The organism is Pseudomonas oryzihabitans NBRC 102199 (assembly GCF_000730625.1).
GTDB lineage: Bacteria > Pseudomonadota > Gammaproteobacteria > Pseudomonadales > Pseudomonadaceae > Chryseomonas > Chryseomonas oryzihabitans.
In genome coordinates, this window is record NZ_BBIT01000026.1 from 1 (window position 1) to 55,030 (window position 55,030).

General features: G+C 65.5%; 56 protein-coding genes, 1 tRNA gene and 1 pseudogene (1 of these 58 cut by a window edge). 31 read left to right on the forward strand and 27 right to left on the reverse strand.

The window, feature by feature from the left end:
• Positions 1–89 precede the first annotated feature (89 nt).
• The 3 genes from POR01S_RS22255 to POR01S_RS22265 form a co-directional block, all read right to left on the reverse strand.
• Complete coding sequence (locus tag POR01S_RS22255; RefSeq protein ID WP_081875255.1) at positions 90–560, reverse strand: MEKHLA domain-containing protein; 471 nt, start codon at positions 558–560, stop codon at positions 90–92.
• 108 nt (positions 561–668) lie between these two features.
• Positions 669–1,790: a YncE family protein gene (locus POR01S_RS22260; protein ID WP_007162793.1), complete on the reverse strand. Its 1,122-nt coding sequence runs from the start codon at positions 1,788–1,790 to the stop codon at positions 669–671.
• 102 nt (positions 1,791–1,892) lie between these two features.
• Entirely contained in the window at positions 1,893–2,897 is a 1,005-nt protein-coding gene (locus tag POR01S_RS22265) for a ribonuclease Z (protein ID WP_042138414.1), read from the reverse strand.
• Between the two features lie 186 nt (positions 2,898–3,083).
• On the opposite strand from POR01S_RS22265, the gene POR01S_RS22270 reads away from it, so the two are divergent.
• Positions 3,084–4,328, forward strand: coding sequence for an acyl-CoA dehydrogenase family protein (locus POR01S_RS22270; RefSeq protein WP_042138416.1), 1,245 nt, complete (start codon positions 3,084–3,086; stop codon positions 4,326–4,328).
• A gap of 57 nt (positions 4,329–4,385) precedes the next feature.
• Here the strand turns inward: POR01S_RS22270 and POR01S_RS24450 are convergent, their stop codons facing one another.
• Both POR01S_RS24450 and POR01S_RS24455 read right to left on the reverse strand, forming a co-directional pair.
• Positions 4,386–4,817: a methyl-accepting chemotaxis protein gene (locus POR01S_RS24450; RefSeq protein ID WP_371099722.1), complete on the reverse strand. Its 432-nt coding sequence runs from the start codon at positions 4,815–4,817 to the stop codon at positions 4,386–4,388.
• A 108-nt stretch (positions 4,818–4,925) separates the two neighbouring features.
• Positions 4,926–5,702 (reverse strand): annotated as a pseudogene (locus POR01S_RS24455) (PAS domain-containing protein); the annotation flags it as partial.
• Between the two features lie 196 nt (positions 5,703–5,898).
• Here POR01S_RS24455 and POR01S_RS22280 point away from each other — a divergent pair.
• The 4 genes from POR01S_RS22280 (at position 5,899) to POR01S_RS22295 (ending at position 9,514) form a co-directional block, all read left to right on the forward strand.
• Entirely contained in the window at positions 5,899–7,080 is a 1,182-nt protein-coding gene (locus POR01S_RS22280; RefSeq protein ID WP_420893618.1) for an acyl-CoA dehydrogenase family protein, read from the forward strand.
• 10 nt (positions 7,081–7,090) lie between these two features.
• Entirely contained in the window at positions 7,091–8,176 is a 1,086-nt protein-coding gene (locus tag POR01S_RS22285) for a sigma-54 interaction domain-containing protein (RefSeq protein ID WP_042138420.1), read from the forward strand.
• A gap of 76 nt (positions 8,177–8,252) precedes the next feature.
• Positions 8,253–9,113 (forward strand): pirin family protein, encoded by an 861-nt coding sequence (locus tag POR01S_RS22290; RefSeq protein WP_042138422.1) that lies wholly within the window; start codon positions 8,253–8,255, stop codon positions 9,111–9,113.
• Positions 9,114–9,172: 59 nt separating this feature from the next.
• Positions 9,173–9,514 carry an FKBP-type peptidyl-prolyl cis-trans isomerase gene (locus POR01S_RS22295; protein WP_027597627.1) on the forward strand — a complete coding sequence of 114 codons (342 nt, stop codon included), beginning with the start codon at positions 9,173–9,175 and terminating at the stop codon, positions 9,512–9,514.
• 13 nt (positions 9,515–9,527) lie between these two features.
• On the opposite strand, the gene POR01S_RS22300 is transcribed toward POR01S_RS22295, so the two are convergent.
• Positions 9,528–9,716 (reverse strand): hypothetical protein, encoded by a 189-nt coding sequence (locus POR01S_RS22300; protein WP_027597626.1) that lies wholly within the window; start codon positions 9,714–9,716, stop codon positions 9,528–9,530.
• Between the two features lie 224 nt (positions 9,717–9,940).
• Positions 9,941–12,634: a glycoside hydrolase family 5 protein gene (locus POR01S_RS22305; protein WP_042138424.1), complete on the reverse strand. Its 2,694-nt coding sequence runs from the start codon at positions 12,632–12,634 to the stop codon at positions 9,941–9,943.
• 442 nt (positions 12,635–13,076) lie between these two features.
• Here POR01S_RS22305 and xth point away from each other — a divergent pair, with 442 nt between their 5' ends.
• On the forward strand, positions 13,077–13,865 hold the full coding sequence (xth, locus tag POR01S_RS22310) for an exodeoxyribonuclease III (RefSeq protein WP_027597625.1): 789 nt from the start codon (positions 13,077–13,079) through the stop codon (positions 13,863–13,865).
• 6 nt (positions 13,866–13,871) lie between these two features.
• Here xth and POR01S_RS22315 read toward each other — a convergent pair whose 3' ends face one another.
• Positions 13,872–14,264: a hypothetical protein gene (locus POR01S_RS22315; protein ID WP_027597624.1), complete on the reverse strand. Its 393-nt coding sequence runs from the start codon at positions 14,262–14,264 to the stop codon at positions 13,872–13,874.
• Positions 14,265–14,522: 258 nt separating this feature from the next.
• Here POR01S_RS22315 and POR01S_RS22320 point away from each other — a divergent pair, with 258 nt between their 5' ends.
• Both POR01S_RS22320 and rfbD read left to right on the forward strand, forming a co-directional pair.
• The gene (locus POR01S_RS22320) at positions 14,523–15,368 is read left to right on the forward strand and encodes a sigma-54-dependent transcriptional regulator (RefSeq protein ID WP_042138427.1); all 846 of its coding nucleotides are present in this window, start codon (positions 14,523–14,525) and stop codon (positions 15,366–15,368) included.
• A gap of 250 nt (positions 15,369–15,618) precedes the next feature.
• A complete protein-coding gene (gene rfbD, locus POR01S_RS22325) occupies positions 15,619–16,503 on the forward strand; it encodes a dTDP-4-dehydrorhamnose reductase (protein WP_042138429.1) in 885 nt (294 codons plus the stop codon).
• Between the two features lie 71 nt (positions 16,504–16,574).
• Here the strand turns inward: rfbD and POR01S_RS22330 are convergent, their stop codons facing one another.
• The gene (locus POR01S_RS22330; RefSeq protein WP_042138431.1) at positions 16,575–18,143 is read right to left on the reverse strand and encodes a catalase; all 1,569 of its coding nucleotides are present in this window, start codon (positions 18,141–18,143) and stop codon (positions 16,575–16,577) included.
• Positions 18,144–18,403: 260 nt separating this feature from the next.
• Here POR01S_RS22330 and POR01S_RS22335 point away from each other — a divergent pair, with 260 nt between their 5' ends.
• The gene (locus tag POR01S_RS22335) at positions 18,404–18,664 is read left to right on the forward strand and encodes a hypothetical protein (protein WP_042138434.1); all 261 of its coding nucleotides are present in this window, start codon (positions 18,404–18,406) and stop codon (positions 18,662–18,664) included.
• Positions 18,665–18,752: 88 nt separating this feature from the next.
• Positions 18,753–18,959, forward strand: coding sequence for a carbon storage regulator (locus POR01S_RS22340; protein WP_042138436.1), 207 nt, complete (start codon positions 18,753–18,755; stop codon positions 18,957–18,959).
• A 21-nt stretch (positions 18,960–18,980) separates the two neighbouring features.
• Here the strand turns inward: POR01S_RS22340 and POR01S_RS22345 are convergent, their stop codons facing one another.
• Positions 18,981–19,451 carry a hypothetical protein gene (locus tag POR01S_RS22345; protein ID WP_042138438.1) on the reverse strand — a complete coding sequence of 157 codons (471 nt, stop codon included), beginning with the start codon at positions 19,449–19,451 and terminating at the stop codon, positions 18,981–18,983.
• Between the two features lie 590 nt (positions 19,452–20,041).
• On the opposite strand from POR01S_RS22345, the gene POR01S_RS22350 reads away from it, so the two are divergent.
• Entirely contained in the window at positions 20,042–20,320 is a 279-nt protein-coding gene (locus POR01S_RS22350) for a hypothetical protein (RefSeq protein WP_027597619.1), read from the forward strand.
• A gap of 59 nt (positions 20,321–20,379) precedes the next feature.
• On the opposite strand, the gene POR01S_RS22355 is transcribed toward POR01S_RS22350, so the two are convergent.
• From POR01S_RS22355 to dapA, 5 genes are all read right to left on the reverse strand, one after another.
• Positions 20,380–20,469: transfer RNA gene (locus tag POR01S_RS22355), tRNA-Ser, on the reverse strand.
• Between the two features lie 80 nt (positions 20,470–20,549).
• The gene (gene purC, locus POR01S_RS22360) at positions 20,550–21,260 is read right to left on the reverse strand and encodes a phosphoribosylaminoimidazolesuccinocarboxamide synthase (protein WP_007162774.1); all 711 of its coding nucleotides are present in this window, start codon (positions 21,258–21,260) and stop codon (positions 20,550–20,552) included.
• A gap of 157 nt (positions 21,261–21,417) precedes the next feature.
• Positions 21,418–22,176, reverse strand: a complete 759-nt coding sequence (locus POR01S_RS22365) for an MBL fold metallo-hydrolase (protein ID WP_027597618.1) — start codon at positions 22,174–22,176, stop codon at positions 21,418–21,420.
• On the reverse strand, positions 22,115–23,299 hold the full coding sequence (gene bamC, locus POR01S_RS22370; RefSeq protein WP_042138441.1) for an NlpB/DapX family lipoprotein: 1,185 nt from the start codon (positions 23,297–23,299) through the stop codon (positions 22,115–22,117). The genes POR01S_RS22365 and bamC overlap by 62 nt, the downstream gene beginning before the upstream one ends.
• Positions 23,300–23,313: 14 nt before the next feature.
• Entirely contained in the window at positions 23,314–24,192 is an 879-nt protein-coding gene (gene dapA / locus POR01S_RS22375) for a 4-hydroxy-tetrahydrodipicolinate synthase (RefSeq protein WP_007162771.1), read from the reverse strand.
• 153 nt (positions 24,193–24,345) lie between these two features.
• On the opposite strand from dapA, the gene POR01S_RS22380 reads away from it, so the two are divergent.
• Both POR01S_RS22380 and POR01S_RS22385 read left to right on the forward strand, forming a co-directional pair.
• A complete protein-coding gene (locus POR01S_RS22380) occupies positions 24,346–24,906 on the forward strand; it encodes a glycine cleavage system transcriptional repressor (RefSeq protein WP_007162770.1) in 561 nt (186 codons plus the stop codon).
• Positions 24,907–24,928: 22 nt separating this feature from the next.
• Positions 24,929–25,402 carry a peroxiredoxin gene (locus POR01S_RS22385; RefSeq protein WP_027601299.1) on the forward strand — a complete coding sequence of 158 codons (474 nt, stop codon included), beginning with the start codon at positions 24,929–24,931 and terminating at the stop codon, positions 25,400–25,402.
• Here the strand turns inward: POR01S_RS22385 and POR01S_RS22390 are convergent, their stop codons facing one another.
• Entirely contained in the window at positions 25,403–25,657 is a 255-nt protein-coding gene (locus POR01S_RS22390; protein WP_007162768.1) for a sulfurtransferase TusA family protein, read from the reverse strand.
• 96 nt (positions 25,658–25,753) lie between these two features.
• On the opposite strand from POR01S_RS22390, the gene POR01S_RS22395 reads away from it, so the two are divergent.
• Positions 25,754–27,193 carry a M48 family metalloprotease gene (locus POR01S_RS22395; protein ID WP_007162767.1) on the forward strand — a complete coding sequence of 480 codons (1,440 nt, stop codon included), beginning with the start codon at positions 25,754–25,756 and terminating at the stop codon, positions 27,191–27,193.
• 17 nt (positions 27,194–27,210) lie between these two features.
• On the opposite strand, the gene nadA is transcribed toward POR01S_RS22395, so the two are convergent.
• Entirely contained in the window at positions 27,211–28,269 is a 1,059-nt protein-coding gene (gene nadA, locus POR01S_RS22400) for a quinolinate synthase NadA (protein ID WP_007162766.1), read from the reverse strand.
• Positions 28,270–28,483: 214 nt separating this feature from the next.
• Here nadA and POR01S_RS22405 point away from each other — a divergent pair, with 214 nt between their 5' ends.
• The gene (locus POR01S_RS22405) at positions 28,484–30,337 is read left to right on the forward strand and encodes a pyruvate kinase (protein WP_042138443.1); all 1,854 of its coding nucleotides are present in this window, start codon (positions 28,484–28,486) and stop codon (positions 30,335–30,337) included.
• Between the two features lie 21 nt (positions 30,338–30,358).
• Here the strand turns inward: POR01S_RS22405 and POR01S_RS22410 are convergent, their stop codons facing one another.
• From POR01S_RS22410 to apbC, 5 genes are all read right to left on the reverse strand, one after another.
• Positions 30,359–31,249: a S66 peptidase family protein gene (locus POR01S_RS22410; protein WP_027597615.1), complete on the reverse strand. Its 891-nt coding sequence runs from the start codon at positions 31,247–31,249 to the stop codon at positions 30,359–30,361.
• Positions 31,246–32,049 carry an MOSC domain-containing protein gene (locus POR01S_RS22415; protein ID WP_042138446.1) on the reverse strand — a complete coding sequence of 268 codons (804 nt, stop codon included), beginning with the start codon at positions 32,047–32,049 and terminating at the stop codon, positions 31,246–31,248. Before POR01S_RS22415 ends, POR01S_RS22410 begins: the two co-directional genes overlap by 4 nt.
• Positions 32,050–32,121: 72 nt before the next feature.
• Entirely contained in the window at positions 32,122–33,051 is a 930-nt protein-coding gene (locus tag POR01S_RS22420; protein ID WP_007162762.1) for a chemotaxis protein CheV, read from the reverse strand.
• Between the two features lie 116 nt (positions 33,052–33,167).
• On the reverse strand, positions 33,168–33,734 hold the full coding sequence (gene dcd, locus POR01S_RS22425) for a dCTP deaminase (RefSeq protein ID WP_007162761.1): 567 nt from the start codon (positions 33,732–33,734) through the stop codon (positions 33,168–33,170).
• Between the two features lie 81 nt (positions 33,735–33,815).
• On the reverse strand, positions 33,816–34,910 hold the full coding sequence (gene apbC, locus POR01S_RS22430; RefSeq protein ID WP_027597613.1) for an iron-sulfur cluster carrier protein ApbC: 1,095 nt from the start codon (positions 34,908–34,910) through the stop codon (positions 33,816–33,818).
• Between the two features lie 122 nt (positions 34,911–35,032).
• Here apbC and POR01S_RS22435 point away from each other — a divergent pair, with 122 nt between their 5' ends.
• The 5 genes from POR01S_RS22435 to POR01S_RS22455 all read left to right on the forward strand — a co-directional run bounded on the left by POR01S_RS22435 (position 35,033) and on the right by POR01S_RS22455 (position 40,295).
• On the forward strand, positions 35,033–36,184 hold the full coding sequence (locus POR01S_RS22435; RefSeq protein ID WP_042138448.1) for a M14 family metallopeptidase: 1,152 nt from the start codon (positions 35,033–35,035) through the stop codon (positions 36,182–36,184).
• Between the two features lie 98 nt (positions 36,185–36,282).
• Positions 36,283–38,322 carry a methionine--tRNA ligase gene (gene metG, locus POR01S_RS22440; RefSeq protein ID WP_042138450.1) on the forward strand — a complete coding sequence of 680 codons (2,040 nt, stop codon included), beginning with the start codon at positions 36,283–36,285 and terminating at the stop codon, positions 38,320–38,322.
• A 42-nt stretch (positions 38,323–38,364) separates the two neighbouring features.
• A complete protein-coding gene (locus POR01S_RS22445; RefSeq protein ID WP_027601304.1) occupies positions 38,365–39,339 on the forward strand; it encodes an RnfABCDGE type electron transport complex subunit B in 975 nt (324 codons plus the stop codon).
• The gene (nth, locus tag POR01S_RS22450) at positions 39,336–39,974 is read left to right on the forward strand and encodes an endonuclease III (RefSeq protein WP_042138452.1); all 639 of its coding nucleotides are present in this window, start codon (positions 39,336–39,338) and stop codon (positions 39,972–39,974) included. The genes POR01S_RS22445 and nth overlap by 4 nt, the downstream gene beginning before the upstream one ends.
• Positions 39,975–40,115: 141 nt before the next feature.
• Positions 40,116–40,295, forward strand: coding sequence for a PA3496 family putative envelope integrity protein (locus tag POR01S_RS22455; RefSeq protein WP_007162755.1), 180 nt, complete (start codon positions 40,116–40,118; stop codon positions 40,293–40,295).
• Positions 40,296–40,345: 50 nt separating this feature from the next.
• On the opposite strand, the gene POR01S_RS22460 is transcribed toward POR01S_RS22455, so the two are convergent.
• Together POR01S_RS22460 and POR01S_RS22465 are read right to left on the reverse strand one after the other, a co-directional pair.
• Positions 40,346–41,563: an argininosuccinate synthase gene (locus tag POR01S_RS22460; RefSeq protein ID WP_007162754.1), complete on the reverse strand. Its 1,218-nt coding sequence runs from the start codon at positions 41,561–41,563 to the stop codon at positions 40,346–40,348.
• Between the two features lie 117 nt (positions 41,564–41,680).
• Positions 41,681–42,631 (reverse strand): flagellar protein MotY, encoded by a 951-nt coding sequence (locus tag POR01S_RS22465; RefSeq protein WP_042138454.1) that lies wholly within the window; start codon positions 42,629–42,631, stop codon positions 41,681–41,683.
• 141 nt (positions 42,632–42,772) lie between these two features.
• On the opposite strand from POR01S_RS22465, the gene pyrC reads away from it, so the two are divergent.
• From pyrC to bfr, 4 genes are all read left to right on the forward strand, one after another.
• Positions 42,773–43,816, forward strand: a complete 1,044-nt coding sequence (gene pyrC, locus POR01S_RS22470; protein ID WP_042138456.1) for a dihydroorotase — start codon at positions 42,773–42,775, stop codon at positions 43,814–43,816.
• Between the two features lie 2 nt (positions 43,817–43,818).
• The gene (gene rnt / locus POR01S_RS22475; protein WP_371099723.1) at positions 43,819–44,490 is read left to right on the forward strand and encodes a ribonuclease T; all 672 of its coding nucleotides are present in this window, start codon (positions 43,819–43,821) and stop codon (positions 44,488–44,490) included.
• A gap of 110 nt (positions 44,491–44,600) precedes the next feature.
• Positions 44,601–44,816: a bacterioferritin-associated ferredoxin gene (locus POR01S_RS22480; protein ID WP_007162750.1), complete on the forward strand. Its 216-nt coding sequence runs from the start codon at positions 44,601–44,603 to the stop codon at positions 44,814–44,816.
• Between the two features lie 192 nt (positions 44,817–45,008).
• The gene (bfr, locus tag POR01S_RS22485) at positions 45,009–45,488 is read left to right on the forward strand and encodes a bacterioferritin (protein ID WP_027597606.1); all 480 of its coding nucleotides are present in this window, start codon (positions 45,009–45,011) and stop codon (positions 45,486–45,488) included.
• Positions 45,489–45,548: 60 nt separating this feature from the next.
• On the opposite strand, the gene grxD is transcribed toward bfr, so the two are convergent.
• The gene (gene grxD / locus POR01S_RS22490) at positions 45,549–45,875 is read right to left on the reverse strand and encodes a Grx4 family monothiol glutaredoxin (RefSeq protein WP_007162748.1); all 327 of its coding nucleotides are present in this window, start codon (positions 45,873–45,875) and stop codon (positions 45,549–45,551) included.
• Between the two features lie 244 nt (positions 45,876–46,119).
• On the opposite strand from grxD, the gene POR01S_RS22495 reads away from it, so the two are divergent.
• Together POR01S_RS22495 and argF are read left to right on the forward strand one after the other, a co-directional pair.
• Positions 46,120–46,524 (forward strand): DUF3597 domain-containing protein, encoded by a 405-nt coding sequence (locus POR01S_RS22495; protein WP_007162747.1) that lies wholly within the window; start codon positions 46,120–46,122, stop codon positions 46,522–46,524.
• 194 nt (positions 46,525–46,718) lie between these two features.
• Positions 46,719–47,636 (forward strand): ornithine carbamoyltransferase, encoded by a 918-nt coding sequence (gene argF / locus POR01S_RS22500; protein ID WP_007162746.1) that lies wholly within the window; start codon positions 46,719–46,721, stop codon positions 47,634–47,636.
• A gap of 48 nt (positions 47,637–47,684) precedes the next feature.
• On the opposite strand, the gene POR01S_RS22505 is transcribed toward argF, so the two are convergent.
• Positions 47,685–48,467 carry a PhzF family phenazine biosynthesis protein gene (locus POR01S_RS22505; RefSeq protein ID WP_007162745.1) on the reverse strand — a complete coding sequence of 261 codons (783 nt, stop codon included), beginning with the start codon at positions 48,465–48,467 and terminating at the stop codon, positions 47,685–47,687.
• Positions 48,468–48,763: 296 nt separating this feature from the next.
• Here POR01S_RS22505 and POR01S_RS22510 point away from each other — a divergent pair, with 296 nt between their 5' ends.
• From POR01S_RS22510 to metR, 5 genes are all read left to right on the forward strand, one after another.
• Positions 48,764–49,636, forward strand: a complete 873-nt coding sequence (locus tag POR01S_RS22510; protein ID WP_042138459.1) for an MIP/aquaporin family protein — start codon at positions 48,764–48,766, stop codon at positions 49,634–49,636.
• Between the two features lie 30 nt (positions 49,637–49,666).
• On the forward strand, positions 49,667–51,175 hold the full coding sequence (glpK, locus tag POR01S_RS22515; RefSeq protein ID WP_027597604.1) for a glycerol kinase GlpK: 1,509 nt from the start codon (positions 49,667–49,669) through the stop codon (positions 51,173–51,175).
• A gap of 171 nt (positions 51,176–51,346) precedes the next feature.
• Positions 51,347–52,111, forward strand: coding sequence for a DeoR/GlpR family DNA-binding transcription regulator (locus POR01S_RS22520; RefSeq protein WP_007162742.1), 765 nt, complete (start codon positions 51,347–51,349; stop codon positions 52,109–52,111).
• Positions 52,112–52,267: 156 nt separating this feature from the next.
• A complete protein-coding gene (gene glpD, locus POR01S_RS22525) occupies positions 52,268–53,797 on the forward strand; it encodes a glycerol-3-phosphate dehydrogenase (protein WP_042138461.1) in 1,530 nt (509 codons plus the stop codon).
• A gap of 155 nt (positions 53,798–53,952) precedes the next feature.
• Positions 53,953–54,858, forward strand: a complete 906-nt coding sequence (gene metR / locus POR01S_RS22530; protein ID WP_042138463.1) for a transcriptional regulator MetR — start codon at positions 53,953–53,955, stop codon at positions 54,856–54,858.
• 24 nt (positions 54,859–54,882) lie between these two features.
• Here metR and POR01S_RS22535 read toward each other — a convergent pair whose 3' ends face one another.
• A protein-coding gene (locus POR01S_RS22535; protein WP_007162739.1) for a type B 50S ribosomal protein L31 crosses the window boundary here: on the reverse strand, positions 54,883–55,030 show its 3' portion. The gene runs 113 nt beyond the window's last position; only the last 148 of its 261 coding nucleotides appear in the window; its start codon lies off the right edge, out of view; it ends in the stop codon at positions 54,883–54,885.

A 55,030-nucleotide genomic window follows, 5' to 3' on the forward strand; every position in this document is an offset into this window, starting at 1 on the left:
CTACGGCGGGGGCATGCGTAGGGTGACAACGGCGCAGCCTTGTCCACGAATCCGATCTTCCGCGCGCAGCCGAGCCCAACAATCCGGCCTCACTCCACCTGCCCGATCCGCTGCGGATCTGGCCAGAACAGCGCCGCCTGCCCCCGCCGCGTACCTTCGGGATCGATCAGATTCCACACCACCCCCGCATGGATCTGGAAGGCCTTCCCTGCCTTGTCGACGCGCCAGCCTTCGTAGCCTGAGGCATAGCCCTGGCGCCCCACCGCCTCCATCAAGCGCTGACGCTCGTCGCGGTCCCTGGGCGAGGCGCTGTAACGCGAAGGCATGCCGATGAATTGGGCGCGGGGATAGCCGAAGCAGCTCAGCGCCTGCCGGTTGGCGTAGCAGAACAGCGGATCGCTCTCGGTACCGTGGGCCAGCAGGGCATAGGGTGCCCGCTCGTGCAACCAGGCAGGGACGTCGGCCTCAGGCAAGCCGACAGGACGCGGCAGCGGCTGACCGAGCCAGTGGCGGTAGGAGGCGTCCAGCAGCGGCAGCAGGCTGAGATCGGTGGCGGACAAGGCGGCGGCTCCTGGGTGGGGGGACCCCCGCATTCAAGAGCAAGCCGGCGGACTTGGGAAGCCCGGGGCCACCGCAGCAGGACGCTGCGGCAGCCCGGGCGGCGCGGTTTACTTCACCGCGGAGAGGTCGATGCGCACCACGCTTTCCGGCGCGGTGTTCATGTATTCCTTGTCGAAGGGGGTCTTCACCGTCGCATACAGCGTCTGGCCATCCGGGCTGACCAGCAGGCTGTTGGGATTGGGCTTGAGGTCGTAGGCCTTCTTCTCGGCGTAGGTGGTGGCGTCGAGGATCAGCAAGCGACCGGTCTCGCGCTGGGTGATGTACAGCTCGTTGCGGGTGGTGTTGAGCTTGATGGCCAGGGCGTCGCCCACCGGCAGGCGCTTGATCACCTTGCCGCTGCGAATATCGAAGACCAGCACGGTCTTGGCTTCGGAGTTGTCGGTCACGAACAGCTGGTGGTTCGCGCGATCCTCGGCCAGGTTCAGCAAGAGGTACTTGCCGCCATCGCCCGGCGTCCAGCGGTGCTCGATCTTGCGGGTGCGCGGATTGATCACCAGCACTTCGCCGCTGCCGTTGGCCGCATAGAGGCGCCCGGTGTCCTCGGAGTACAGCAGGCCGGTCACCCACTTGCCGGCATTGGGAATGCGCGCCTTGAGGGTCAGGGTCTTGGCGTCCACCACCCAGATCACGCCCGGATCGCCGACCCCGCCGACGTACAGCAAGCCGTCGTGGAGAATGACCTGGCGCGGATTGACCGGATGGCCGTCACGCCCCATCTCGTTAAATTTCAGCCGCTTCTCCACCTTGCCGGTGCGCAGGTCGATACGGCTGAGGCCGCCGTCCAGGGAGTTGGTGACGAACAGCGTCTCGCCACTGGCATCGGTGGTCAGGGCGAAGTTCTTCAGATCGGTGTGGATCTGGCCGGTGATGGCCAGGGTGGCCGGATCCAGCTGATAGATCACCCCACCGGTGACGCCCTTGGTCAACTGGGCGGTCGCCGCATAGACCGACTGCTTGGCCGGGCTGTAGGCCAGCTCATAGACGCCGTAGCCCAGTTCGATGCGCTTGAGTTCGGCCGGGGCCTGAGGCGCGGCGGGTTGCGCGGCAACGGGCGCCGGCGCGGGTGGCGGTGGCGTCGGTGCCTCCGGGCGATTGGAACAGGCTGCCACTGCCAGGGACAGCAGCGCCATGGCGCCCAGCGTCGAGACCTTGTTGAAAGACACCGCCATTTGCTTCTCCTAGGGACGAGGTGCGAGGGATCGAATCGATCCTGGAATGATAAACGTTCGCACTATGCCCAAGGCGCAAAGGTCAGACAAGACCGAAAGAGTTCAAATTCCTATCGGGTTGCGGTCGCCAGCCTCTGCCCGGCCGCTCTGGTCCAGGGCTTTCAGCCGGCCCTGGCGATCCAGGCGAAAGCGCGCGAAATCCTCGGCCAGCTGCAGGTTGCCGCGGTAACAGGCCGCGGCCTCCTGGCGCAGGTCGTCGATGGACGGCGAACGCCCCGCCTCGGCCTGGTAGCGCGGACTGAAATGGGTGAGCAGCAGGGCCGGCAGCGCCTGCGCCTCGGCGAAACGGGCGACGCCCGCCGCGCTGCTGTGGCCCCAGCTCTGCCCGGTCTTGTCGATCTGCGCCTGGGCATAGGTGGCTTCATGGACCAGCAGCTGAGCGCCCTGGCAGGCCTCCGTCAGCAAGGCGGGCGCGTCGTTGTCCCCCGCCACCACCAGCCGTCGTTCGCCATGGGCCGCCTGCAGGAAGTCGGCGCTGCGCAGCAGGCGGCCTTCGTGCAGCACATCCTCGCCGCCATGCAGCCGGCCCCACAGCGGGCCACGCGGTACCCCGGCCGCCGCCAGGGCCGCGGGATCGAGGCGCTGCGGCCGGCGGGTCTCGCGGAAGCGAAAGGCGTGACTGGGCACCCGGTGGGAAAGCGCGAAGGCGTCGATATCCCAGGCCCCGACGGAGACGCCCGCGAAGTCTTCCAGGGCGTGGAAGCGCAGTTCGAAGGGCAGGTGCAGTGCGGTCAGCGCCTGGGTGGCGGCGAGCCAGTCCGCCACCGCCTGGGGCGCGATCAGCACCAGCGGCTGGCTGCGTCCGGTCATGGCGGCGCTGGCCAACAGCCCCGGCAGGCCATAGCAGTGGTCGCCATGGACATGGGTGATGCAGATGGCGCGCAGATCCGCGGCCGACAAGGGGGTACGCAGCAGCTGGTGCTGGGTCGCCTCGCCGCAATCGACGAGAAACCAGTCTTTGCCCTGGTCCTCGATCAGGGCCAGGGCCGAGACATTGCGCCGCCGAGTGGGCACCCCGGCCGAGGTGCCGAGAAACAGGAGGTCCATGGGGGCTCCGGGCAAAAGCTCAGTCTAGCGCGGCCGCCCCACTGTCGCCCGGGCAACAGTGGCCAGGCACCCCTGCTGCTGGCCAGGCACCCCAGGCCCCGCAAACCCCGAGAAAACGGCCTTTCAGGCCCTGGCAGCGCTCTTGCAAAGCCTCTGGCGTCGACCTTTCAATCGCCGAGGATCACCATGAATCTGCCCGCTCGCCATCTGCCGCCCAGCCCTGCGCCCAGCCCCGACTACGAACAACTGGCCGCCCGCTTCCGTCCGCTCTTTGCGCGCATCGCCGAAGGCGCCCTGGAACGCGAACGCAACCGCACCCTGCCCTATGCGCCCGTCGCCTGGCTCAAGGACGCCGGCTTCGGCGCCGTGCGGGTGCCGGTGGCATTCGGCGGCAGCGGCGCCAGCCTACCGCAACTGGTTCGGCTGCTGATCGAGCTGGCGGCCGCCGACAGCAATCTGCCCCAGGCCCTGCGCGGCCACTTCGCCTTTGTCGAGGACCGCCTCAACGCCCATGCCAGCACCTCCCAGCGGGTCTGGTTCGAGCGCTTCGTCGCCGGCGACCTGGTGGGCAACGCCTGGACCGAGATCGGCACGGTCAAGCTCGGCGAGGTCATCACCCGGGTCAGCCAGCGGGACGGCGAATGGCGCCTCAACGGCACCAAGTACTACAGCACCGGCAGCCTGTTCGCCGACTGGATCGACGTCTACGCCAAGCGCGACGACACCGGCGGCGACGTCATCGCCGCCATCCGCACCGACCAGCCGGGCGTGCGCCAGTCCGACGACTGGGACGGCTTCGGCCAGCGCACCACCGCCAGCGGCACCTCGGTGTTCGAAGACGTGCGGGTGGCGCCCGAGAATCTCATCGACTTCGTCACCCGCTTCAAGTACCAGACCGCCTTCTACCAGCTGGTGCTGCTGGCCGTGATCACCGGCAGCGGCCAGGCCGCCGTGCGCGAATTCGCTGGCGAAGTGCGCGGGCGCACGCGGGTCTACAGCCATGGCAATGCCAGCGCGGCCAGTGCCGATCCCCAGGTACAGCAGGTGGTGGGCAAGGCCTCGGCCTTCGTCTATGCCGCCGAAGCCGCGACCCTGGCCGCCGCCGCGGCGGCCCAGGCCGCCTTCGAGGCCCGCTATGCCGGGGATGCCGCCGCCGAGCATGAAGCCAACGTGGCGGCGGAGCTGGAATCGGCCCAGGCGCAGTCGGCGGTCGCCGAGCTGGTGCTGCGGGCCACCAGTGACCTGTTCAATGCCTTGGGCGCGTCGGCCACCAGCACCCGCAAGGGGCTCGATCGACACTGGCGCAACGCCCGTACCGCCGCCTCGCACAATCCGCTGATCTACAAGGAGCGCATCGTCGGCGCCTGGGCGATCGACGGCAGCGAACCGCCCTTCGTCTGGCAGATCGGCGGCGGCAGCAAGCAGGGCTGACTACCAGAATGCACAACGGCAACCCTGGGGTTGCCGTTGTGCATTCAGCGCGCCGGATCAGTTCGACAGCTGGCGGGCGAAACGCCCCACGGCGCCGACCACTCGCTGGGCGCCGTCCTGGATCTCCACGATCACCTGGCCGGCCTGCCCCGCCAGTTCCAGGCCCTGCTCGGCCTGGCGCCGACCGTTCTCGATCACCGTCACCGCCTCGCCGGCCAGTTGCTGGTTTTGCTGCACCACTCCGACGATCTCCTCGGTCGCCTTGCTGGTGCGCGAGGCCAATTGCCTGACCTCATCGGCCACCACGGCGAAACCACGACCCTGCTCACCGGCCCGGGCCGCCTCGATGGCCGCGTTGAGCGCCAGCAGGTTGGTCTGTTCGGCGATGCCGCTGATGGTCTTGATGATGGTCCCGATCACCTGGGACTGGTTGTCCAGCGCCTCGATGCCCTTCACCGCTTCCTGCATCTGGGTGGCCAGGGCGCGCATCACTTCCACCGTCTGCTGCGCCACCGCCGCGCCTTTGCGGGCCGTGTCATCGGTATGCTGGGAGGTCTCGAAGGCTACGCTGGCGGCTTCGGACACCGCCTGCTCCTGCTGGACCTGATCGGTGATCACGGTGGCGAACTTGACCACCTTGTACAGCCGGTCATGGGCATCGATCACCGGGTTGTAGGAGGCTTCCAGCCAGACGTCGCGGCCATGGGCATCCAGGCGCTTGAAGCGATCCACGACGAATTCGCCGCGACGCAGGCGCGCCCAGAATTGCTCGTAGGCCTCGGAATTGGCTTCGGCCGGCTCGCAGAACAGCCGGTGGTGCTTGCCCTTGATCTGCGCCAGGGAATAACCCATGGCCTGCAGGAATCTGTCGTTGGCATCGAGCACCTCGCCCTGGAGGTTGAACTCGATGACCGCCGTGGAACGGCGCAGCGCCTTGAGCAGGCTTTCGTGCTCGCGCGAGGTCTCGATGGTTCGCGTCAGGTTGTTGCAGAACAGTCGGAAGCGCGTCACCTGGCCCTGGCTGTCATGGAAGGGGTGCAGGATGCCGCGCAACCAGGCTTCCTGACCGTCGCCACGCAAGAGATGCAGGGCACCGCTGTAGGGCTCGCCGCGGCTCAGGGCCTGCTGCAGTCGGCGGCTGTATTCCTGGTTGCGGACGTGCGCCGGAATGAGGTCCGCCAGGGGGCGTCCCAGCACATCCGCGGCGCGCACGCCCATCTCCTTTTCGAAGTTGGCGTTCACGGCGGAGATGCACCCGCGGCCATCCAGTTCCAGGCCCAGCATTTCCACGTCGAGCTCGGCCTTCAGCCGCTTGAAGGAGTCCACCTGCTCGCGGAGGCGCTGCAGTTCTTGTTTTAGGCCTTTGTTGAACATGACACGCCCCTGGTTGGGAGATTAGGTTACCGCTGTATCGACCGGGATTAGTCAGGCCTTTAATGCCGTCAGCAGGACAGTGACCAGATGTCCGGAATGAAAGATGGATGGCGGCGGGCCATTAACTAATAACAAAAAAATATTTCAACTCAGGGTTTGGCCGGCATTACGTTCTAACGCCTGCCTGCTCTCTCCATTGCAAGAGTCCCCCATGTCCGATTCCCTGCTGGCCCCCCTCCTTCCCCTGCTGGAGCGCTTCGCTGCCACCGCGGCGGAACGTGATCGTCAGGGCGGCACGCCCAAGGCCGAGCGTGACGCTCTGCGCCAGAGCGGTCTCCTGGCCCTGAGCATTCCTACGGAACTGGGCGGCCTCGGCGCCTCCTGGGATCAAACGCTGGAGGCGGTGCGGCGACTGGCCCGGGTCGACAGCTCCCTGGCCCACGTCTTCGGCTTCCATCACCTGCTGCTGGCCACCGCCCAGCTGTTCGGCCAGCCCTCGCAGTGGCGACCCTGGCTGGAGGGCACCGCGCGCGATGGTCTGTTCTGGGGGAATGCCCTCAATCCCCTGGATCGCCGTACCCTCGCCCGCCGCAGCGGCGATGCCTGGCAGGTGGATGGCCAGAAGAGCTTTTGCAGTGGCGCCCTGGATTCGGATCTGTTGCTGCTTTCCGCGCTGGAAAACGATGACAGCGGACGCCTGCTGATCGCCGTGGTACCCACCGGCCGTGCCGGCATCCAGCTGTTCGACGACTGGGACAACAACGGCCAGCGCCAGACCGACAGCGGCAGCGCGCGGTTCGACGGCGTACGGGTCGAACAACAGGAATGGCTGCTCGATCCTGGCCCGCTGAGCACCCCCTTCGCCTGCCTGCGGCCGCTGCTGGCCCAGCTGATCTTCGCCAATATCTTTCTCGGCCTGACCGAAGGCGCCTTTGCCGAGGCGCGCCGCTACACCACCACCCAGGCGCGTCCCTGGTTCAAGTCCACAGCGGCCAGCGCCAGCGAAGACCCCTACATCCTGCGCCACTACGGAGAATTCTGGGTGGCCCTGGAGAGCAGCCGGCTGCTGGTGGAGCGCGCCAACGGCGCCTTCGCCCAGGCCTGGCAGCAGGGCACCGCGCTGACCGCCGCGGCACGGGGCGAACTGGCCATCGCCATCGCCACGGCCAAGGTCGCCGCCAGTCGTCACGGCCTCGATCTCGCCAGCCGCCTGTTCGAGGTGGGCGGGGCCCGGGCCACTGCCGGCGCCCTGCGCCTGGATCGCTACTGGCGCAATCTGCGCACCCAGACCCTGCACGATCCGGTCGATTACAAGCTGCACGAGCTGGGCGACTGGGCCCTCAACGACACCCTGCCCACCCCCAGTTTCTACTCCTGAGGAGCCCGCGATGACCCTGCTGACCCTGACGCGCACACCCGAGGTGCCCCGCTACCGGGCAACGGCCCAGGTGTTCGCCGATCCCAAGTCGCGCGACCTGCTCGCCCACCTGGAAAAGATCGCCCCGAGCGACGCCAGCGTGCTGGTGATCGGCGAAACCGGTACCGGCAAGGAACTGATCGCCCGGCATATCCATGCGCTGAGTCACCGCCATGCCGGCCCCTTCGTCGCCGTCAATTGCGGCGCCTTCGCCGAGAGCCTGGTCGAGGCGGAGTTGTTCGGTCATGAAAAGGGCGCCTTCACCGGCGCCCTGGCCGCGCGCGCCGGCTGGTTCGAGGAGGCCAACGGCGGCACCCTGTTTCTCGACGAGATCGGCGACCTGCCGCTGTCGGTGCAGGTGAAGCTGCTGCGCGTCCTGCAGGAGCGCGAGGTGGTGCGGCTGGGCTCTCGCCGCAGCGTGCCGCTGAACGTGCGGATCATCGCCGCCACCAATGTCCCGCTGGAGCGGGCGGTGGCCGAAGGCACCTTTCGCGAAGACCTCTGGTACCGCCTCAATGTGGTCAGCCTGCCGCTGTTGCCGCTGCGCCAGCGCCAGGGCGATATCCTGCCGCTGGCCCGGCACTTCCTCCACGCCTATGCCCAGGCGCCGGTCGCCCTGACCCCGGCGGCGGAGCGACGCCTGCTGGAGCACCCCTGGCCGGGCAATATCCGCGAACTGGAAAACACTCTGCAGCACGCCCTGCTGCTCAAGCCCCAGGGCCTGCTGGATGCCGGTGACCTGTCGTTCGTCCAGCGTCCCAGCCTGGTCCCGGCGGCGCCGCGCCCGACCGAGGCGGCACCGGTGGACAGCCTGCTGACCGACGCCTTCGCCCAGTTGTTCGAAGAGCAACCGGAGGCCCTGCACGAGCGCGTCGAAGATGCCCTGGTCCGCGCCGCCTACCGCTTCTGCCATCGCAACCAGGTCCACACCGCCCGCCTGCTGGGGCTGAGCCGCAACGTCACCCGTGCCCACCTGATCCGTATCGGCGAGCTGGTGGTCAATCACCGTCGGCCGCTCGCGCCCCGGCCGGAACGCGAGGTCCGCTTCTCCATCTGAAGGGGGGCGTACCCGGCGGGGTACCGACAGGCCACGGGGCGCCTTACACTGGGGTTTTGTTGCGCGAGGCCTCCGCATGACCGCCCGTACCCTGCTGCACCGCCATCCCGCCCGGCGTGACGACATCGGCGACCTCCAGACCCGGCGACCGCTACCCGGCCCCGGCCTGCCCCATCTGGACCCCTTCCTGTTCCTCAATCACCACGGTCCGCAGGTCTATCCGCCGCACAATGCCGGTCTGCCCTTTGGTCCTCATCCCCATCGCGGCTTCGAGACGGTGACCTTCATCCTCTCCGGTTCGCTCGCCCACCGCGACAGCGGCGGCCATGAGAGCGTCATCGAAGCCGGGGGCATCCAGTGGATGACCGCGGGCAGCGGCCTGGTGCATGCCGAGCTGTCGCCCGCCGCCTTCAAGCGCGATGGTGGTGACCTGGAGATCCTGCAGCTGTGGGTCAATCTTCCCGCCCGCCTCAAGTTCACGCCGCCGGCCTACCACGGCGTTTCCGCCGCGGACCTGCCCCTGATCGAGGCCGATAGCGGCCGGGTACGCCTGCACCTGGCATCGGGTAGCCATGAGGGTATCCAGGGCGCCGTGGCCACCCCGACACCCATCACCCTGATGACCGTCGAGATCGCCCCGGGTGGCCGCGTCACCCTGCCCGCCTCGGCCGGCAACTCGGTGTTCTGCTATGGCGTGCGCGGCACCGTGCAGATCGCCGGCCAGGACGAAGCGCCATGGCAGCTGTTCGAATTCGCCGATGATGGCGACCACATCGACATCGGCAGTCGCGACGGCGCCGTGCTGCTCTATGGCCATGCGGCGCCCTTCGCCGAGCCCATCGTCGCCCACGGCCCTTTCGTGATGAACAGCGCCGAGGAGATCCGTCAGGCGATCCGCGACTACCAGGCCGGCCTGTTCGGTGACGTACCGGAGTAAGTCGCCCCGCCAGGACGCCGCGCCCAGGCTAGAATCCGGCTTTTGCCTGGAGCATGGCGATGAGTGACGAATTGCGGATAGAGGATCTGGTGGTGGGCGACGGCAAGGCGGTGGTCAAGGGCGCCCTGATCACCACCCACTATGAGGGCTGGCTGGACGACGGCACCCTGTTCGATTCCTCCCGCGCCAAGGGACGGCCCTTCCAGTGCGTCATCGGTACTGGCCGGGTGATCAAGGGCTGGGATCAGGGCCTGATGGGCATGCGGGTCGGCGGCAAGCGGCGCCTGGAGGTACCGGCGGCCCTCGCCTATGGCGAACGCCAGGTCGGAGCGCTGATCAAGCCACATGCCAACCTGAGGTTCGAAATCGAATTGCTGGAAGTCCTGACACGCGACGATTGAGGTCTGGCCGACTTCAGCTCGGCGTCTTGGTATTGCGGCGCACCAACTCGAGCTGGGCTTCGAGCACGCTCAGCCGGGCGAACTGGCGGGTGTAGATGACGAATTGCTCCTGAAAGCTCTGACGGCTCCGGGCAAGGTCCTGTCGATGACTGCGGATCTGCTCTTCAAGCGTCTGCAGCCGCTGCTGGGTGGTTTGCGTCATGGCACCTACTCCTTGTGCTTGGGGTGTCAAATGGACTCTAACCGTGCCCCGACAAGTCGAGCTATAGCCGTTCGTCGTCCCTTAGACCACCGCTGCAGAGCCGTTTCGGCTCGCGAATGCATCAGTGCAAGGCGTGAAAAGCGCATCTTTCCTCACCGAACGATCAAGAAAAAAGGCGACGAACCCGAGGAGGTTCGTCGCCTTCAGGACACACGCGGTAAAAGCTAACGCGGGCCTACCGCCGTGCAGCTGTTGCTGGCATCGACATATTTCTTCAGCGTCGGCCACTGCGGACGCTCCACGCCATTGACCGGCTCCACCGCCAGCGCGGAAGCACCCCAGCCGGGACCTGCCGCCCAGTAGGTCAGCGGCATGCAGTTCTGCTGCAGATAGGCCAGCATATTGTCGGTGGCGGTCAGCCAGCGGCTGTCGCCTGCGGGTACGCCGAACTCGGCGATCATGCCCCGCTTGCCATTGCGCTTGAGCCATTCGACGAAGGGCTTGACCCGATTGACCCCGACCTGCGGATCGATGGTGCTCGGATTCTGGGTGGCATAGGTGCCACTGCCGTCCTCGTCGAGGTAGACGTTGGCCGCGTAGACGATGTTGTTGGCCGGATCCTTCAGATTGAGCAAGGCATTGCTCACCCCGGGCCAGTTGGCCGCGCTACCCCAGGCATTGCCCTGGACGATCACCGGGTGGGTGCGGTCCATGGTGCGGACGCCGTCGATGCCGGACTGGGCCGTCACCGGCCAGCTGCTGTCGGCGCCATTGGGCTTGCCCATGATGTCATAGCCATAGAGCGCGGCATGGTTGCCCCACTGGTAGGCCAGGCGGTACATCAGATCCCAGTAGTTGAAGTTGGTGACGGTACCGGTGCCGATCAGGGTGCCCTTGTAGCGGCCGCCGTTGTCCAGCGCCAGGATCACCTTCATGTTGTACTTCTTGGCCAGCTCCAGCACCTGGGTGACCTGCTGGGTGTAGGCTCCTTCCAGGCTACCGAAGAAGCGGGTCTGCAGGCGCTCCCAGATCACCGGGAAGCGGATGAGCCGCACGCCCTTGGCGCTCCACTGCTGGAAATTCGCCTCGCCCGGCATGATGTAGTTGACGTTGAGAACCCCGGGCAGCGTCTGGGGTGCAAAGGCGGCACCCGAGAAATTCAGCCCCACCAGGTTGAGCTTGGCGCTGTTGGCGGGCGTGCCGGTCGATCCCGTGGGTGTGGTCGTCGAACCGGTGGCCGGCGTGGTGGCACCCAAGGAGCCCGTGCTGCCGGTGCCGGTCGCAGGCTTCACCTCGGCCACTGGCGTCGTCACGGCCGGCGTCGCACTGCCCGAGTTGCTGCCCGAACTGGCGCTGCCGGTGCTGCCGGTGCTGCCGGTGCTGCCCGTAGAGCCCGTCGTGGTCCCCGGCACCGTCGTCGACGTGCCGGAGGTGGTGGTCCCGGTCTTCAGGGTCTTGGGATAGCCGTAGGCATTGCCATCGAGCTGCGGACTCTCGATGAAGACACTCATGTTGCTGCCGACGACCTGGGCATAGGTCACCTTGTAGCTCTTGCCATCGGCCGGCGTGATCTGCGCGCCCACCTTGAAGGCGCCCACGTTGGCCGCCGACGCCGGAATGGAGAAGCCGGCCGCCTTGCGATAGACGCCGTGCAGCCAGTCCTCGTTGGTGAAATCGTTGATCGAGGTGGTCACCCCGGTCGTGGTCGAGCCGCCGGTGTTGCCGGTGCCCGCGGAGGCGCCGGTGCCCGAGCTGCCACCGTTGTTCGAGCCGGTATTGCCGCTGGTGGAGCCACCGCTGCTGCCGGTGGAGCCGCTGGAGCCGCCCGTGGCACCGGTACCGCTGGCTGGCGTGCTGCCGGACCCACTGGCCAGCGGGCCGATGGCGGTGCAGCTGCTGTCATCGATGTACTTCTTCAGGGTCGGCCACTGCGGCCGGTCGACGCCATTGATCGGCTCTACCGACAGGAAATAGTTGCCCCAACCCGGGCCGGCGGCCCAGTAGGTGGCGGGAATGCAGTTCTGCTTGAGATAGGCCAGCATGCGGTCCATCAGCGGCAGCCAGCGGGGATCGTTATCCGGCACGCCGAATTCGCCGATCATGCCCTTCTTCTTGTTCTTCTTCAGCCACTCGACGAAGGGACGGACCCGCTCCACGCCATAGTCCTGGCTCAGCTTGCCGACATCGATGCCGGTGTAGTTGCCGCCGGCGCTTTCATCGAAATAGGAATGCGCCTGGAAGATCAGGTTGTCGGACGGATCCTTGAGCGCCAGCAGGGAGTCGTTCCACAGCGGCCAGCGGGTCGCTTCCGACCAGCCGTTGCCTTCGATCATGATCGGCTTGGTCTTGTCGACCGCGCGAACCCCGTTGATCCCGTACTGGGCGGCGATCGGCCACTGGGCCATGGAATCGTGGGGCTCGTTCATGATGTCGTAGGCGTACAGCGAGGGCTGACTGCTCCAGCGCTGGGCGATCCGGGTCATGATCTCCTGGTAGCGGTCATAGGGAACCGCTGCGCTGCCGATCACCGATCCGCGATAGAAGGTGTAGTTGTGCAGATCGAGGATGATGCGCATGCCGTATTTCTGCGCATTGGCGAAGGTCTGGTCCACCAGCGCCGCATAGGTCGGGTCCAGCGGGCCGCCCAGCACTGGTTGCAGGCGCTCCCAGATGATCGGGAAGCGGATCAGCTTGATGCCCTTGCCGCTCCACTGCTTGAAGTAGGCCTCGACGGGAAAGATGTAGTGGGTGCCGTTGACGCCCGGTAGTACCTGGCCAGCGAAACCGGCGCCGGACAGGTTCAGGCCGACCAGATTGACCTGCTCGGCCTTGGCACCGGTAGCCAGGGTCAGGGCGGCAACTAAGGGCAGCACCTGGGCTGCTCTGCGGGAAAACTTCAGGAAGGATGGATTCATCATCACCAACTGCGCTAAATCGACAGCCCGCTCCCTGAACACTGGCCGATATGAAGTGAGAGAAGAGTCGCGCCATGTTGCCAAGCGCGACGTTGCCTCCAGGCATGTCCAGCTATACAAGCCACATGCCAACTTCATAGTGCCTTACCATGGCCACTATTTAGACATCATTGATAAGTTTAAAAAGCTTTTGATTTTAAAGGCTTTTCTATAACTACCGTTCATCGGCTCCGATGGGTGAATCCATTCACCACTAATCATCAGCGCGCCGATTCAAGTCCGCCGTCAAATTTATTTCCGGAACAACCCGACAACCGACCAAAAGTTCCCGAAGGTGCCAAAAAAAGTAAGTCGCAAATTAACGTGAAACAGATCACATAAATATGGCTGAGGAACTGCCCATATCTCGTTCGGGTCATGGCTATAACCGCTTCCGGAGCACTTCATGACCTCCCTTACCCTTGCGACCTATAACGTCAACGGCATTCGTGCCCGGTTGCCCATCCTCCTGCAGTGGCTGGAGCGGGAGCAGCCCGACATCGTTTGCCTGCAGGAACTGAAAGCGAAGTCTGCCGACTTCCCGCAGGCGGAGCTGGAAGCTGCGGGCTACGGTGCGCTCTGGGACGGCCAGCCCTCCTGGAACGGGGTCGCCATCCTGGCGCGCGATGACCAGCCACTGGAGGTTCGCCGGGGCCTGCCGGGAATGACCGACGATCCCCAGCGCCGCTATCTGGAAGCCGCGGTCAAGGGCGTGGTCGTCGCCAGCCTCTATCTACCCAATGGCAATCCCTGGCCGGGCCCCAAGTTCGATTACAAGCTGGCCTGGTTCGAGCGTTTCATCGAGCATGCCCAGGGACTGATGGCGAGTGGGCATCCCGTGGTGCTGGCAGGCGACTACAACGTGGTGCCGACTGACCATGACATCTACGACCCGAAATCCTGGCGCAAGGACGCCTTGCTGCAACCCGAGAGTCGCGCCTGCTTCGAACGGCTGCTGGACCAGGGCTGGCTGGACGCCTTGCGCGCCTGCCATCCGGATGAGGCGATCTACACCTACTGGGACTATTTCCGCCAACGCTGGCAGCGCAACGCCGGTCTGCGTATCGATCATCTGTTGCTGAGTCCGGCGCTGCAGAAGTCCCTGCAGGAAGCCGGGGTGCATCGCTGGGTACGCGACCTGGAAAAGACCAGCGACCATGCGCCGACCTGGATCCGCTTCAAGGCGCCTGACTGAAGGCGTTCAAGCGTCGCGCAGCAGGTCGTTGGCGTTGAGCAGGGCGAAGAGCACTTCCGGACGCTGATTGAGACCGCGGCGCACCGCGGCCGGTATCGTCTGATGGAGCTTGCGACACAGTCCCGGGCGTGGCTGCAGCTCGATGAGCATGCCACGCGCGCTGCGTACCTCTCCCGGTCCCGGCTCGATCTCCAGCTGGATGCCGAGTTGCTCCTGCAGGCGCCGTTGCAGGCGCTGCAGATCGGTCACGCTGGTGACGTTTTCCAGGCGCTCCAGCAGGCGCTGTTCTTCCTGGCGATTGAGCAGCAGCGCCCGCGCATCGGCGGCCGGATCGGCCAGCACGGCGTCGCGCTCGCAGGTACAGACGCCAGGCGGACAGGGCGCACGCAAGGAAGCCATGTGACGTCTTTTCCTCTCGTTCCGGAGCGGCAGGATAGCGCTGATCGCCTCACTCTGACGACGGCGGTGCCGAGTGGGCGACACGACAGAACGTCCAGACAGTGAGTCTCCCGGCCGTTCAAGAGACCCCGTGGCCGACACAGGGATTCCCTGCATGCCGAGTACCAAGGGATCGCGCTCCGCCCAAAAAACCAATCGATATTAAAAAATAGCTAAAGCTTATTTTTAGATATATTAAATGGCCGCTAGGATGAGGCTTTGACTGCCCGCGATATCGCCATGCCGACGCTCTCCTCCGACCTCCTGATCGTGCCCGCGGAGCAACAAAGCTCCCTGACCATCCGCGCCAAGGCCCTGGCCTTCGCCGACCCGCGTTCGCGGCAACTGCTCGAGCACCTGGATGCCCTGGCGCCGCGCCCCTCCCCCGTGGTGCTGACGGGCGAATGGGGCACCGGGCGCGAATTGCTGGCGCGACGGCTCCACGAGCGCAGCGGCCGCACCGGCCTGTTCAGCAGCCTCGACTGCGCCTCGCTCAGTCGTCGGCATGCTGCGGCCGAACTCTTTGGCTATGTCCCACGCGCCTATGCCGGCACCTCGGGCAGTCGGGTGGGCTGGTTCGGTACCGCCCACGGGGGCAGCCTCTATCTCGACGAGATCGCCGACCTCTCCCGCCCGCTGCAGGAGGAGCTGGTCGAGGTCCTGTCCGACGGAAGCATCCTGCGGCTCGGCAGCAGTCAGCGCACCGCGGTGGACGTCCGCCTGATCGCCGGCTCCAGTATCGATCTGGCGCTGGCCGTCGCAGCCGGCCACTTCGACGAACGCCTCTGGCAACGCCTCGCGCCGGGGCAGGTGGCGGTACCGCCCCTGCGCGAGCGACCGGCCGATCTGCTCCCCCTCGCCCGGCATTTCCTCAGACTGCATGCCGAACGTCTCGACCGGACACCCCCGGAATTGACGGCTGAGGACGAAGCCGCGCTGATCGCCTATCCCTGGCCGGGAAACATTCGCGAACTTGAACAGGTTCTCCATACCGCGCTGCTAACTGCCTCGACGTCCGGACTCCAGCTTGGCAAGCTGCTGCCACTGTCCCTGGTACCCCGCTGAACTCTGCCGACAGACGGCAGTCCTAGGCGCGTACCCTTGTTCGAGTCCCAGCATGACCACCCTGTCCATCCTGTCGATGCCCACTCCGCCATAGTCTGCGGCGGCCATCTTTCCCCAGGAAAGATGATCGGAATCCTCGTTTTGTCGCCTCGCGCGGCAGGCGTTGATTCGTGTGGGAAAAGCCCAGGGCTTTTCAGGAATCGATCGACAGGACGTACGTCTTCCGCTGAAGACGTTCAGGCATGCTTTCATGAATATTGTGATCACTGGCCGTTCCGGCCAAGTTTCGCGCGCCTTGCAGCGCGAGTTCGGTAGCACCCATCAATTGACCGTGCTGGGTCAGGCGGATCTCGATCTGGCCCAAACCGGGCAACTGCGCGCAGCCTTCGACCGGCTGGAACCCGACCTCATCCTCAACGCCGCCGCCTATACCGCCGTGGATCAGGCTGAGGCGGAAATCGAACGCGCCGAGGCGATCAACGCCCGGGCACCGCAGATCCTGGCCGAGTTGGCGCGTGAGCGGGATATCCCCTTCGTGCACTATTCATCCGACTACGTCTTCGATGGCCGGGGGCATCAGCCCTACACCGAGGCTTGCGCGCCGGCGCCGCTGAGCGTCTACGGCCGCTCCAAGCTGGCGGGCGAACAGGCGGTGCTGGCGGCCGGTGGCCGCGCCCTGGTGCTGCGCACCTCCTGGGTCTACTCCCATGATGGCCAGTGCTTCTTCAACACCATGCGCCAGCTGCTGGCCGAGCGCGACGAACTCCACGTAGTGGAGGATCAGCTCGGCGCCCCCACCTGGGCGCCCACGATCGCCACGGCCACCCGCCAGCTGGTCGAACGTCTGCTGGAGCACGGGGATGTCGGCGGTCTCTATCACCTGACCAATGCGGGCCAGACCTCCTGGTACGGCTTCGCCGCCGCCATCGCCGCGCGCCTGGAGCGACGCGGCGAACTGCGTGCCCGCCTCTATCCCACCACGACCGAACACTACCCCACGCCGGCGACACGACCGCTCTATTCCTGCCTCGACTGCAGCAAGGTCGAAGCAGTCCTGCCGAACGCCCTGCCGGACTGGCAAGCCGACTTCGACCGCTGCTGGGCGCGGTTCGAACGCGATAGAACGCTGAACTGAGCGGGCCGGACCCCGGCGGCGCCTGTCCGCCGGGTCGCCTCGGCTTCAGCCGCAGGCGACGGCGTCCCCCCTCAACGGCTCTCCCGCTCCCCACCCTGGTAGGTCGGTTCAGTCACGTCCTCGTTGGGCGCAGGATGGCCCGGCAGATTCGGTAGCGCCTTGGCCCTTTCCAAGTCGATGCCGGCGCCCTGGGCCACCCGGGTGCCATAGTCCGGATCGCAGTGCCAGAAGTGCCAGACCATGCGCAACTGGATGTCTGCGGGACAGGCCTGCATGTCGGCGACCAGGTTGGCGATGAGATCGTCCCTTTCCCAGTCTTCGAAGCTGCGATAGCGCGCACCGGTCTGCTGGTAGTCAGCAGCCGTCTTGCGGGATTGATAGCGCCCCAGATGGCCTTCGATCCATTGACGATACTCGTGCTGCGGCCGCGGCGCCTCGCTCAGGCCACCCTGGGAGCTGGGCTCGTAATTGACGTGGGGATTGCTCCCGCTGCGATCTACCTGCAGCGCCATCTGGCCATCGCGCTGATTGGTGGCGTAGGGGCATTTGGGCGCATTGATCGGCAATTGCAGATAGTTGGCGCCGACCCGATAGCGCTGGGTATCGGAATAGGACAGGGTCCGCCCCTGCAGCATCTTGTCGTCGGAAAAGTCGATGCCCTCCACCAGCACTCCCGTACCGAAGGCGGCCTGCTCGGTTTCGGCGAAGACGTTCGAGGGATTGCGATCCAGCACCAGCCGGCCCACCGGCAACAGGGGAAACTGGTCTTCCGGCCAGCGCTTGGTGTCGTCCAGGGGATCGAAGGGCAGTTCGTCGTGCGCCTCGTCCGTCATGATCTGCACGCACATCTCCCACTCGGGATAGTCACCCCGCTCGATGGCGTCGTAGAGATCCCGACTGGCATGGCCCACGTCGTACTTCTGGATTTCGGCCGCCTGCTCGCTGGTGAGATTCCGGATGCCCTGCTTGGGCTCGAAGGAGAACTTGCACAGCACCGCCACGCCCTGGTCGTTGACCAGCTTGTAGGTGTTCACGCTGGAACCCTGCATGTGCCGATAGTCCGCCGGGATGCCCCAGGGGCTCTTCACCCAGGTCACCATGTGCAGCGCTTCCGGGTGATGCTGGACGAAGTCGTAGAAGCGCCAGGGCTCCTGGCGATTGGTGATGGGGTCGGGCTTGAAGGCATGGATCATGTCGGGAAACTTGATGGCGTCGCGAATGAAGAACACCTTCAGGTTGTTGCCCACCAGATCCCAGTTGCCGTCCTCGGTATAGAACTTGATCGCGAAGCCTCGCGGATCACGCGCGGTCTCGGGCGACTCCTTGGCCCCGATGACGGTGGAGAACCTCAGGAAGACCGGCGTCTTCACCCCGGTTTTGGTCAGCACCTTGGCACAGGTGTAGCGGCTGGCGGGTTCGTCGCCGATGGTACCATAGGCCTCGAACCAGCCATGGGCGGCGGTGCCCCGGGCATGCACCACCCGCTCGGGCACCCGCTCCCGATCGAAATGGGTGATCTTCTCGATGAACTGGTAGTTTTCCAGCGTGGCGGGGCCCCGCTCGCCCACGCTGCGCAGGCTTTGGTTGTCCCGTACCGGATGACCCTGGCGGGTCGTGAGAGTGATCTTGTCGTCGCTCATGGTGGTCTCCAGGCTAGTCACGTCGAACACTGCAGTGACCGGGCCTGTCCGCGGCAGTTGTCAGCCGTCAGACGAGCTGTCCGGAGACGAAACGGCGCCCGGGCCGCTTCTGCTGACCACCCGGGGCTCTAGCCGCTACCTCTCGTCCGTTCGGCGGAAAAAATCGCTGATCGCGCTATCGATCCCATCCAGACTGTTCATCAGCAGTCGATAAGACTCACGGCGATACTCTCCAACAAGAACAGCAGCCGGAGCTTCCCATGCCAGAAGAATACGAAAGCGATCCGCACCCCTGCTCGAAACCGGCGGGGCACTCCGACTTCAACGAAATGGCTGCCGCCGTCGCCGCCGCCATCTCCGTCTGGGCCCTGACCACCCTGGTCGCCTTGCTCGCGGGTTATCACGGCAGTGGTCCGACCAATGTCATCAACCTGCTGGTGGTCCTCGCGGGCGCTTTGGGATTCGTTGGACGGCGCTGGCAACTGGGGCGTCGGTATCGCTCCGTACATCGCGCCAGATAACCGGCGGAGCCCAACAATCTGCCTACTGATTCTCACCAGAGGCGGAACTGTTTATCATCGGCGCCCTGAAATCATGGCAGGGATGCTCATGTCTTATCTGGTCTTGACCCGTCGCACCGACGAAATCATCAATTTTTCCCTGAAGCCGGGGGCCGATGAAGAACAGGTGCTGGATCTGCTATTCAATGGCGGCATCAACATCCGCATCCTCAAGGTGCAGGGCGACCGCGTGCAGGTAGGCATCCAGGCGCCGACCGACATCAGCGTGATGCGGCAGGAATTGCTGCCCTTCTGAGTCGCCGCTGACCGACCGTCGCTACCGCAACCAGGGCGAGTTGCCGTTGCGCACGTACTCGAAGCGCCCCTCCAGACCCCGCCATTCAACGCCCTGCCAGAGTTCCGGCGCCAGCGTGCCTTCGGCCTGCAGATCCGCTCGATAGTGGGCGAAGAACGGCTGGCCGTCGCGCAGGACGATGACGTTGTGGCGCTCTTCGATCTGGGCGATGAGATCCAGGACGGCTTCGGCCGAGCGGCCGCCGCTCAGGCAATAGCAGCTGCCATATTGATGCAGCATGCTTTCGAAGCGGTAACGATAGAGAGTGCAGCGATCGGTCTCGAGGTGAACGCTCTGCCCCTTGGCATCCTGCAGGGCATGGTGGACGCAGTGGTCGCAGTCCTCGAATTCCTGACGCGACTCCACCCATTCACCGAGAAACTGCTTCTTCCACCGCCATACCAGCAGCCCACGATCTTCAGGCCGGGAATACACGCTGACCTTGTAGAACATCGCTCGACTCCTCTTATTGTTATGCGCCGAAGCCACCGTCCTATGGCTGCCGCTTGCCGCTCGGCCATCGGAGGTCGCACGCTCTGAGGCGTGCCTTTCCAGCATCGCTCCATTTGCCTGAGGCGTCCAGCCATTCCCGGGCGCTGGCCCCTACCGCTCGACGGTACGCAGCTACCGCAAACGGCCCTGGATGCGACATGAAGCGCCGCGGCTTCGTCCAACTTCCATACAAGATGACATCGGGTCTGCCGGCCGCTTTATCGCCTCGAGATCACGCAAGACCGCCATTCCAGAGCCGGATACAACAAGGGTACAAGTTCTGGTACCGCCCATCAGGCAAGGCGATATTGGCTGCTCACGACGATTCCGGCGAACTAGTATTCGGCCAACCGTGATCGCCAGGAGTGGTCGAAATCGCAGCCCTGACAAGGACTTGGACGGTCCCGGTGCCCAGGCAACCGCGCCTGGTCGCGTTCGGATCCCTGACCGGCTGAACGCCTTTTCGCGAATCGCCAGCAGCAGGGCCTGCAGCCGCCCTGGCCATCCAGGGCGGCGCCTCGGTGAACCCCTTATCCACTCAAGGACCTTTTATGACTGGCCTGGATAGCGACTGCAAAGAGGCGCTCCGTTATGCCATCAGAAACTGTCCCGCGCGCACGACGGGCCAGCTGGCGGCCATCGACTATGCCGAACGGGCCATCCGCCAGGGCCTGAACGCCCTCTCCCCCCTGGAGCAGAAGACGCTGGCCCTGGAGCTGGGTTTCTGGCTAAGCCATTACCAGCGGATCCAGGAATTCTCCGCTCCTGGCCCAGCCGATGCAGAGACCGCGCAGACGCCTGCAGCCTCCCCTACCCGCAAGATCGACTAGCCAATCCGCAGGCAATAAAAAACCCCGAGGTGCCTGGCACGCTCGGGGTTTTCCGTATTTGGCGGAGAGATAGGGATTTGAACCCTAGGAGCCATTGCTGACTCAACGGATTTCGAATCCGTCCCGTTCGACCACTCCGGCATCTCTCCAACGCGGCGCATGATACCAGTCATGCGGGCAAAAGCGAACAAGCAATTGCAAAAAAAGCTCTGGTATCAGCGGCTTGCGTTTAGAGCGGGACGCCCAGGCGCTGGGCGACCTCTTCGTAGGCCTCGATCACGCCGCCCAGACCCTGGCGGAAGCGATCCTTGTCCATCTTCTTGCGGGTTTCCTTATCCCACAGGCGGCTGCCGTCCGGGCTGAATTCGTCGCCCAGCACGACCTTGCCGTGGAACAGGCCGAATTCCAGCTTGAAGTCGACCAGTAGCAGACCGGCGTCGTCGAACAGCTGCTTGAGGATGTCATTGATGCGGAAGGTCAGCGCCTTCATCTCGGCCAGCTGGTCGAGAGTGGCCCAGCCAAAGGCCTGGACATGGCTTTCGTTGACCATGGGGTCGTGCAGCGCATCGTTCTTCAGGAAGAGTTCGAAGGTCGGCGGCGTCAGCTCCAGGCCCTCCTCCACGCCCAGGCGGCGCACCAAGCTGCCGGCGGCGAAGTTACGCACCACGCATTCCACCGGAATCATCTCGAGCTTCTTGACCAGGCATTCGTTGTCGCCCAGCAGTTGCTCGAACTGAGTGGGGATGCCGGCGGCTTCGAGCTTCTGCATGACAAAGGCATTGAACTTGTTGTTCACCATGCCCTTGCGCTCGAGTTGCTCGATGCGCTCGCCATCGAAGGCAGAGGTGTCGTTGCGGAACAACAGGACCAGGCGATCGGGATCGTCGGTGGTGAATACCGACTTGGCCTTGCCACGGTAGAGTTCTGCGCGTTTTTCCATCTTGGACTCCGGTTCGAAGGGCTTGCAGGCTGTGGACGAACGCAGGTGAGACGACCGGTTCGGGACGAGTACAGCCGGGAAGCGCAGTTTACATAGGATCGTGGATCTTTTGGCCGTGCAGCAACGCCCGACCGCTAAAGAAAAGCCGGTCAGCGCCTCAGGCGATGGCCTGCCACTCCAACCCCTGCTGCTGATCGGCGATCTGCAGCCAGTCCGCATCGCAGCCCAGCACATTGCTGAAGCAGGCGCGGGCGAGCCAGGGGTTGTTGTTCTTCTCGCTCAGGTGGGCGAGCACCAGATGCTGCAGGCCCGGACAGGCCAGCTCCATCACCAGCTCGGCCGATTGCCGGTTGTTGAGGTGACCGCGCACCCCGCCGACCCGTGCCTTGAGGTGATAGGGATAAGGGCCCGCGGCGAGCATGTTGCTGTCGTGGTTGGCTTCGATCACCAGGGCATCCAGGCCACGGTAATGCGCCAGCACCCCAGGGGTGGCCTCGCCGAGATCGGTGAGCACGCCCAGGCGCTTGCGGCCATCGTCGAAGACGAACTGGGTCGGCTCCAGGGCGTCATGGGACACCTGCACCACGGTCACTTCCAGCGCGTCCAGCACCAGCCGTTCGCCGTCCACCAGCAGGCCCTGGGCGGCCACCGGCTTGCGCAGGCCGCGCCCGGTACCGGCGCTGTAATAGACCGGCACCCCGTGCTTGCGCGCCAGGAGCTCGACGCCCTGCACGTGATCGGAGTGTTCGTGGGTGACCAGGACGGCATCCAGCTGGGCAGGTACCACGCCCAGCCGGGCCAGACGACGTTCGGCTTCCCGCAGGGAGAAGCCGCAGTCGATCAGCACATAGCTGTTATGGCTGTGCACCAGGGTCGAGTTGCCCCGACTGCCGCTGCCCAGGATTGCGAAGCGCATACTGCATGCTCGTCTGAAGCTTTTTCAGCACGCCTTCGGCGATGTCCTGGGGTGCTGCGGTGTTGATGGTCTTGTCCAGGGTGACCTGGACGGTGTTGCCTACCGAGGTGAGGCGCACCTGGAAGCGCCGTGCGCGGGCGTCTTCCTCTTCCTTGGTCTCGCCCTTGCCAAACATGCGGCCGAAGAAGCCCGGCTTGCGCTCTTCGGGCTTCTGCGCGCCTTCGGCGATGTTCACGTAGTAGACGCCCAGGCTGCGATCCATGTCGTCGACGCGGATGTCGGCGCCTTCGATGGCGCGACCCACGCTGGACCAGGCGCGATTCAGATCGCTTTCCAGCACCAGCATGGGCACGCCGCTGCCGTCGACCTCGTAGGTCACGCGCTCGGGGGTGTCGTAGCCACCAGCGGCCAGCAGCGAGACCGAGCCACTGCCCTGCTCGCTGCGGTCCAGGCCGGCCAGCACCTGATTCAGCAGGGCGTCATCGAGTGCCGAGCTGTTCTGGCTGCTGGACCAGGACGGCTCGCTGGAGCTGCCCTGGCTGCGGGTCTGGGTCTGGATGAAGATTTCGCTGCTGCCCGATTGCACGCCCGGCTCGATGCGCAGGCGGGTGCGCAGCTCGTTGCCCGGCTGCAGGCGGCCGTTGGTGCTCAGACTGCGGGCCAGCGGGGTCGACAGCTCGGTGGGCGCCTGCCAGGCGGTGATGATCTCACCGGTCTGCGGACGCTCTTCGGCAATGCGGAAGCCGTTGTCGGTCAGGTACTGACGGGCCACCGGCCAGACGCTGGCGGGGACCTTCTGGGCGGCCAGCCAGCGGGCGTTGCCGCTGCGCTGCACGCTGAACTGTTCGTTGCCACTGCCCTGGACGGCCAGCGACTGGGGTTTCGGCACTTCGAAGCCATAGGAGCGATTCTGGGTATCGGCCACGTTGGCCGGAATCGGCAGCAGCGGATCCATCGGCTTGGCCTGGACATCGGTCGGCACCTGCATGGGGCCGGTTTCGCGGGCTTCGAGATAGTCATTGCCGCGATCGCGGAAATAACCATGCTCGCCCCACACCCAGCTGCAGCCACTGGCGGTGGCCACGGCCAGACCCAGCGTCGTCAAACCCAGAACACGTTTCATCGACTGCTTCCTAATCACGCCAGCACTCCCGCCTGACGCAGGGCCTGACGTACCACTTCGTGGCAGCGCGAGCTCAGCCAGGTCAGCGGCAGGCGAATACCGGCGTCGATCATGCCCATTTCATGCAGGGCCCACTTCACCGGGATCGGATTCGATTCGATGAACAGATTCTTGTGCAGCGGCATCAGCTGTTCGTTGAGCGCGCGTGCGGTGTCGGCATCGCCCCGCATGGCGGCGGCGCAGAGTTCGCTCATGGCGCGCGGCGCGACGTTGGCGGTCACCGAGATGTTGCCCTTGCCGCCCAGCAGCATGAGTTCGGCGGCGGTGGCGTCATCGCCCGAGTAGACCAGGAAGTCCTTGCCCACACGGGAGAGGATGTCGCGGGCGCGCGCCAGGTCGCCGGTGGCTTCCTTGATACCGATGATGTTCGGCACCTTGGCCAGGCGCTCGACAGTCTCGGCCAGCATGTCGCAGGCGGTACGGCCCGGCACGTTGTAGAGGATCTGCGGAATGGCGACGGTTTCGGCGATCATGCGGAAGTGCTGGTACAGCCCTTCCTGGGTCGGCTTGTTGTAGTAGGGCACGACCAGCAGACAGGCGTCGGCGCCCGCGTCCTTGGCGGCGCGGGTCAGGTCGATGGCCTCACGGGTGGAATTGCCACCGGTGCCGGCGATGACCGGGATGCGGCCCTTGACCTGCTCGACCACATGACGGATCACGGCAACGTGCTCGTCGACGTCGACCGTGGCGGATTCACCCGAGGTGCCCACCGCGACGATGGCGTCGGTGCCTTCGGCGAGATGGAAGTCCACCAGCTTGGTCAGGTTGTCCCAGTCGATACGCCCCTGGGCGTCCATAGGGGTGACCAGCGCCACCATGCTCCCCGCAATCATGCAACCGCTCCTGCCGGAAAAAGAGAGCGGTAATGGTACTGACGCCTCTGCGCCAGCACAAGCAACGCGCCCCCAACGGGCATTCCCCCCGCGAGCGCTTTTCGCTACCCTTTCGCCTTTGCCAGTCTGTAATTCCCCCTGCCAGGAAGCCTAATGTCCGCCACCCCCCCGATTCGCGAACAATTTCTCGTCATCAGCGCGCTGGGCGCCAACCCCATGGAGCTGACCAACGTGCTCTACCGCAGCTGCATGGACAACCGCTGCGCAGTGGTCAGCAGCCGGCTGAGCCGGCACGGGGAATACAGCGCGCTGATCCTGCAGGTCTCCGGCAACTGGGACGGCCTCGCGCGCCTCGAAGGCGGCCTCGCCGGCCTCGGCAAGCGTCACGGCTTCACCGTCGGCGTCACCCGCAGCGCCGCCCTGGAGAATCGCCCCCAGGCCCTGCCGTACGTCGTCTATGTCAGTGCCGCCTATCGCCCGGACATCCTCAACGAGCTCTGCCAGTTCTTCGCCGACCACAAGATCGAAGTGGAGAACCTGGTCTGCGATTCCTACCAGGCGCCCCAGACCGGCGGCACCATGCTCAACGCCACCATCACCGTGACCCTGCCCGCCGGCACCCAGATCAGCTGGCTGCGCGACCAGTTCCTGGATTTCGCCGACGCCCTCAATCTCGATGCCCTGATCGAGCCCTGGCGGCCGCAGAGCAACTGACGGAACCCGCAAGGAGCTGCCCATGAGCGTGACTCTCGACCAACCGCTTCCGGCTTTCCAGGCCCAGGCCACCAGCGGCCTCGAGGTCTCGCCGGCCAGTCTGCGCGGCCGTCAGGCGGTGCTCTATTTCTACCCCAAGGACAACACTCCCGGCTGCACCACCCAGGGCCAGGGCTTTCGCGATCTGCACGAGCAGTTCCTCGCGGCCGACACCCAGGTCTTCGGCATCAGCCGTGACAGCCTGCGCACCCACGAGAATTTCCGTACCAAGCAGGGCTTTCCCTTCGAGCTGATCAGCGACAAGGACGAGACCCTCTGCCAGCTGTTCGACGTGATGCGACAGAAGAAGCTCTATGGCAAGGACTACATCGGCGTGGATCGCAGCACCTTCCTCATCGACCGGGAAGGCGTGGTGCGCCAGATCTGGCGCGGCGTGAAGGTCCCCGGGCACGTCGCCGAGGTCCTGGCCGCCGCCCAGGCGCTGAACAAGGCCTGATCAGGCCTTGCGCAGCCAGTAGCGGAAGGTTTCCCCCGCCACCTCTTCGCCCACCAGGGCGTGTCCCGACAGCTTGGCGAAGGTACGGAAGTCGCGTTGCGACCCGGCATCGGTCGCCACCACGGCCAGCACCTCGCCGGAAGACAGGCGGTTGAGTTCCAGCTTGGCCTTGAGCAGCGGCATGGGGCAGCTCAGGCCACTGGCGTCCAGCTGGGCGGTCACCGCGCCGGTGTAGGGTTGGCTCAGATCGGCCATGAGATTCTCCATTGGGGGCTAGGTCAGTGCCCGGGTTTGCTAGGCACCCAGACGGCGGGCCGCTAAAGTAGCCCTTTTGCGGCCACGAGTCTTGCCATGAACGTCCTGCGCCCCGCCCTGCTGTCCCTGGCGCTACTCGCCGCGCCCCATCTGGCGCAGGGGGCGAACGATCTGCCGTCACTGGGCGATGCCAGCTCTTCGATCGTCTCGCCCGAGCAGGAGTTTCAGATGGGCCGCGCCTGGCTGAGCATGTTGCGCGGCCAGGTCCCGGCTATCAACGATCCGCAGCTCAAGCAATTCGTCGAGCAAACCGTCTACAAGCTGGCCGAGACCAGCGACCTGCAGGACCACCGCCTGGTCTTCATCCTGATCAAGGATCCCGAGATCAACGCCTTCGCCGCGCCCGGCGGGGTGATCGGGGTCAATGGCGGGCTGTTCCTCAAGTCGGAGACCGAAGCCGAGTACGCGGCGGTCATGGCCCATGAGTTGGGTCACCTCATCCAGCGCCACTTCGCCCGCGGGGTGGAAAACCAGCAGCGCATGCAGTTGCCGCTGATGGCGGCCCTGCTCGCCGGCATCGTGGCCGCCGCGGCAGGCGGCGGCGATGCGGGAATCGCCGCAATCGCCTCGACCCAGGCGGCGGCCATCCAGAGCCAGTTGCGCTTTTCCCGACTCAACGAGCAGGAGGCCGACCGCGTCGGCATCGTCAATCTGGAGCGCGCCGGCTACGATCCGCGCGCCATGCCGGAGATGTTCGGTCGGCTCGCCCGGCAGTATCGCTATGACCGTACCCCGCCGGAATTCCTGCTGACCCACCCGGTCACCGATAGCCGGATCGCCGATACCCAGGCGCGTGCCGAGCGTTTTCCCAAGGGCGGCGTCGAGGATAGCAAGCGCTTCCAGCTGATGAAGGTGCGGGCTCAGATGTATTTCGAGGAAACCGCCGGCCTGCTGGTGAAGCGCTATAGAGCCCAGCTGCAGGAAAACCCGGACAACGACGCGGTCCGCTACGGCCTGGCCATGGGCCTGACCAAGCAGGGCCAGCTCAACGAGGCGCGGGACACCCTGGCGCCGCTGCTGCGCAAGGCGCCGGACGAGATCAGCTACAACCTCGCCCAGGTCGACCTGGACATCACCGCCAATCGCCTGCCCGACGCCCAGAAACGCGTACAGCGACTGCTGGAGCTCTATCCGGACGATCTGGCGGTGAGCCTGGCCCAGGTGGACCTGCTTGGCCGCACCAAGCAGGCCAAGGCCGCCAGCCAACTGCTCGACAAGCTGCTCAAGCAGCGGCCGATCGATCCGGATCTGTGGAATCAGGCGGCGGACGTCCGCGGTCAGGCCGGCGACCTGGTCGGCGTGCACCAGGCACGCGCCGAGTACTTCGCCCTCACCGGTGACTACAACCAGGCCATCCAGCAACTGGGCTTCGCCAAGCAGCGCGCCGCCAGCAACTATCAGCTGGCCGCGCGGATCGATGCCCGCCAGCAGGAGATGATCGCCCAGCGCAAGCTGAGCGAAGAAATCCTGCGCTAGCGTCCTGGGCCGCGCCCTCAGGCGTTGCCCTTGACCTTCAGCTGCAGCGCCTGGGTGAAGTCGAGCATGCGCTTGAGCGGCTTGACCGCCCGGGGGATGAGTGCCGGATCGACCAGCACCTCGCCGGAGCCGTCGAGCAGGCAGTTGAGGGTGCGCTCCAGGGTATTCATCGCCATCCACGGGCAGTGGGCGCAGCTGCGGCAGGCGGCGCCGTTGCCGGCGGTGGGCGCCTCGATGAAGGTCTTGTCCGGGCAGGCCTGCTGCATCTTGTAGAAGATGCCGCGATCGGTGGCGACGATGAACTGGCGATTGGGCAGCGTCTGGGCCGCCTTGATCATCTGGCTGGTGGAGCCGACATGGTCGGCCAGTTCGATCACCGCCTCGGGCGACTCCGGATGCACCAGGATGGCCGCCTCCGGATAGAGCCGCTTGAGGTCTTCCAGCTGGCTCGCCTTGAATTCCTCATGGACGATGCAGGAGCCTTCCCAGAGCAGCATGTCGGCGCCGGTCTCGCGCTGGATATAGCGACCCAGGTGGCGATCGGGGGCCCAGAGAATGGTCTCGTCGTTGTCCATCAGGTGCTCGACGATGTCCAGCGCGCAGCCGGAGGTGACCACCCAGTCCGCCCGGGCCTTCACCGCGGCCGAGGTGTTGGCGTAGACCACCACGGTGCGCTCGGGATGCTGGTCGCAGAAGGCGGAGAATTCCTCCACCGGGCAGCCCAGGTCCAGGGAGCAGGTGGCTTCCAGGGTCGGCATCAGCACCCGCTTTTCCGGGTTGAGGATCTTGGCCGTCTCGCCCATGAACTTGACCCCGGCCACCACCACGGTGGACGCCGGATGGCGATTGCCGAAACGCGCCATCTCCAGGGAGTCGGCGACGCAACCGCCGGTCTCCTCGGCCAGCGCCTGGATCAGCGGATCGGTGTAGTAGTGGGCGAGCAGCACCGCGTTCTGCGCCTTGAGCTCGCGGGCGATGGCGGTCTTGTAGGCCGCGATCTCGTCCGGCCCGAGCGCCTTGGGCTGCTTGGCGGCCAGATGGGCCTGGACCAGGAGACGTTCGGAAATCTGCACCATGGCGGGTACCTGAAAACGGGGGTCGTCAAGGCCGCGCATCATAGCAGCATCCTGGCCGACTCCCTATGGACGCCAGCGGCGGCCTGCGCGATGAGTGGCCATCTGCCGCTAATGTCTGGCAACACTTGGCTTTTCACTTCTCCGGCGGTCACGGGTCCGAGACAGGAACGCCCGGTGAGCGTCTCGCCTGGGCCCCCGCTGCTGGAGACCTATCGTGCCGCCCCGTTCGACCTCGCGTTCCCGGACCTCCGATCACGATCTCGCCACCCTCCTCGCTGAACTGCGCGCCCTCCAGGATGCCCTGCACCAGGCCAGCGCGGATCCGCGCCTGGATCGCCAGGCGCTCAATCCTGCCTACCTCGCCAGCGCCCAGAACCTGCTCGCCTATCTGGCGTTGCGCGAGGGCGATCTGCACGGCCTTCAGCTGCGCCTCTCCGCCCTGGGGCTGTCGTCGCTGGGTCGTTCCGAAGCCGCGGTGCTGCCGGCGGTGGCGACCCTTATCAACACCCTGGAGCGACTGCTCGGCGGGAGCCCGGCGGCGCGGCCCACGGCCAAGGCCGCCAACCCGCTGGCGGATCACGCCCGCATGCTGTTCGGCTCCCCTGCCGCCGAGCGGGAGGTGCGCATCATGGTCACCTTGCCGCGCGAGGCCGCGGACAACTATTCCCTGGTGCGGGATCTGCTGGCGGCGCACATGGATTGCGTGCGCATCAACTGCGCCCACGACGAACCGGCCAGCTGGAAGCGGATGATCGAGCACGTGCGCCGTGCCAGCGCGGAGCTGGACCGGCCCTGCAAGGTGTTCATGGACCTGCCGGGCCCCAAGCTGCGTACCGGGCCCATCGCCACGGGCGCGGCGGTGCAGAAGGTGAAGCCCGAACGCGATGCCCAGGGCCGCGTCCGCCAGCCGGCGCGGATCTGGCTGACCGGCCGTCGCCAGCCGCGACCGGCGCCCTCCCCGGCCGCCGCCAGTGTCCAAGTGGGCGAACGCTGGCTGAAGGATCTGCAGCCGGGCGACCATATCCGCCTGGTGGACACCCGGCAGGCGCAGCGGCGCTGGACGGTGGTCGAGGTCGGCGACCGCGGCTGCTGGGCGGAGGCGACCAAGACCACCTACCTTGCGCCCGGACTGCGTCTGAGCGTCACGCGCGAGGGGCGCAAGAGACACAGCCGCATTGGTGATTTCGCCCCGCAGCCGGGTGCCCTGCGCCTCGCCGAGGATGATCTGCTGATCCTGACTGCCGACCAGACGCCCGGCCGGCCCGCCAGCCAGGACAGCGGCGGTCGCCTGCTGACACCCGCCACCCTGGGCTGCACCCTGCCCCAGGTGTTCGCCGACGTGCGCGGCGGCGAGCCGGTCTGGTTCGACGACGGCAAGATCGGCGGGGTGATCGAAGGCGCCGATCAGGATGCGCTGCAGGTCCGTATCACCCACGCGCCGGGCGGCGCCAAGCTCAAGGGCGACAAGGGCATCAACTTTCCCCAGAGCAACCTGCGGCTGGCAGCGCTGGGCGAACAGGACCTCGCAGCCCTGGCGTTTGCCGCCGAGCACGCCGACGCCATCGAGATGTCCTTCGTCAACAGCGCCGACGACGTCCGTGCGCTGCTCGCGGAACTCGAGCGCCTGCAGGCCGAGCACCTGGGTGTGGTACTGAAGATCGAGACCCGCCGCGGTTTCGACAACCTTCCCGCACTGCTGCTGGCCGGCATGCAGCGCGGCGGCTTCGGCGTGATGATCGCCCGCGGCGACCTGGCGGTGGAAGGCGGCTTCGAGCGCCTGGCGGCGCTGCAGGAAGATATCCTCTGCCTGTGCGAAGCGGCCCACGTGCCGGTGATCTGGGCGACCCAGGTGCTGGAGAATCTGGCCAAGAAGGGTTCGCCTTCGCGCGCCGAGATCACCGATGCCGCCACCGGAGTCCGCGCCGAATGCGTGATGCTCAACAAGGGCCCGCACATCCTCAAGGCGGTCGCCACCCTGGATGAACTGCTGGTGCGGATGCAGGGCTATAACAGCAAGAAGCGCCAGATGCTGCGCAAGCTGGAGCTGGCCTCGCCCTGGGCGGACTGATCCGCCCAGGATCGGTCGGGCCTAGAGCACCTGCAGGCGACCCGCTTCCAGGCGCACCCGGGCGCCATAGGGCCAGGCCTGGTTGTCCGGGCCATGGCCGCTGGGCAGGCCGCGATAAAGGGCGATGCCGCGCGGCGCCAGCCATTCGGCGAAGATCTCTTCCAGCGACTGCTCGACGTTGCGCGCCGGGCAGTCGGTGAAGGTGCCCAGGCAGACCGCGCCGATGCGGTGCTCGGTGAGGTTGCCGAGCAACTGGCAGAGGCTGCGTTCGAGTCGATAGTAGGGCTCGCCGACATCTTCCAGCATGAGGATGGCGCCATCGTGGGGACGCAGCGCCGCGGCGGTGCCGACCACGCTGGCCAGCGTGGTCAGGTTGCCGCCGATCAGCTCGCCGGCAGGCACCTGGGCCGGACCGGCCAGGCGCTCCAGCTGCCAGGCCGGACGGCCACCGGCGCACAGCTCCAGGACTGACTCCAGCGAGCGGGTCCGGGCCGCCTGGGTAGCCGGATCCTCGTCGCGGCGCCCCCAGTCCAGGGCGCCAGGACCATGGATGGCGGTGAGACCGCGGCGATGGAAGGCTTCCAGCAGCACCGTCAGGTCGGAATAGCCGATCAGCGGCCGGCCCTTGCTGCTGGACAGGCGCGACCAGTCCAGCCAGGGCAGCAGCTGTGCGGATCCATAACCGCCGCGCAGGCACCAGACCGCATCCACGTCCGCCTGGCTGAAGGCCCAGTGCAGATCTGCGGCCCGCTCCTCGGCGGTCCCGGCGAGATAGCGATGACGCTTGAGCGCCTGCTCGCCCAGCACCGCTTCGATGCCGGCCGCCTGCAGCTGTTCGATCGCCGCCGTGACCAGCTCCTGCTTGACCGCACCTGCCGGACTTACCAGCGCCACACGCCGCACGGGAGTCATTCCAGCACCTCCACCGGCATGCCAGCCTCGATGACGCCGCGCCCCAGGGGGATGACGTTCATGCCGAACAGCATGCGATTGTCGTGGAAGCGGTATTCGCGCAGGGCGGTCAGTGGCTGACGATCCGGATCCTTTTCGCCGGTCACCGGATCCTGGGTGATGACGATGCAGCGCGAGCAGGGACAGGCGACGGCGAAGTCCACCGTGCCGATGCGCAGCCGTTTCCAGCCGTCCTCGGCATAGGCCGCGGTGCCCTCCACCACCAGATTAGGCCGAAAGCGCAGCATTTCCAGCGGTTTGCCCACCCGCTCCGCCAGATCGGCCAGGGAGGCCTCGCTGGTCAGCAGCAGGGGAAAGCCGTCGGCGAAGTGGACCTTCTGTCCCGGCTCGGCGAAATCGGTATTGATCTGGCGTGCATGGCTTTCGGCGATGTACACCAGGCGGCAGCGGCGCCCGAGGAAGTCGCTCAGCCAGGCATCGGCCTCGGCGGCGACCGGCGCCTGCAGGGTGTCGCGCCAGATGGTCACGCCTAGCTGCTCACCGGTGGCATCGGGCACCGCCACCTCGAGCGGAGTCCGCCCTGGCGCGCTCAGGCGCAGTCGATCGGCGGCCAGCCAGCGCGCCTCGATGTGATTCATCTGCGCAAGCTGGCGCAGGGTCAGGAAGCGACCGGTGTCGGCATCCACCACCATCCAGCGGCGATCCCCCACCAGGCCCAGGGCATCCACCTCGGCCTGGGCGAGGGATTCCACGGCCGTCGACTTGACGGGATAACGATAGAGGGCACTGAGGTGCGACATGGGCGCGGCTTCCTGGCGGCGGACAAAGGCCGTCAGTGTAAGGGAGGCGCCGGAGCGGCGAAACCGCGGGGATCAGCCCTCGGCCAGTGCCAGGCGGCGGCGGACTTCCTCGACCAACTGATCGGGCTGGAACTTGGAGAGGAAGGCGTTGCAGCCGACCTTCTTCACCATGGCTTCGTTGAAGCTGCCCGACAGCGAGGTGTGCAGCACCACATAGAGGTCGGCGAGGCGCGGATCCTGGCGGATCTCGGTGGTCAGGCGATAGCCGTCCATTTCCGGCATCTCGGCATCGGTCAGCACCATCAGCAGCTTCTCGGTCAGCACCACGCCTTCGTCGGCCCAGGCCTTGAGCTTGCGCAGGGCCTGCAGGCCGTCGGTGGCGACGTGGAATTTCAGATCCAGCTGGACCAGGGTGTCGCGCAGCTGGCCGATGGCGGTGCTGGAGTCGTCCACCAGCAGCACCTCGCGACCGCGGGCCTTGGCCAGCAGCGGATCGGCCAGGCGTTCCTGGGAGACCTTGACGTTGTAGGGCGCGATCTCGGCCAGCACCTTTTCCACGTCGATCACCTCCACCAGGCGGTCTTCGATGCGGGTGATGGCGGTCAGGTAGTGCTGCCGTCCGGCACCGCCGGGCGGGGCCTGGATGCTGTCCCAGTTGAGGTTGATGATGCGATCGACGCTGCCGACCAGGAAGGCCTGCACCGAGCGGTTGTACTCGGTGACGATGATGGTGCTGTTCTCGTCGGGCGTGATGGGTCGCATGCCGATGGCGGCGGCCAGGTCGATCACCGGCAGGGTCTGGCCACGCAGGTGGACCACGCCGCAGATCATCGGGTGGCGCTTGGGCATCTGGGTCAGGCGCGGCAGCTTGAGGACTTCCTGCACCTTGAACACGTTGATGGCGAACATCTGCCGGCTGGACAGCTGGAACATGAGAATTTCCAGACGATTCTCGCCAACCAGCTGGGTGCGTTGATCGACGGTGTCGAGAATGCCGGCCATGGAAAGTCCACTCCAAAGATAAGTCAGGTCACAGGCTATCGGCGGCCGTGGACTTTTCTTGAGGCCCGGAAACGGCGAAGCCGCCAGACAGGCGGCTTCGCTCGAATAGCGCCAAGTCAGGCGCGTGGCAGGGTCACGCCGCGCTGGCCCTGGTACTTGCCGCCGCGATCCTTGTAGGACACCTCGCAAGCCTCGTCGGATTGCAGGAACAGCATCTGGGCCACGCCTTCGTTGGCGTAGATCTTGGCCGGCAGGGTGGTGGTGTTGGAGAACTCCAGGGTCACGTGCCCTTCCCACTCGGGCTCCAGCGGGGTGACGTTGACGATGATGCCGCAACGGGCATAGGTGCTCTTGCCCAGGCAGATGGTCAGGACGTCGCGCGGAATGCGGAAATATTCCACGGTGCGCGCCAGGGCGAAGGAGTTCGGCGGGATGATGCAGACGTCGCTGACCACGTCGACGAAACTCTTGTCGTCGAAGTTCTTGGGATCCACCACCGCCGAATGGATGTTGGTGAACACCTTGAATTCGTTGGCGCAGCGCACGTCGTAGCCGTAGCTGGACACCCCGTAGGAGATCACCCGGCTGTCGTCCGCGCCGCGCATCTGGCGCTCGACGAAGGGCTCGATCATGCCGTGCTCCTGGGCCATGCGGCGAATCCACTTGTCCGATTTGATGCTCATGGCAGGTCTGGCTCCGGGGCGAAAAAATTGACCGCGCATTCTAGAGGATCGCAGCGCGGTCTCAAAGGCGAACGGACGAAATCAGTCGTCACTGACGGTGATGGTCGGCATGCCGCCACCGGCCTGACCGCCCAAGGCGATGCGGGCCCCGACTTTGCGCGCCAGTTCCTGGTAGATCAGCGCGATCTGGCTGTCGGGATCGGCGATGGCGGTGGGGCGCCCGGCGTCGGCCTGCTCGCGGATGGCCATGGCCAGCGGCAGCGAGGCCAGGAGGTCCACGCCGTACTGCTCGGCCAGCCGGCCGCCGCCGCCTTCGCCGAACAGGTGCTCGGCGTGGCCGCAGTTGGAGCAGATGTGCACCGCCATGTTTTCCACCACCCCGAGCACCGGGATATTGACCTTCTGGAACATCTCCACGCCCTTCTTGGCGTCCAGCAGGGCCAGGTCCTGGGGCGTGGTGACGATCACCGCGCCGGCCACCGGCACCTTCTGCGCCAGGGTCAGCTGGATGTCGCCGGTGCCCGGCGGCATGTCGATCACCAGGTAGTCGAGGTCATTCCAGGCGGTCTGGGTGATCAGCTGGATCAGGGCGCCGGAGACCATGGGGCCACGCCAGGCCACCGGGGTCTTGTCGTTGGTGAGGAAGGCCATGGACATGACCTCGACGCCATGGGCCTGCAGCGGGATGAACCACTTTTCGTCGCGCACCTCGGGACGGGTGCCCTCGGCGAAGCCGAACATGATGCCCTGGCTGGGACCATAGATGTCGGCGTCCAGCACCCCGACCCGGGCGCCTTCGCGGGCCAGCGCCAGCGCCAGGTTGGCGGCGGTGGTGGACTTGCCCACCCCGCCCTTGCCCGAGGCCACGGCGATGATGTTCTTGACGTTGCCCATGGCTTCCAGCTGCGGCTGGGCGGCGTGGGGCGCGATTATGCAGTCGACCTGGATCTCGGCGGTGTCGACCCCGGGCACGTTCTCCAGCGCGGTCTTGAGCACCTGGGCCAGGCCACCCTTGAAAAGTCCGGCGGCATAGCCCAGCTCGAAGCGGGCGCGCACCCGGCCACCGTCCAGCGCGAGGTCGCGCAGGGCACCGGCGCTGAGCAGGTCCTGTTCGAGATAGGGATCGTGATACTGGCGCAGCGCGGCCTCGATGGCCTCGCGAGTCGGAGCGGTCATGCAGACTCCCGGAAACAGCGGATAGGAAAGAGAAGCTGCGGCCTATGCTACCCACTGTCCTTGCTAAAGCCTATCCACGCGGCGCTACACTCCCGGCTTTCCCCTCGCCCGTGGAGCCCTGCGTGAACGCCTCTTCCCTGCACATCAGTTCCACCTTCGACAGCGGCGCCGTCGAGGTGCTGTCCCTGGCCGACCACGCCGACATCCGCCTGCGCATCCGCCCGGACACCGCCTCGCCCTTCACCCAGTGGTTCCATTTCCGTCTCGAAGGCGCCCGCGGCCTGCCCTGCCAACTGAGCTTCGACAACGCCGGCGAGTGCGCCTACCCCGAAGGTTGGCGCGACTATGGGGTGGTGGCCAGCTATTGCGGCCAGCAGTGGTTCCGCATCCCCAGCCGCTATGACGGCAAGACCCTGAGCTGGACGGTCACCCCGGAGCACGACAGCCTGTTCTTCGCCTATTTCGAGCCCTATCCGGAGAGCCGCCACCTGGCCTTCATGGGCGAAGCCCAGCGGCATCCCGCCGTCCGTCTGGAAACCGTCGGCCGTTCGCTGCTGGGACGTTCGCTGGACCTGCTGCGCATCGGCACGCCGGGCGTCGGCAAGAAGAACATCTGGATCATCGCCCGCCAGCACCCCGGCGAGCCCATGGCCGAGTGGTTCGTCGAAGGCCTGCTGCGCCGGCTGCTGGGCCTGGGCGAACACCAGGGCGATCCGGTGGGCGGCAAGCTGCTGGAGCACGCGGTGCTGCACGTGGTGCCGAACATGAATCCCGATGGTTCGGCCCTGGGCAATCTGCGCACCAACGCCGCCGGTGCCAACCTCAACCGGGAATGGCTGGAGCCGGACGAAGGACGCAGTCCCGAGGTGCTGGCGGTACGCCGGGCCATCGCGGCGAGCGGCTGCGATCTGTTCCTCGACATCCACGGTGACGAAGCCCTGCCCTATGTCTTCGTCGACGGCTGCAACGGCCTGCCCAACTTCGGCGAGCGCGAGGAAGCCGAGCAACGGGCCTTCCTGCAGCGCTTCCAGCGCGCCAGTCCGGACTTCCAGACCCAGTACGGCTATCCCCGCGGTCATTTCGGCAGCGAGACCCTGAAGCTCGCCACCAAGTACGTCGGTCATACCCATGGCTGCCTGGCGCTGACCCTGGAGCTGCCGTTCAAGGACAACGCCAACGATCCCCGCCCGGACGTCGGCTGGAACGGTGCCCGCAGCGCCGCCCTGGGTGCCGCCATGGTCAGTGCCCTGTATTGGCAGCTGGCGGATCTCTAAGTCCGGACCTGCACCCGCCCATCCCCACGGATGAAACCGACCGGCCATTTCGCTATGATGGTCGGTCACCTTATCAGCGTCGCGATCCAGCCAAGACCATGACCGAGCCCCGCAAGATTCTTGTCACCAGCGCCCTGCCCTATGCCAACGGCTCCATCCACCTCGGCCACATGGTCGAGTACATCCAGACCGACATCTGGGCGCGCTTTCAGCGGCTGCGCGGCAACCAGTGCCTCTATGTCTGCGCCGACGACGCCCACGGCTCGGCCATCATGCTGCGCGCCGAGCGTGAGGGCATAACGCCCGAACAGCTGATCGACAACGTCAAGCGCGAGCACAGCGCCGATTTCGCCGACTTCGGCGTGGCCTTCGACAACTTCCATTCCACCCATGCGGAAGAGAATCGCGAGCTGTCGCGCGCCATCTACCTGAAGCTGCGCGAAAACGGCCACATCGCCACCCGTCCGGTCACCCAGTATTTCGACCCGGACAAGCAGATGTTCCTGGCCGATCGCTTCATCAAGGGCACCTGTCCCAAGTGCGGCAGCGCCGACCAGTACGGCGACAACTGCGAGAAGTGCGGCGCCACCTATGCGCCCACCGAGCTGAAGGATCCCAAGTCGGCCATCTCCGGCGCGACCCCGGTGCTGCGCGAATCCGAGCACTTCTTCTTCAAGCTCCCCGATTTCACCGAGATGCTCAAGGGCTGGACTCGCGGCGGCGCCCTGCAGGAATCGGTCGCCAACAAGATCGCCGAGTGGCTGGACGCCGGCCTGCAGGAGTGGGACATCTCCCGGGATGCGCCCTACTTCGGCTTCGAGATCCCCGACGCCCCGGGCAAGTACTTCTATGTCTGGCTGGATGCCCCCATCGGCTACATGGCCAGCTTCAAGAATCTCTGCGATCGCCGCGACGACCTGGATTTCGACGCCTTCTGGAACAAGGACAGCAGCGCCGAGCTGTACCACTTCATCGGCAAGGACATCGTCAACTTCCACGCGCTGTTCTGGCCGGCCATGCTCGAAGGCGCCGGCTACCGCAAGCCGACCGCGCTCAACGTCCACGGCTTCCTTACCGTCGACGGCCAGAAGATGTCCAAGTCCCGTGGCACCTTCATCAAGGCGCGCACCTACCTGGATCACCTCAATCCCGAGTACCTGCGCTACTACTTCGCCGCCAAGCTCTCGCGCCACGTCGAAGACATCGACCTGAACCTCGAAGACTTCGTGCAGAAGGTCAACTCCGACCTGGTGGGCAAGGTGGTCAACATCGCCAGCCGCTGCGCCGGCTTCATTCACAAGGGCAACGCCGGCCTGCTGGTGGACGCCCAGGCCGCGCCCGAGCTGGAAGCCGCCTTCCGCGCCGCCGCGCCGAGCATCGCCGAGGCCTATGAGACCCGCGACTTCGGCCGCGCCATGCGCGAGATCATGGCCCTGGCCGATCGCGCCAACGCCTGGATCGCCGATAAGGCGCCCTGGAGTCTGGCCAAGCAGGACGGTAAGCAGGATGAGGTCCAGGCCATCTGCGCCCAGGGCATCGAGCTCTTCCGCCAGCTGGCGATCCTGCTCAAGCCGGTGCTGCCCAACCTGGTCGCTGCCGCCGAGAGCTTCCTCAATGTCGCCCCCCTGACCTGGGCCGACCTGGACACGCGCCTGGCCAATCATCAGCTCAATGCCTTCCAGCCCCTGCTCACCCGCATCGAACCCGCCAAGGTGCAGACCATGATCGACGCTTCCAAGGAAGACCTGGCCGCCCAGGCCGCACCCCAGCCCACCGGCAACGGCGAACTGACCAAGGCCCCGCTGGCCGAGACCATCGACTTCGACACCTTCTCCAAGGTCGATCTGCGCATCGCCCTGATCGAGAAGGCCGAGTTCGTCGAGGGCGCCGACAAGCTGCTGCGACTGACCCTGGACATCGGCGATGCCAAGCGCAACGTCTTCTCCGGCATCAAGAGCGCCTACCCGGAGCCGAGCCAGCTCGAAGGCCGCCTGACCCTGTACGTTGCCAACCTGGCGCCGCGCAAGATGAAGTTCGGCGTCTCCGAAGGCATGGTCCTGGCCGCCGGCCCCGGCGGCAGCGAGATCCACCTGCTCAGCCCCGACAGCGGCGCCAAGCCCGGCCAGCGGGTGATGTGATAGCGACGGCGCCCCAGGGCGCCGTCCTTTCAAGTGCAAGCCATGAACGCTCAACCTACCCTCATCACCGCCATCGACGCCCTCTTGCCGCAGACCCAGTGCGGCAAGTGCGGCCATCCCGGTTGCCAGCCCTATGCGGCGGGCATCGCCGCGGGCGAAGCGCACAACAAGTGCCCACCCGGCGGCACCGCCACCATCCTCGAGCTTTCGGCGCTGCTCCAGCGTCCGGCGCTGCCTCTGGACTCGCCCTACCCGGTGACGCCCAGCCAGCGTGCGGTGATTCGCGAGGCCGACTGCATCGGCTGCACCAAGTGCATCCAGGTCTGCCCCACCGACGCCATCCTTGGCGCAGCCAAGCTGATGCACACCGTCATCGAGAGCGAATGCAGCGGTTGTGAACTGTGTCTGGCACCCTGCCCGGTGGACTGCATCGACCTGGTGGCGGTACCGGCCCCGGTCGATCGCCCGGCGGAGCGTCGCCGCGCGCAGTACTACCGCCGCCGCTTCGACGCCCGCCAAGCGCGCCTGCAGCGCGACCGCGAGCGCCTGGAGGCCGAACGCCAGCGGCGGCAGGTGCCTCCTGCAGTCAGCACGCCGGCGGAGACGCCGGCCACCGCGGACGCTGCGCTCAAACCCTTGAAGATCGCCGCCGCCATGGCCCGGGTCGCCCTGCAAAAGGCCGAACGGCAACTGGCGCAGTACGGCACACCGGCCCTGGAGGCCCAGGTGCAGCAACTGCGCGAAGCCGCCGAGCAGGCCCAGGTGGCCCTGGACAGCGCGCAGCGTGGAGCGGCCACCGCCAGGGCGCCGGCCCTGGCGACGCCAGCCACCGACCCCGCCGCCCTCAAGCAGGCACGCATCGCCGCCACCCTGGCGCGTGCCCAGCTGACCAAGGCCGAGCGCGCCTTCGGTAGCGCGCCCACCCCCGAGCAGAGCGCTCAACTGGCTGCCCTGCGCGGCGCCGCTCAGCAGGCTGCCCACCGTCTCGCCGCACTGGAAAACCCGAACAGCCCATGAACGCCGCCAAACGCCTGGAGATCTTTCGCCGCCTGCACGAGGACAATCCCGATCCCAAGACGGAACTGGCCTACGCCTCGCCGTTCGAGTTGCTGATCGCGGTGATCCTCTCCGCCCAGGCCACCGATGTCAGCGTCAACAAGGCCACCGCCCGCCTCTATCCGGTGGCCAACACCCCCCAGGCCATCCTGGACCTGGGCGTGGAGGGGTTGTCGGAGTACATCAAGACCATCGGCCTCTACAACAGCAAGGCCAAGAACGTCATCGAGACCTGCCGGCTGCTGCTGGAGCGCCATGGCGGCGAGGTGCCCCAGACCCGCGAGGAACTGGAGGCGCTGCCCGGCGTGGGCCGCAAGACCGCCAACGTGGTGCTCAACACCGCCTTCCGCCAGCTCGCCATGGCGGTGGACACCCATATCTTCCGGGTCAGCAACAGAACCAATCTGGCACCCGGCAAGAACGTGGTGGAGGTCGAACTCAAGCTGCTCAAGGTGGTGCCCAAGGATTTCCTGCTGGATGCCCACCACTGGCTGATCCTGCACGGCCGCTATGTCTGCCAGGCGCGCAAGCCCCGCTGCGGCAGCTGCCGGATCGAGGATCTCTGCGAATACAAGGCGAAAACCTCTGACGATTGAAAAAGGGCCTGTCAAAGCCCTTTGGCGATTGAAAAAATCTTTTTTACCGGCCCCTGCTTTGTCGTTATAAGGTGCGCGAAAAGGTCCCGCAGCCCTGTCGATGAGTGCGTGTGATCCTGTCCAGCCTTGCAGGAGTTACCAATGGCCGAAGACAAAAGCGATATCGATGTAGACGATGATTTCGAGACCGATGGCGAAGCGCCCGAGACCGTCGAACCCGTCGTCAGCAAGACCAACCTGACCAAGCGGCGGCTGATCGACAACATGCTCGAAGAGCGCCGCCTGAAGCGGCAGATTTCCGAGTACGACTTCGATCTGTAAGCCATAAAAAACCCCAGCCGAGGCTGGGGTTCTGTCGTGCGGGGCGACCCTTACAGCAGGGTGCGGCCCTTGCCTGCGGCGATGCGCATGCGCAGGGCGTTGAGCTTGATGAAGCCCGCCGCGTCCGCCTGGTTGTAGGCGCCGCCGTCTTCTTCGAAGGTGGCGATGTTGGCGTCGAACAGCGACTCGTCGGACTTGCGGCCGACGACGATGACGTTGCCCTTGTACAGCTTCAGGCGCACCACGCCGTTCACGTTGGCCTGGGAGGCGTCGATCATCTGCTGCAGCATCAGCCGCTCGGGGCTCCACCAGTAGCCGGTGTAGATCAGGCTGGCGTACTTGGGCATCAGCTCGTCCTTGAGGTGGGCCACCTCGCGGTCGAGGGTGATGGACTCGATGGCGCGGTGGGCCTTGAGCATGATGGTGCCACCGGGGGTCTCGTAGCAGCCACGGGACTTCATGCCCACATAGCGGTTCTCGACGATGTCCAGGCGACCGATGCCGTTCTCGCCGCCGATGCGGTTCAGTTCGGCCAGCACGGTGGCCGGGCTCAGCTCCTTGCCGTCGATGGCGACGATGTCACCGTTGCGGTAGGTCAGCTCGAGATAGGTCGGGGTATCCGGCGCGGCTTCCGGCGACTTGGTCCAGCGCCACATGTCTTCTTCGTGCTCGGTCCAGGTGTCTTCCAGCACGCCGCCCTCGTAGGAGATGTGCAGCAGGTTGGCATCCATGGAGTACGGCGACTTCTTCTTGCCGTGGCGCTCGATCGGGATCTGATGCTTTTCGGCGTAGTCCATCAGCTTCTCGCGGGACAGCAGGTCCCACTCGCGCCAGGGCGCGATCACCTTGACGCCCGGCTTGAGGGCGTAGGCGCCCAGCTCGAAGCGCACCTGGTCGTTGCCCTTGCCGGTGGCGCCGTGGGAGATGGCGTCGGCGCCGGTCTCGTTGGCGATCTCGATCAGGCGCTTGGCGATCAGCGGACGGGCGATGGAGGTACCCAGCAGGTACTCGCCTTCGTAGACGGTATTGGCACGGAACATCGGGTAGACGAAGTCGCGGACGAATTCTTCGCGCAGGTCGTCGATGTAGATTTCCTTGACGCCCATGGCCTTGGCCTTGGCACGGGCCGGTTCGACTTCCTCGCCCTGGCCGAGGTCAGCGGTGAAGGTCACCACTTCGCAGTTATAGGTATCCTGCAGCCACTTGAGGATCACCGAGGTGTCCAGGCCGCCGGAATACGCCAGGACTACCTTCTTCACATCCGCCATGCCGTTCGCTCCCGTGTATTGCGTTGAGTCGGAAAGCGACAATTCTACTGGTCGCCTCGCTGCTTTTACAGGGGCGCGACGCACTCTGATGTCTGGGCGACATGCGGTCGGGGCGGATCAGCCCTTGGGCTTGGCCAGCGGTGCCGGGGTGGGCGCCGGCGATTCGGCCGGATTGGCCGCGGTACTGGTGGCTGGCGCAGCCGGCGGCTCGCCGCTCGGCGGGACCCGCGAGAACACCAGGGTCACCCGGCGGTTGAGCGCGCGATTGGCCTTGCTGGTGTTGGGCGCCACGGGGTACTGCTCGCCAAAGAAGCGCAATTCGATCTGCTCCGCGGCGAAGCCCTTGCTCTTGAGGTACTCCATCACCGCGATGGCGCGCAGCCGCGATTCCTGGCGGTTGTCCAGGCGGGTGCCCTGGTTGTCGCTGTAGCCGGAGACGATGACATGATTGACCGTCGGATCGGCGTTCAGGTATTCGTCGATGAGGTCGAGCTTGGCCTTGGCGAGGTCGTCGAGAGTATCGCCACCGCCCGGAAAATTGACCTGGGAATGGCGGATCTGCTCGAAGTTGACCGCCAGCAGCTTCTGGGTGCAGGCCTGGAATTGCTGGTAGGCCGGTTCGAAGCGCACTGGCAACAGTCGCACCTCGACGCGGTCGTCCAGGGCCCCCGAGCGACTCACCTGGGGCATGCGCCCCTCCATCAGCCCCGCCAGCAGGCGCTGCGCCTGCTGCGCGCTGGTGGCCAGCGCCTGCTCGCCCTCAACCACCTTGACCGAGCCAAGGCTGATATCGCCCAGCCCCGGCTTCCAGGGCACCGCCGCCGCCTTCAGGCTGGCGCTGCCCGCCGGCAACCACTGGCCATTGGGCCGCAGTTCGAACACCGTGGACTCGCCCGCGCGGCGCAGGAAGCCACCACTGCCGAAGCGCGGGATAGGCTGCAGCAGACGACAGGCGAAGATGTCACCCTCCACCTTCCATTCCACGCTCTCGAGCCGGCTCTGGAAGGTCATCCCCCAGGCCGGCACGGCGAGCAGCAGACAGGAAAGGAAGAGGTAACGCGGGCGCACGTCGGACTCCGGAAAGAAAAAGTACCTGGGGTTCTTATCGGTCGAGGGCGCGGAAAACTTGAGCGCGGTCCCGCCGCACGGGTGCCGGCTACCCCCTTTTCCGGTAGCATTTCCCTACTTTCCCGCAGCCTGGAATCCCGCATGACCGACCGGATCACCCTTGCCCGTCCCGATGACTGGCACATTCACCTGCGCGACGGCGCCGCCCTGCAGCAGACCGTCGCCGACGCCGCCCGGGAATTCGGTCGCGCCATCGTCATGCCCAACCTGGTACCGCCGGTGCGCAATGCCGAGCAGGCCGCCGCCTATCGCGAGCGCATCCTGGCGGCACGCCCGGCCGGCAGCCGCTTCGAACCGCTGATGGTGCTCTATCTCACCGACCGCACCAGCCCGGAAGACGTCCGCGCCGCCAAGGCCAGTGGCTTCGTGCATGCCGCCAAGCTCTATCCGGCCGGCGCCACCACCAACTCCGATTCCGGCGTGACCTCGCTGGACAATCTCTTCCCGACGCTGGAAGCCATGGCCGAGATCGGCCTGCCGCTGCTGGTGCACGGCGAGGTCACCCACGCCGAGGTGGACGTCTTCGACCGCGAGAAGAAATTCATCGACGAGCACCTGGTGCGCATCGTCCAGCGCTTCCCGACGCTCAAGGTGGTGTTCGAGCACATCACCACCGGTGACGCCGCCGCCTTCGTGCGCGAGGCCCCGGCCAACGTCGGCGCCACCATCACCGTCCACCACCTGCTGTACAACCGCAACCACATGCTGGTGGGCGGGATCCGGCCGCACTTCTACTGCCTGCCGATCCTCAAGCGCAACACCCACCAGAGCGCCCTGCTGGACGCCGCCACCAGCGGCAATCCCAAGTTCTTCCTAGGCACCGATTCGGCGCCCCACGCGCGTCACGCCAAGGAAGCGGCCTGCGGCTGCGCCGGCTGCTATACCGCCTATGGCGCCCTGGAGCTCTATGCCGAGGCGTTCGAGAGCCGCGATGCCCTCGACCGCCTGGAAGGCTTCGCCAGCCACTTCGGTGCCGATTTCTACGGCCTGCCGCGCAATGCCGAAACCGTCACCCTGGTGCGCGAGGACTGGCAGGCGCCGGCTTCCCTGCCCTTCGGTGACCACGAGGTGATTCCGCTGCGCGCCGGCGAGACCCTGCGCTGGCGCCTGGAGGTGGGTGCATGAGCATGGACGAGACCTTCAGCGACGAACTGGACGCCAGCCAGCCGATGTCCGACTCGCGCATCCCCATGGCCCGCCGCTTCCGCGGCTACCTGCCGGTGGTGGTGGATGTCGAGACCGGCGGCTTCAACGCCGCCACCGATGCCCTGCTGGAAATCGCCGCCACCACCGTGGCCATGGACGAGGAAGGCGTGCTCTATCCGGATCACACCTACTTCTTCCGCGTCGAACCCTTCGCCGGCGCCAACATCGAGGCGGCGGCGCTGGAATTCACCGGCATCAAGCTCGACCATCCGCTGCGCATGGCGGTGGGTGAAGAGCAGGCGCTCAGCGAGATCTTCAAGGGCGTGCGCAAGTCGCTCAAGTCCAGCGGCTGCAAGAGGGCCATCCTGGTCGGCCACAACAGCAGCTTCGACCTGGGCTTCCTCAATGCCGCGGTGTTGCGCTGCGGCCTGAAGCGCAATCCCTTCCACCCCTTCTCCAGCTTCGATACCGCGACCCTCGCCGGCCTGGCCTATGGCCAGACGGTGCTGGCCAAGGCCTGTCAGGCGGCCGGCATCGAATTCGATAACCGCGAAGCCCACTCCGCCCGCTACGACACCGAGAAGACCGCCGAGCTGTTCTGCGGCATCGTCAATCGCTGGCGGGAGATGGGTGGCTGGGTCGATCTCGACTGACCGTCCGTCGCCGATCCTGCCTTTGATGAGATTTTGCCGCCTACAACTTTGACAATCATTCTCATTGTCATTAGCTTTGGCGGCACCTCCACTCATACAGCAGGCGATCCATGTACGTGTGTCTTTGCCGTGGCGTGACCGACAAGCAGATTCGTGAAGCCATCTACGAGGGCTGCTGCAGTTATCGGGAAGTTCGGGAAAGCACCGGTTGCGCCACCCAGTGCGGCAAGTGCGCCTGCCTGGCCAAGCAGGTGGTCAAGGAAACCCTCGGCGAACTGCACGGCGCCCAGCAGCTCGCCTACGCGCTGGACGTGCCGCGCGCCTGAGCGCAAGCCCTGTAAAAAAAGCCGGACCCTGGGTCCGGCTTTTTTATTGTCTAATCAAACGCTTACGGAAAGGATGGAAAAGCTTCCGATTACCGTTCGATTTTCGTCGATTTTTCAACAACTTAAGCTTTTGACAAAGGGCTGTTCCACGCTCAGACTGCCGGCAATCCCACCCCATTCGTAGGTCCGGCCATGAAAGGCGATATCACCGTCATCCAGCATTTGAACAAGATCCTCGGCAACGAACTGGTGGCCATCAACCAGTACTTCCTGCATTCGCGGATGTACAACGACTGGGGTATCCGCAAACTCGGCCATCACGAGTACAAGGAATCCATCGACGAGATGAAGCACGCCGATCGCCTGATCGAGCGCATCCTGTTCCTGGAAGGCCTGCCCAATCTGCAGGACCTGGGCAAGCTGATGATCGGCGAGAATACCCAGGAGATGATCCAGTGCGACCTGCGCCTGGAAATCAGCGCCGTGGCCGATCTGCGTGAAGCCATCACCTACTGCGAAAGCGTACGGGACTACGTCAGCCGCGACATGCTCAAGGACATTCTCGAATCCGAGGAAGAGCACATCGACTGGCTGGAAACCCAGCTGAGCCTCATTGCCAGTGTCGGGATCGAGAACTACATCCAGTCGCAGATGCACGACGACGACGATTGATCGGGCAGACGCCCACAAAAAAGCCCGCACGTTGCGGGCTTTTTTTTATGGACCAGGGACTCAGGCGTCCTTGGTTTCCACGGCTTGCTTGATCAGGGTCTGCAATTCGCCCTTCTCGTAAAGTTCGGCGAGGATATCGCTGCCGCCGACCAGTTCACCGCCGACCCACAGCTGGGGGAAGGTCGGCCAGTTGGCGTACTTGGGCAGATTGGCGCGGATTTCCGGATTCTGCAGGATGTCGACGTAGGCGAATTTCTCGCCACAGGCCATCAGCACCTGAGCGGCACGGGAAGAGAAGCCGCACTGAGGCGCGTTCGGCGAACCCTTCATGTAGAGCAGCACGGGATTGTTGGCAATCTGGTCTTTGATGGTATCGATGATGTCCACGATGCACCTCGCTAATACGGTGGGACGATTGTAACGGAAAGGCCGGTGGAACGCCGGGATTTCCGCGACGTCCAGCCCGTGACAGGCGCGGCTCGACCTGGCAATCGACCACGTTCCGACCCGGCCGTTCGCCAGCACCATGACCATCCCGAGCGGCGCCAGGCAAAACTTTGGCGCCCGGGCCGTGGTCAGGTTAAGGGTAGGCGTCGCTCGGTGCGCCTGATCCAAGACCCAGGAGAACTCCATGAGCCTGTTCAGCAAGATCCTCTCGAAGCTCGGCATTGGTGAAGCCCATGCGGATACCCCCGCCGCTGCGCCCACCACCGGCGCGACCGATACCGCCGCACCCGCCGGCAGCCCGGCCGCCCCGACCGGCGCCACCCCCATGAGCCAGGTGGACGTCGCCGCCAAGCTTGACGGTCTGGCCGCCCAGAAAGGCGAACAGCTCAACTGGAAGACCTCCATCGTCGACCTGCTCAAGCTGCTCGACCTGGACAGCAGCCTGACCGCCCGCCAGGAGCTGGCCAAGGAACTGAACTGCCCCGCCGACAAGATGGGCGACTCCGCCCAGATGAACATGTGGCTGCACAAGGCCGTTCTGCAGAAGCTGGCCGACAACGGCGGCAACGTCCCCGCTGACCTGCTGTAAGGCACCGCCCCTTCGCTACCCCGTCCCAGGCTAGCCGCTCGAAACGAAGGGCCTAGGCTGGGATGGTGGTAAAATGCGACATGAACTTATACCATTTCGCCTTTGGTCTTTCCGCCGTTTGAAACGGCATGCTCTCAGGTTCGCCGCGCCCTCCATGGACGGCCGTTACCGGGACGGGACGCTAGGGTAACGAAATGACGGTTCGCCACTTTCTTTCTTTCATGGACTGTTCCCCCGAGGAACTCCGGCAACTCATCGCACGCGGCATCGAGCTCAAGGCCCTGCGTAACAGGGGCGTGCTGCATGAGCCCCTGCGCAATCGCGTCCTGGGCATGATCTTCGAGAAGGCCTCCACCCGCACCCGCCTCTCCTTCGAGGCCGGCATGATCCAGCTCGGTGGCCAGGCGATCTTCCTCTCGTCTCGGGACACCCAGCTCGGCCGTGGCGAGCCCGTCCCGGACAGCGCTCGCGTCATGTCGAGCATGCTCGACGGCGTGATGATCCGCACCTACGCCCACGAGATGCTGACCACCTTCGCCGCCCATTCCCAGGTGCCGGTGATCAATGGCCTGTCGGACGATCTGCACCCCTGCCAGCTGCTGGCGGACATGCAGACCTTCTTCGAGCACCGCGGCGATATCCGTGGCAAGACCGTGGCCTGGATCGGCGACGGCAACAACATGTGCAACAGCTATATCGAAGCGGCCGAACAACTCGACTTCAATCTGCGCATCGCCTGCCCGGAAGGCTACGAGCCCAATCCGCGCTTTCTCGAACGTGCCGGCGAGCGCGTCCGGTTGACCCGGGATCCGCGCGAGGCCGTGGCCCAGGCGCACCTGGTCAGCACCGACGTCTGGACCTCCATGGGCCAGGAAGAGGAAACCCGCCTGCGCCTGGCAGCCTTCAAGCCCTATCAGGTCACTGCCGAGCTGCTCGATGGCGCCGCGCCGGATGTCCTCTTCATGCATTGCCTGCCGGCGCACCGCGGCGAAGAGATCAGCCATACCCTGCTGGACGACCCGCGCGCCGTGGTCTGGGACGAAGCCGAAAATCGCCTGCATGCCCAGAAGGCGCTGCTCGAATTCCTCATCAAGCCGCCACTGCACGCCTGATCCGGAGCCGAAGGCCTCGGCGGCACCCTGGCCGCCGAGGTCTCACCATCACAGCAGCAACTGCCCGCGCATGACCGTTACCGCGCGTCCGGCGATGCTGACCCTATCCCCTTCCAGCCGACACCTGAGCTGCCCACCCCGCGCCGAAAGCTGCTGGGCGGTGAGCATCCGCTTGGCCAGTCGCCGCGACCAGTAGGGAATCAGGCTGCAATGCGCCGAACCGGTGACGGGATCCTCATCCACGCCCACCGCCGGGGCGAAGAAGCGCGACACGAAGTCGACCTCCTGGCCACGCGCGGTCACGATGACGCCCTGCCAGGGCAGCCGGGCGATGGCCGCCAGATCCGGCTTGCAGTCCCGTACCGCCTGTTCCGATTCCAGCAGCACCAGCAGCTTGTCCGCCGCCAGGGCATCCACCGGCGATACCCGCAGGGCACGCTCCAGTTCGGGGGTCACCCCCAGCTCCGTGGGCACTAGCGCAGGGAAATCCAGCGCCAGCAGGCCGTCCACTTCGCGAAACACGCGCAGAACGCCCGACTGGCTGATGAACGCCAGGCGGTCGCCCGCCTCGCCATACACCTCGAACAGGACATGCGCCGCGGCCAGAGTGGCATGGCCACACAGGGGCACCTCGGTCCGCGGGGTAAACCAGCGGATGCGCCAGGTATCTCCCTCCTGCACTACGAAGGCGGTTTCCGAAAGATTGTGCTCGGTGGCGATCCGCTGCAGCAGCTCGTCGGCTGGCCAGCTGTCCAGGCGGTAGACCGCGGCGGGATTGCCGCGAAAGGGCTGATCGGTGAAGGCATCGACCTGATGAAATTCTAGGGGCATGCGCGCTACCTGAGCAGAAGAAGAAAAACAGCGAGCGTCGCCGTCGCGCGGGCACCAGACCCCTGATGATCCCTGGCCGCGACGGCTACCTCTTGAGACCTGCCAACGGGCCGGTTGTCGCCAGAAGTCCTATGACCAAAATAGCAGGCGGCGTCGCATCGGCAATGAATTGTCGAACGTCGTCACTGTTTTTGCGCTCAGGAGCTTTGACAGTTTTCATATTTGAAATTAGATTTTCGGTTGCGAACAAATGGCTCCCCGGCCACCTATAAATACAACAACCACGAGGCTCCTCCATGAGTACTCTTCTCGCTCCAACGCTACGCGGTCAATGCATCGCCGAATTCCTCGGCACAGCCCTCCTCATCTTTTTCGGCACAGGTTGCGTGGCGGCCGCGAAGGTCGGCGGTGCCACCCTCGGCCTGTGGGAAATCAGCATCATCTGGGGCGTGGGTGTGAGCATGGCGGTCTACCTGTCCGCCGGGGTCTCCGGCGCGCATCTCAGCCCGGCCGTCACCATCGCCCTCTGGCTGTTCGGCGGCTTCGAAAGACGCAAGGTGCCGGCCTACATCCTGGCTCAGGTCGCCGGTGCCTTCTGCGGCGCGGCTCTGGTCTACGGCCTCTACAGCAGCCTGTTTTTCGATTATGAACAGGCCCACAACATGGTCCGCGGCAGCCAGGCGAGCCTGGAGCTGGCCGGCGTCTTCTCCACCTATCCCCATCCTTCCCTGTCGATTGGCCAGGCGTTCCTCGTCGAAGCCGTCATCACCGCGATCCTGCTGGCCATGATCATGGCCCTCACCGACGACGGCAACGGTCTGCCCCGCGGCCCGCTCGCGCCCCTGCTGATCGGCCTGCTGATCGCCGTGATCGGCGGCTCCATGGGCCCGCTGACCGGCTTCGCCATGAACCCGGCGCGGGATTTCGGACCCAAGCTGATGACCTTCTTTGCCGGCTGGGGCGAGATCGCCTTCACCGGTGGCCGTGACATCCCCTACTTCCTGGTGCCCATCTTCGGCCCTATCGTCGGTGCCTGCCTGGGCGCCGCCGGTTACAAGGCGCTGATCTGCCGCCATCTGCCCGGCCTGGCCTCCGGTGCCTGCGACGTTCCGGCCAAGGCCCAGGACAGTGCCCGCACCGAAGTGACCTCCGCCTCCAAAGCGTCCTGATCGCCGCGAATCACAATAAGGAACAAGACCATGACCGACCAGAACAAGCAGTACATCGTCGCGCTCGACCAGGGCACCACCAGTTCGCGCGCCATCGTGCTGGACCGCAATGCCAATGTGGTGACCATCGCCCAGCGCGAATTCGCGCAGATCTATCCGCAGGCCGGCTGGGTCGAGCACGATCCCATGGAGATCTGGGCCACCCAGAGCGCGGTGTTCGTCGAGGCCCTGGCCCAGGCCAGCATCAGCAACGAGCAGATCGCTGCCATCGGCATCACCAATCAGCGTGAAACCGCCATCGTCTGGGACAAGACCACCGGTCGTCCCATCTACAACGCCATCGTCTGGCAGAGCCGCCAGAGCACCGCGATCTGCGACCAGCTCAAGCGCGACGGCATGGAAGACCATATCCGCAAGACCACCGGCCTGGTGATCGACCCCTATTTCTCGGGCACCAAGATCAAGTGGATCCTCGACCACGTCGAAGGCAGCCGTGAACGCGCCCGTCGCGGCGAACTGCTGTTCGGCACCGTGGACACCTGGCTGATCTGGAAGATGACCCAGGGTCAGGCCCATGTGACCGACTACACCAACGCCTCGCGCACCCTGCTGTTCGATATCCACAAGCGCGAGTGGGACGCCACCATGCTCGAGGTGCTGGACATCCCGCGCGAGATGCTGCCTGAGGTGAAGTCTTCTTCCGAGGTCTATGGCCAGGCGCACCTGGGCAGCGGCCAGACCACCGGCATCCCCATCGCCGGTATCGCCGGCGACCAGCAGGCGGCCCTGTTCGGCCAGATGTGCGTGGAGCCGGGCCAGGCCAAGAACACCTATGGCACCGGATGCTTCCTGCTGATGAACACCGGCGAGAAGGCGGTGCAGTCCCAGCACGGCCTGCTGACCACCATCGCCTGCGGTCCCCGCGGCGAGGTCAACTACGCCCTGGAAGGCGCCATCTTCAACGGCGGCTCCACCGTCCAGTGGCTGCGTGACGAACTCAAGGTGATCAACGATTCCCTGGATTCCGAGTATTTCGCCACCAAGGTGACCGACAGCAACGGCGTCTACCTGGTCCCGGCCTTCACCGGCCTGGGCGCGCCCTACTGGGATCCCTATGCCCGCGGCGCGCTGTTCGGCCTGACCCGCGGCGTCAAGGTGGACCACATCATTCGCGCCACCCTGGAATCCATCGCCTTCCAGACCCGCGATGTGCTGGATGCCATGCAGCAGGACGCCGGCGAAGCCCTGAAGTCCCTGCGGGTGGACGGCGGCGCCACCGCCAACAACTTCCTCATGCAGTTCCAGTCGGACGTGCTCGGCACCCGGGTCGAGCGGCCGGAAATGAAGGAGACCACCGCCCTCGGCGCGGCCTACCTGGCCGGTCTCGCCACCGGCTTCTGGAGCAGCCTGGACGAGTTGCGCAGCAAGAGCACCATCGAGCGCGTATTCGAACCGGCCTGTGATCCGACCAAGAGAGACACCCTGTACAAGGGCTGGAAGAAAGCCGTCGAGCGTACCCGTGGCTGGGCGCTGGACTGAGTCGAATCCGACCGGGAGGCGACCGGCACCTGCCGGGCCGCCTCCCGCAAGGCTCCCCCACCAGGCCGGCGTCTTCCGACGCCGGTCTTGCTTTGCGCGACAAGCGCTTTCCACCTGGATAGAGCTACGGCATCCTCTGTGAATTTACTCGATCACCTCAAGGAAGCCGTAATGAGCCTGGCGCCTCGCCAACAGCAGATTCTCGAACTGGTCCGTGAGCGCGGCTACGTCAGCATCGAAGAGCTGGCCCAGCATTTCTCCGTCACCCCCCAGACGATCCGTCGTGACATCAATCAGCTTGCCGAAGCCGGGCTGCTACGGCGCTACCACGGGGGCGCCGCCCATGACTCCAGCGTGGAAAACACCGAATACAGCATGAGAGCGGGCCAGATGCGCGAGGAAAAGCGCCTGATCGCCGAAGCCGTAGCCGCTGCCGTGCCCGACCACGCCTCGCTGTTCATCAACATCGGCACCACAACCGAGGCCATCGCCCATGCCCTGCTCGGGCATCGCAGCCTCAAGGTCATCACCAACAATCTGCACGTGGCCAACATCCTCAGCGCCAAGGACGACTTCGACGTGCTGATCGCCAGCGGCAAGGTGCGCAGCGATGGCGGCGTGGTGGGCCAGGCCACGGCCGACTTCATCAAGCAGTTCAAGGTCGACTACGCCCTGGTCGGCATCAGTGGCATCGACGAAGACGGCACCCTGCTGGACTTCGACTACCAGGAAGTCTGCGTCTCCCAGGCCATCATCCATAACGCCCGCCAGGTGTTTCTCGCCGCCGACTCCAGCAAGTTCGGCCGCAACGCCATGATTCGCCTTGGCAGCCTGGAACAGATCGACCAGCTGTTCACGGAGCAGGAGCCTTCTCCGGCCTTCGCGCGCTGCCTGCGCGAGTGGCAGGTCAAGGTCGAAGTGGCGCGTCCGCGCTGATCCCTCGAGGCGACGACCATTCGTCGCCTCGCCTCTGTCTATATTCGTTTTTTTTCGTTTTAGCGGTCTTAAGCCACAGGCTTGGCTAGAACCTGAGTTTTTGCTGGGCTATTATGTTCGAAACCGAATAATTATGTTCGTTTCACAGGAGGCATCATGGCCCAGGCACCCACTGCAACTCCCCGGACTTACGATCTCGCCGTCATCGGCGGTGGCATCAACGGTGTAGGCATCGCGGCCGATGCAGCCGGTCGGGGTCTGTCGGTGTTTCTCTGTGAACGCGACGACCTGGCGAGCCATACCTCTTCCGCCAGCAGCAAGCTGATCCATGGTGGCTTGCGCTACCTGGAACATCACGAATTCCGCCTAGTGCGCGAAGCCCTCGCCGAGCGTGAGGTGCTGCTGGCCAAGGCGCCCCATATCGTCAAGCCGATGCGCTTCGTCCTGCCCCACCGTCCGCACCTGCGTCCGGCCTGGATGATCCGTGCCGGTCTCTTCCTTTATGACCACCTCGGCAAGCGCGAAAAGCTGCCGGGCTCCCGTGGCCTGAAGTTCGATGCCCAGGGGCCGCTCAAGGCCCAGATCAAGCGCGGCTTCGAATATTCCGATTGCTGGGTGGACGACGCCCGCCTGGTGGTGCTCAACGCCATGCAGGCGCGCGACAAGGGTGCCGACATCCTCACCCGCACCCGCTGCGTCAGCGCCCGGCGCGTCGAGGGTCACTGGGAAGTCGAGGTCGAGGGGCCCCAGGGCCGCCAGCAGATCCGCGCCAAGGGCCTGGTCAATGCCGCCGGCCCCTGGGTCGCCAGCTTCATCCGCCAGGACCTGCAGCAGAAGTCGCCCTATGGCATCCGCCTGATCCAGGGCAGCCACGTCATCGTGCCCAAGCTGTACGAAGGCGAGCAGGCCTACATCATGCAGAACGAAGACCGCCGTATCGTCTTCGCCATCCCCTACCTCGGCCAGTACACCATGGTGGGGACCACGGATCGCGAGTACCAGGGCGATCCGGCCAAGGTGACCATCACCGACCAGGAAATCGACTACGTCCTCGGTGTGGCCAACGCCCACTTCCGCAAGCAGCTCAGCCGCGACGATGTGCTGCACACCTTTTCCGGTGTGCGCCCGCTGTGCGACGACGAATCGGACAACCCCTCGGCCATCACCCGTGACTACACCCTGTCGCTGGCCGAGGAACAGGGCGCGCCGCTGCTGTCGGTGTTCGGTGGCAAGCTGACCACCTACCGCAAGCTGGCCGAATCGGCCATGGCGCAGCTGCAGCCTTTCTTTCCGCAGCTGGGCAACAGCTGGACCGCGTCGGCACCGCTGCCCGGTGGCGAGCAGATGACTACGCCCCAGGCGCTGACCCGCGAATTGCTGGACAAGGTCAGCGGCCTGACGCCCGCCCTGGCACAACGCTGGGCGACCACCTACGGCAGCCGCGTCTGGACCCTGCTGGGCGATGCGCGCTCCGTGGAGGAGCTGGGTGCGGTGCTAGGCGCCGATCTGCATGTGCGTGAGGTGGAATACCTGCAGCGTCACGAGTGGGTCACTCGCGCCGATGACGTGCTCTGGCGGCGGACCAAGCTGGGCCTGGTGTTCACCGACGCCGAGCGGACGGCCCTGGAAGACTTCCTGGCGCAGTCGGAACCGGCCCAGGCCACCAAGGGCAGCAACGCGGCCTGAGACCCGGGAAGAGTTGTCTCCGAGTGGGCAATCCGCTCGGGGACGGTCGGAACTCACCCGGCAATCGAACCGGCAAGGACTGGCCAGAGGCGTCAGAGCATAGGCAGCACCATGAAAAGTCTTCATGATGCGCCTTTGTCTCCAGTACCAGCGCCATGTTCGAACTCCGTCACCTGAAAACCCTGCATGCTCTCCGTGAATCCTCCAGCCTGGTGGAAGCCGCAGAGCGATTGCACCTGACCCAGTCCGCGCTCTCCCATCAGTTCAAGGAACTGGAAGAGCGCCTGGGGACCCCGCTGTTCATCCGCAAGACCAAACCCATTCGCTTCACCAGTGCCGGCCTGCGGCTGCTGCAGACCGCAGACGCGGTGTTGCCGCACCTGCGCAGTGCCGAGCGGGACCTGGCGCGTCTGGTCGGGGGTACGGCGGGTCGCCTGCACATGGCCATCGAATGCCACAGCTGCTTCCAGTGGCTGATGCCGACCATTGACCAGTTTCGTGATTCCTGGCCGGAAGTGGAGCTGGACCTGGCCTCCGGCTTTTCCTTCGCGCCCCTGCCGGCGCTGGCCCGTGGCGATCTGGACCTGGTGGTGACGGCCGATCCGGTCGACCTCTCGGGGGTGACCTATGTGCCGCTGTTCACCTACGAGGCCCTGCTCGCGGTAGCTAACCAGCATCCGCTGGCGCAGCGGCCCTATATCGTCCCCGAGGATCTCGCCCAGGAAACGCAGATCACCTATCCGGTGGAGCGCGATCGGCTGGATATCTTCACCCGCTTCCTCGATCCGGCCGATGTCGAGCCGCTGTCGGTGCGCACGGCGGAGATGACGGTGATGATGCTGCAGCTGGTGGCCTCGGGGCGTGGCGTCTGCTGCCTGCCCAACTGGGCGATCCACGAGTACAGCTCGCGCGGCTATGTGACCGCGCGGCGGCTGGGCGAGAAAGGGCTCTATGCGGCGATCCGCGAAGACATGCTGGAGGCGCCCTTCATGCAGGATTTCCTGCTGACCGCCAAGGACACCTCCTTCGCCACCCTGGAAGGGGTCAGCAGCGCGCGCTGAGCCGGCGCGCTGCTCGCGAGGGGCTTACTTGCTGTTGCCGCCCGGGAAGCCGGCAAACTTCTTGTTGAAGCTGGAGACCCGACCTTCGACCTTCATCTGGCGCTGCTCACCGGTATAGATGGGGTGCGAGGCGCTGGATACGTCGAGGCTGATGTAGGGATAGGTCTCGCCT

What these genes read in the sequence shown, in the direction of transcription:
- POR01S_RS22260 (WP_007162793.1), bottom strand. Translation starts at nt 1,790, where the DNA reads ATGGCGGTGTCTTTCAACAAGGTCTCGACGCTGGGCGCCATGGCGCTG.
- POR01S_RS22265 (WP_042138414.1), bottom strand. Translation starts at nt 2,897, where the DNA reads ATGGACCTCCTGTTTCTCGGCACCTCGGCCGGGGTGCCCACTCGGCGG.
- POR01S_RS22270 (WP_042138416.1), top strand. Translation starts at nt 3,084, where the DNA reads ATGAATCTGCCCGCTCGCCATCTGCCGCCCAGCCCTGCGCCCAGCCCC.
- POR01S_RS24450 (WP_371099722.1), bottom strand. Translation starts at nt 4,817, where the DNA reads ATGCGCGCCCTGGCCACCCAGATGCAGGAAGCGGTGAAGGGCATCGAG.
- POR01S_RS22285 (WP_042138420.1), top strand. Translation starts at nt 7,091, where the DNA reads ATGACCCTGCTGACCCTGACGCGCACACCCGAGGTGCCCCGCTACCGG.
- POR01S_RS22290 (WP_042138422.1), top strand. Translation starts at nt 8,253, where the DNA reads ATGACCGCCCGTACCCTGCTGCACCGCCATCCCGCCCGGCGTGACGAC.
- POR01S_RS22295 (WP_027597627.1), top strand. Translation starts at nt 9,173, where the DNA reads ATGAGTGACGAATTGCGGATAGAGGATCTGGTGGTGGGCGACGGCAAG.
- POR01S_RS22300 (WP_027597626.1), bottom strand. Translation starts at nt 9,716, where the DNA reads ATGACGCAAACCACCCAGCAGCGGCTGCAGACGCTTGAAGAGCAGATC.
- POR01S_RS22305 (WP_042138424.1), bottom strand. Translation starts at nt 12,634, where the DNA reads ATGATGAATCCATCCTTCCTGAAGTTTTCCCGCAGAGCAGCCCAGGTG.
- xth (WP_027597625.1), top strand. Translation starts at nt 13,077, where the DNA reads ATGACCTCCCTTACCCTTGCGACCTATAACGTCAACGGCATTCGTGCC.
- POR01S_RS22315 (WP_027597624.1), bottom strand. Translation starts at nt 14,264, where the DNA reads ATGGCTTCCTTGCGTGCGCCCTGTCCGCCTGGCGTCTGTACCTGCGAG.
- rfbD (WP_042138429.1), top strand. Translation starts at nt 15,619, where the DNA reads ATGAATATTGTGATCACTGGCCGTTCCGGCCAAGTTTCGCGCGCCTTG.
- POR01S_RS22330 (WP_042138431.1), bottom strand. Translation starts at nt 18,143, where the DNA reads ATGAGCGACGACAAGATCACTCTCACGACCCGCCAGGGTCATCCGGTA.
- POR01S_RS22335 (WP_042138434.1), top strand. Translation starts at nt 18,404, where the DNA reads ATGCCAGAAGAATACGAAAGCGATCCGCACCCCTGCTCGAAACCGGCG.
- POR01S_RS22340 (WP_042138436.1), top strand. Translation starts at nt 18,753, where the DNA reads ATGTCTTATCTGGTCTTGACCCGTCGCACCGACGAAATCATCAATTTT.
- POR01S_RS22345 (WP_042138438.1), bottom strand. Translation starts at nt 19,451, where the DNA reads ATGTTCTACAAGGTCAGCGTGTATTCCCGGCCTGAAGATCGTGGGCTG.
- POR01S_RS22350 (WP_027597619.1), top strand. Translation starts at nt 20,042, where the DNA reads ATGACTGGCCTGGATAGCGACTGCAAAGAGGCGCTCCGTTATGCCATC.
- purC (WP_007162774.1), bottom strand. Translation starts at nt 21,260, where the DNA reads ATGGAAAAACGCGCAGAACTCTACCGTGGCAAGGCCAAGTCGGTATTC.
- POR01S_RS22365 (WP_027597618.1), bottom strand. Translation starts at nt 22,176, where the DNA reads ATGCGCTTCGCAATCCTGGGCAGCGGCAGTCGGGGCAACTCGACCCTG.
- bamC (WP_042138441.1), bottom strand. Translation starts at nt 23,299, where the DNA reads ATGAAACGTGTTCTGGGTTTGACGACGCTGGGTCTGGCCGTGGCCACC.
- dapA (WP_007162771.1), bottom strand. Translation starts at nt 24,192, where the DNA reads ATGATTGCGGGGAGCATGGTGGCGCTGGTCACCCCTATGGACGCCCAG.
- POR01S_RS22380 (WP_007162770.1), top strand. Translation starts at nt 24,346, where the DNA reads ATGTCCGCCACCCCCCCGATTCGCGAACAATTTCTCGTCATCAGCGCG.
- POR01S_RS22385 (WP_027601299.1), top strand. Translation starts at nt 24,929, where the DNA reads ATGAGCGTGACTCTCGACCAACCGCTTCCGGCTTTCCAGGCCCAGGCC.
- POR01S_RS22390 (WP_007162768.1), bottom strand. Translation starts at nt 25,657, where the DNA reads ATGGCCGATCTGAGCCAACCCTACACCGGCGCGGTGACCGCCCAGCTG.
- POR01S_RS22395 (WP_007162767.1), top strand. Translation starts at nt 25,754, where the DNA reads ATGAACGTCCTGCGCCCCGCCCTGCTGTCCCTGGCGCTACTCGCCGCG.
- nadA (WP_007162766.1), bottom strand. Translation starts at nt 28,269, where the DNA reads ATGGTGCAGATTTCCGAACGTCTCCTGGTCCAGGCCCATCTGGCCGCC.
- POR01S_RS22410 (WP_027597615.1), bottom strand. Translation starts at nt 31,249, where the DNA reads ATGACTCCCGTGCGGCGTGTGGCGCTGGTAAGTCCGGCAGGTGCGGTC.
- POR01S_RS22415 (WP_042138446.1), bottom strand. Translation starts at nt 32,049, where the DNA reads ATGTCGCACCTCAGTGCCCTCTATCGTTATCCCGTCAAGTCGACGGCC.
- POR01S_RS22420 (WP_007162762.1), bottom strand. Translation starts at nt 33,051, where the DNA reads ATGGCCGGCATTCTCGACACCGTCGATCAACGCACCCAGCTGGTTGGC.
- dcd (WP_007162761.1), bottom strand. Translation starts at nt 33,734, where the DNA reads ATGAGCATCAAATCGGACAAGTGGATTCGCCGCATGGCCCAGGAGCAC.
- apbC (WP_027597613.1), bottom strand. Translation starts at nt 34,910, where the DNA reads ATGACCGCTCCGACTCGCGAGGCCATCGAGGCCGCGCTGCGCCAGTAT.
- metG (WP_042138450.1), top strand. Translation starts at nt 36,283, where the DNA reads ATGACCGAGCCCCGCAAGATTCTTGTCACCAGCGCCCTGCCCTATGCC.
- POR01S_RS22445 (WP_027601304.1), top strand. Translation starts at nt 38,365, where the DNA reads ATGAACGCTCAACCTACCCTCATCACCGCCATCGACGCCCTCTTGCCG.
- nth (WP_042138452.1), top strand. Translation starts at nt 39,336, where the DNA reads ATGAACGCCGCCAAACGCCTGGAGATCTTTCGCCGCCTGCACGAGGAC.
- POR01S_RS22455 (WP_007162755.1), top strand. Translation starts at nt 40,116, where the DNA reads ATGGCCGAAGACAAAAGCGATATCGATGTAGACGATGATTTCGAGACC.
- POR01S_RS22460 (WP_007162754.1), bottom strand. Translation starts at nt 41,563, where the DNA reads ATGGCGGATGTGAAGAAGGTAGTCCTGGCGTATTCCGGCGGCCTGGAC.
- pyrC (WP_042138456.1), top strand. Translation starts at nt 42,773, where the DNA reads ATGACCGACCGGATCACCCTTGCCCGTCCCGATGACTGGCACATTCAC.
- rnt (WP_371099723.1), top strand. Translation starts at nt 43,819, where the DNA reads ATGGACGAGACCTTCAGCGACGAACTGGACGCCAGCCAGCCGATGTCC.
- POR01S_RS22480 (WP_007162750.1), top strand. Translation starts at nt 44,601, where the DNA reads ATGTACGTGTGTCTTTGCCGTGGCGTGACCGACAAGCAGATTCGTGAA.
- bfr (WP_027597606.1), top strand. Translation starts at nt 45,009, where the DNA reads ATGAAAGGCGATATCACCGTCATCCAGCATTTGAACAAGATCCTCGGC.
- POR01S_RS22495 (WP_007162747.1), top strand. Translation starts at nt 46,120, where the DNA reads ATGAGCCTGTTCAGCAAGATCCTCTCGAAGCTCGGCATTGGTGAAGCC.
- argF (WP_007162746.1), top strand. Translation starts at nt 46,719, where the DNA reads ATGACGGTTCGCCACTTTCTTTCTTTCATGGACTGTTCCCCCGAGGAA.
- POR01S_RS22505 (WP_007162745.1), bottom strand. Translation starts at nt 48,467, where the DNA reads ATGCCCCTAGAATTTCATCAGGTCGATGCCTTCACCGATCAGCCCTTT.
- POR01S_RS22510 (WP_042138459.1), top strand. Translation starts at nt 48,764, where the DNA reads ATGAGTACTCTTCTCGCTCCAACGCTACGCGGTCAATGCATCGCCGAA.
- glpK (WP_027597604.1), top strand. Translation starts at nt 49,667, where the DNA reads ATGACCGACCAGAACAAGCAGTACATCGTCGCGCTCGACCAGGGCACC.
- POR01S_RS22520 (WP_007162742.1), top strand. Translation starts at nt 51,347, where the DNA reads ATGAGCCTGGCGCCTCGCCAACAGCAGATTCTCGAACTGGTCCGTGAG.
- glpD (WP_042138461.1), top strand. Translation starts at nt 52,268, where the DNA reads ATGGCCCAGGCACCCACTGCAACTCCCCGGACTTACGATCTCGCCGTC.
- metR (WP_042138463.1), top strand. Translation starts at nt 53,953, where the DNA reads ATGTTCGAACTCCGTCACCTGAAAACCCTGCATGCTCTCCGTGAATCC.